This window comes from Streptomyces amritsarensis, assembly GCF_001953875.1.
GTDB lineage: Bacteria > Actinomycetota > Actinomycetes > Streptomycetales > Streptomycetaceae > Streptomyces > Streptomyces amritsarensis.
On record NZ_MQUR01000049.1, the window covers coordinates 1 to 54,835 of the forward strand.

At 71.9% G+C, this 54,835-nt stretch carries 57 protein-coding genes; 33 read left to right on the top strand and 24 right to left on the bottom strand.

What is annotated here, in order from left to right:
* The first annotated feature begins 6 nt into the window (after nt 1–6).
* The 3 genes from AVW11_RS20500 (at nt 7) to AVW11_RS20510 (ending at nt 3,456) form a co-directional block, all read left to right on the top strand.
* Nucleotides 7–171 (top strand): AI-2E family transporter, encoded by a 165-nt coding sequence (locus AVW11_RS20500; protein WP_276209100.1) that lies wholly within the window; start codon nt 7–9, stop codon nt 169–171.
* A gap of 31 nt (nt 172–202) precedes the next feature.
* Nucleotides 203–2,236 carry a prolyl oligopeptidase family serine peptidase gene (locus AVW11_RS20505; RefSeq protein WP_076045179.1) on the top strand — a complete coding sequence of 678 codons (2,034 nt, stop codon included), beginning with the start codon at nt 203–205 and terminating at the stop codon, nt 2,234–2,236.
* A gap of 440 nt (nt 2,237–2,676) precedes the next feature.
* The gene (locus AVW11_RS20510) at nt 2,677–3,456 is read left to right on the top strand and encodes a class I SAM-dependent methyltransferase (RefSeq protein WP_060179641.1); all 780 of its coding nucleotides are present in this window, start codon (nt 2,677–2,679) and stop codon (nt 3,454–3,456) included.
* Nucleotides 3,457–3,484: 28 nt separating this feature from the next.
* Here the strand turns inward: AVW11_RS20510 and AVW11_RS20515 are convergent, their stop codons facing one another.
* Nucleotides 3,485–4,474 (bottom strand): NAD-dependent epimerase/dehydratase family protein, encoded by a 990-nt coding sequence (locus tag AVW11_RS20515; RefSeq protein WP_060179640.1) that lies wholly within the window; start codon nt 4,472–4,474, stop codon nt 3,485–3,487.
* A 77-nt stretch (nt 4,475–4,551) separates the two neighbouring features.
* Nucleotides 4,552–5,058: a GNAT family N-acetyltransferase gene (locus tag AVW11_RS20520; RefSeq protein WP_060179639.1), complete on the bottom strand. Its 507-nt coding sequence runs from the start codon at nt 5,056–5,058 to the stop codon at nt 4,552–4,554.
* A 171-nt stretch (nt 5,059–5,229) separates the two neighbouring features.
* Between AVW11_RS20520 and AVW11_RS20525 the strand changes: the two genes are divergently transcribed.
* The 6 genes from AVW11_RS20525 (at nt 5,230) to AVW11_RS20555 (ending at nt 12,389) form a co-directional block, all read left to right on the top strand.
* Nucleotides 5,230–6,663, top strand: coding sequence for a L,D-transpeptidase (locus tag AVW11_RS20525; protein WP_240528220.1), 1,434 nt, complete (start codon nt 5,230–5,232; stop codon nt 6,661–6,663).
* A gap of 39 nt (nt 6,664–6,702) precedes the next feature.
* Nucleotides 6,703–7,395, top strand: a complete 693-nt coding sequence (locus AVW11_RS20530) for an HAD family hydrolase (RefSeq protein ID WP_076045183.1) — start codon at nt 6,703–6,705, stop codon at nt 7,393–7,395.
* Nucleotides 7,396–7,523: 128 nt separating this feature from the next.
* Nucleotides 7,524–8,228: a class I SAM-dependent methyltransferase gene (locus tag AVW11_RS20535; protein WP_338058876.1), complete on the top strand. Its 705-nt coding sequence runs from the start codon at nt 7,524–7,526 to the stop codon at nt 8,226–8,228.
* A 333-nt stretch (nt 8,229–8,561) separates the two neighbouring features.
* A complete protein-coding gene (locus AVW11_RS20540; protein WP_060179636.1) occupies nt 8,562–9,500 on the top strand; it encodes a class I SAM-dependent methyltransferase in 939 nt (312 codons plus the stop codon).
* A gap of 1,049 nt (nt 9,501–10,549) precedes the next feature.
* Complete coding sequence (locus AVW11_RS20550; protein WP_030848164.1) at nt 10,550–10,792, top strand: hypothetical protein; 243 nt, start codon at nt 10,550–10,552, stop codon at nt 10,790–10,792.
* An 85-nt stretch (nt 10,793–10,877) separates the two neighbouring features.
* Nucleotides 10,878–12,389, top strand: a complete 1,512-nt coding sequence (locus tag AVW11_RS20555; RefSeq protein WP_076045187.1) for a hypothetical protein — start codon at nt 10,878–10,880, stop codon at nt 12,387–12,389.
* A gap of 211 nt (nt 12,390–12,600) precedes the next feature.
* On the opposite strand, the gene AVW11_RS20560 is transcribed toward AVW11_RS20555, so the two are convergent.
* Nucleotides 12,601–13,179: a TetR/AcrR family transcriptional regulator gene (locus tag AVW11_RS20560; protein WP_076045189.1), complete on the bottom strand. Its 579-nt coding sequence runs from the start codon at nt 13,177–13,179 to the stop codon at nt 12,601–12,603.
* Nucleotides 13,180–13,270: 91 nt separating this feature from the next.
* Here AVW11_RS20560 and AVW11_RS20565 point away from each other — a divergent pair, with 91 nt between their 5' ends.
* From AVW11_RS20565 to AVW11_RS20580, 4 genes are all read left to right on the top strand, one after another.
* Nucleotides 13,271–13,717 carry an anthrone oxygenase family protein gene (locus AVW11_RS20565; RefSeq protein WP_076045191.1) on the top strand — a complete coding sequence of 149 codons (447 nt, stop codon included), beginning with the start codon at nt 13,271–13,273 and terminating at the stop codon, nt 13,715–13,717.
* 1,311 nt (nt 13,718–15,028) lie between these two features.
* Nucleotides 15,029–15,871: a class I SAM-dependent methyltransferase gene (locus tag AVW11_RS20570; RefSeq protein ID WP_076045193.1), complete on the top strand. Its 843-nt coding sequence runs from the start codon at nt 15,029–15,031 to the stop codon at nt 15,869–15,871.
* A gap of 87 nt (nt 15,872–15,958) precedes the next feature.
* The gene (locus AVW11_RS20575; protein WP_076045195.1) at nt 15,959–16,753 is read left to right on the top strand and encodes a 3-hydroxybutyrate dehydrogenase; all 795 of its coding nucleotides are present in this window, start codon (nt 15,959–15,961) and stop codon (nt 16,751–16,753) included.
* A 77-nt stretch (nt 16,754–16,830) separates the two neighbouring features.
* A complete protein-coding gene (locus AVW11_RS20580) occupies nt 16,831–17,223 on the top strand; it encodes a hypothetical protein (protein ID WP_143568871.1) in 393 nt (130 codons plus the stop codon).
* 205 nt (nt 17,224–17,428) lie between these two features.
* Here AVW11_RS20580 and AVW11_RS20585 read toward each other — a convergent pair whose 3' ends face one another.
* Entirely contained in the window at nt 17,429–17,737 is a 309-nt protein-coding gene (locus AVW11_RS20585; protein ID WP_076045199.1) for a hypothetical protein, read from the bottom strand.
* 402 nt (nt 17,738–18,139) lie between these two features.
* Between AVW11_RS20585 and AVW11_RS20590 the strand changes: the two genes are divergently transcribed.
* From AVW11_RS20590 to AVW11_RS37755, 4 genes are all read left to right on the top strand, one after another.
* The gene (locus tag AVW11_RS20590) at nt 18,140–18,424 is read left to right on the top strand and encodes a hypothetical protein (RefSeq protein ID WP_076045201.1); all 285 of its coding nucleotides are present in this window, start codon (nt 18,140–18,142) and stop codon (nt 18,422–18,424) included.
* Nucleotides 18,425–18,742: 318 nt separating this feature from the next.
* On the top strand, nt 18,743–18,919 hold the full coding sequence (locus AVW11_RS37750) for a hypothetical protein (RefSeq protein WP_167389235.1): 177 nt from the start codon (nt 18,743–18,745) through the stop codon (nt 18,917–18,919).
* Nucleotides 18,920–18,956: 37 nt separating this feature from the next.
* Nucleotides 18,957–19,403: an ATP-binding protein gene (locus AVW11_RS20600; protein ID WP_078093482.1), complete on the top strand. Its 447-nt coding sequence runs from the start codon at nt 18,957–18,959 to the stop codon at nt 19,401–19,403.
* Nucleotides 19,404–19,590: 187 nt separating this feature from the next.
* Nucleotides 19,591–19,749, top strand: a complete 159-nt coding sequence (locus AVW11_RS37755; protein ID WP_167389236.1) for a DUF6126 family protein — start codon at nt 19,591–19,593, stop codon at nt 19,747–19,749.
* Between the two features lie 185 nt (nt 19,750–19,934).
* Here AVW11_RS37755 and AVW11_RS20610 read toward each other — a convergent pair whose 3' ends face one another.
* The 8 genes from AVW11_RS20610 to AVW11_RS20645 form a co-directional block, all read right to left on the bottom strand.
* Nucleotides 19,935–20,342 carry a hypothetical protein gene (locus AVW11_RS20610; protein ID WP_413081783.1) on the bottom strand — a complete coding sequence of 136 codons (408 nt, stop codon included), beginning with the start codon at nt 20,340–20,342 and terminating at the stop codon, nt 19,935–19,937.
* Between the two features lie 326 nt (nt 20,343–20,668).
* Nucleotides 20,669–21,037 (bottom strand): ArsR/SmtB family transcription factor, encoded by a 369-nt coding sequence (locus AVW11_RS20615; protein WP_030848123.1) that lies wholly within the window; start codon nt 21,035–21,037, stop codon nt 20,669–20,671.
* Nucleotides 21,038–21,185: 148 nt separating this feature from the next.
* Nucleotides 21,186–21,407, bottom strand: a complete 222-nt coding sequence (locus tag AVW11_RS20620; protein WP_060179626.1) for an alkylphosphonate utilization protein — start codon at nt 21,405–21,407, stop codon at nt 21,186–21,188.
* A 48-nt stretch (nt 21,408–21,455) separates the two neighbouring features.
* Nucleotides 21,456–21,869 carry an STAS domain-containing protein gene (locus AVW11_RS20625; RefSeq protein ID WP_037833546.1) on the bottom strand — a complete coding sequence of 138 codons (414 nt, stop codon included), beginning with the start codon at nt 21,867–21,869 and terminating at the stop codon, nt 21,456–21,458.
* A gap of 151 nt (nt 21,870–22,020) precedes the next feature.
* Nucleotides 22,021–22,443: a pyridoxamine 5'-phosphate oxidase family protein gene (locus AVW11_RS20630; RefSeq protein ID WP_225884555.1), complete on the bottom strand. Its 423-nt coding sequence runs from the start codon at nt 22,441–22,443 to the stop codon at nt 22,021–22,023.
* Entirely contained in the window at nt 22,440–24,092 is a 1,653-nt protein-coding gene (locus AVW11_RS20635) for a SulP family inorganic anion transporter (protein WP_420856385.1), read from the bottom strand. The genes AVW11_RS20630 and AVW11_RS20635 overlap by 4 nt, the downstream gene beginning before the upstream one ends.
* A 74-nt stretch (nt 24,093–24,166) precedes the next feature.
* Nucleotides 24,167–24,508 (bottom strand): ArsR/SmtB family transcription factor, encoded by a 342-nt coding sequence (locus AVW11_RS20640; protein ID WP_060179625.1) that lies wholly within the window; start codon nt 24,506–24,508, stop codon nt 24,167–24,169.
* Nucleotides 24,509–24,761: 253 nt separating this feature from the next.
* The gene (locus tag AVW11_RS20645) at nt 24,762–25,988 is read right to left on the bottom strand and encodes a cytochrome P450 family protein (RefSeq protein ID WP_240528221.1); all 1,227 of its coding nucleotides are present in this window, start codon (nt 25,986–25,988) and stop codon (nt 24,762–24,764) included.
* A 244-nt stretch (nt 25,989–26,232) separates the two neighbouring features.
* Here AVW11_RS20645 and AVW11_RS20650 point away from each other — a divergent pair, with 244 nt between their 5' ends.
* The 7 genes from AVW11_RS20650 to AVW11_RS20680 are packed head-to-tail and all read left to right on the top strand — an operon-like array spanning nt 26,233 to nt 31,960.
* Nucleotides 26,233–27,225, top strand: coding sequence for a beta-ketoacyl-ACP synthase III (locus tag AVW11_RS20650; protein WP_240528222.1), 993 nt, complete (start codon nt 26,233–26,235; stop codon nt 27,223–27,225).
* 10 nt (nt 27,226–27,235) lie between these two features.
* A complete protein-coding gene (locus AVW11_RS20655) occupies nt 27,236–27,547 on the top strand; it encodes an acyl carrier protein (protein ID WP_076045207.1) in 312 nt (103 codons plus the stop codon).
* A gap of 34 nt (nt 27,548–27,581) precedes the next feature.
* The gene (locus AVW11_RS20660; RefSeq protein WP_076045209.1) at nt 27,582–28,463 is read left to right on the top strand and encodes an alpha/beta fold hydrolase; all 882 of its coding nucleotides are present in this window, start codon (nt 27,582–27,584) and stop codon (nt 28,461–28,463) included.
* Between the two features lie 59 nt (nt 28,464–28,522).
* Nucleotides 28,523–29,539 (top strand): ketoacyl-ACP synthase III, encoded by a 1,017-nt coding sequence (locus tag AVW11_RS20665; RefSeq protein ID WP_076045211.1) that lies wholly within the window; start codon nt 28,523–28,525, stop codon nt 29,537–29,539.
* The gene (locus AVW11_RS20670; RefSeq protein WP_060179622.1) at nt 29,536–29,781 is read left to right on the top strand and encodes an acyl carrier protein; all 246 of its coding nucleotides are present in this window, start codon (nt 29,536–29,538) and stop codon (nt 29,779–29,781) included. Before AVW11_RS20665 ends, AVW11_RS20670 begins: the two co-directional genes overlap by 4 nt.
* Entirely contained in the window at nt 29,778–30,692 is a 915-nt protein-coding gene (locus tag AVW11_RS20675) for an alpha/beta fold hydrolase (protein ID WP_076045213.1), read from the top strand. Before AVW11_RS20670 ends, AVW11_RS20675 begins: the two co-directional genes overlap by 4 nt.
* A 20-nt stretch (nt 30,693–30,712) precedes the next feature.
* Nucleotides 30,713–31,960, top strand: coding sequence for a glycosyltransferase (locus AVW11_RS20680; RefSeq protein WP_076045215.1), 1,248 nt, complete (start codon nt 30,713–30,715; stop codon nt 31,958–31,960).
* Nucleotides 31,961–32,146: 186 nt separating this feature from the next.
* Here the strand turns inward: AVW11_RS20680 and chrA are convergent, their stop codons facing one another.
* Nucleotides 32,147–33,556 carry a chromate efflux transporter gene (gene chrA, locus AVW11_RS20685; protein WP_076045217.1) on the bottom strand — a complete coding sequence of 470 codons (1,410 nt, stop codon included), beginning with the start codon at nt 33,554–33,556 and terminating at the stop codon, nt 32,147–32,149.
* A gap of 203 nt (nt 33,557–33,759) precedes the next feature.
* Here chrA and AVW11_RS20690 point away from each other — a divergent pair, with 203 nt between their 5' ends.
* The 3 genes from AVW11_RS20690 to cpt all read left to right on the top strand — a co-directional run bounded on the left by AVW11_RS20690 (nt 33,760) and on the right by cpt (nt 35,502).
* Nucleotides 33,760–34,251, top strand: coding sequence for a Chromate resistance protein ChrB (locus tag AVW11_RS20690; RefSeq protein ID WP_037833540.1), 492 nt, complete (start codon nt 33,760–33,762; stop codon nt 34,249–34,251).
* Nucleotides 34,248–34,682, top strand: a complete 435-nt coding sequence (locus AVW11_RS20695) for a chromate resistance protein ChrB domain-containing protein (protein WP_060179618.1) — start codon at nt 34,248–34,250, stop codon at nt 34,680–34,682. The genes AVW11_RS20690 and AVW11_RS20695 overlap by 4 nt, the downstream gene beginning before the upstream one ends.
* 289 nt (nt 34,683–34,971) lie before the next feature.
* Nucleotides 34,972–35,502, top strand: a complete 531-nt coding sequence (cpt, locus tag AVW11_RS20700) for a chloramphenicol phosphotransferase CPT (protein ID WP_030848097.1) — start codon at nt 34,972–34,974, stop codon at nt 35,500–35,502.
* On the opposite strand, the gene AVW11_RS20705 is transcribed toward cpt, so the two are convergent.
* A complete protein-coding gene (locus AVW11_RS20705) occupies nt 35,495–35,797 on the bottom strand; it encodes a lipocalin-like domain-containing protein (protein WP_143568873.1) in 303 nt (100 codons plus the stop codon). The genes cpt and AVW11_RS20705 overlap by 8 nt on opposite strands.
* A gap of 31 nt (nt 35,798–35,828) precedes the next feature.
* On the bottom strand, nt 35,829–38,639 hold the full coding sequence (locus tag AVW11_RS20710; protein ID WP_076045221.1) for a helix-turn-helix transcriptional regulator: 2,811 nt from the start codon (nt 38,637–38,639) through the stop codon (nt 35,829–35,831).
* A 106-nt stretch (nt 38,640–38,745) separates the two neighbouring features.
* Here AVW11_RS20710 and AVW11_RS37165 point away from each other — a divergent pair, with 106 nt between their 5' ends.
* Nucleotides 38,746–39,927, top strand: coding sequence for a helix-turn-helix domain-containing protein (locus tag AVW11_RS37165; RefSeq protein ID WP_276209099.1), 1,182 nt, complete (start codon nt 38,746–38,748; stop codon nt 39,925–39,927).
* A gap of 151 nt (nt 39,928–40,078) precedes the next feature.
* On the opposite strand, the gene AVW11_RS20720 is transcribed toward AVW11_RS37165, so the two are convergent.
* From AVW11_RS20720 to AVW11_RS20750, 7 genes are all read right to left on the bottom strand, one after another.
* Nucleotides 40,079–40,957, bottom strand: a complete 879-nt coding sequence (locus AVW11_RS20720) for an alpha/beta hydrolase (protein WP_076045225.1) — start codon at nt 40,955–40,957, stop codon at nt 40,079–40,081.
* Nucleotides 40,958–40,969: 12 nt separating this feature from the next.
* On the bottom strand, nt 40,970–41,377 hold the full coding sequence (locus AVW11_RS20725) for an alpha/beta fold hydrolase (protein WP_076045227.1): 408 nt from the start codon (nt 41,375–41,377) through the stop codon (nt 40,970–40,972).
* Nucleotides 41,374–41,892: a DoxX family protein gene (locus AVW11_RS20730; RefSeq protein WP_060179612.1), complete on the bottom strand. Its 519-nt coding sequence runs from the start codon at nt 41,890–41,892 to the stop codon at nt 41,374–41,376. The genes AVW11_RS20725 and AVW11_RS20730 overlap by 4 nt, the downstream gene beginning before the upstream one ends.
* Nucleotides 41,893–41,909: 17 nt before the next feature.
* Nucleotides 41,910–42,584 (bottom strand): hydrolase, encoded by a 675-nt coding sequence (locus AVW11_RS20735; protein WP_060179611.1) that lies wholly within the window; start codon nt 42,582–42,584, stop codon nt 41,910–41,912.
* Between the two features lie 95 nt (nt 42,585–42,679).
* A complete protein-coding gene (locus AVW11_RS20740) occupies nt 42,680–44,578 on the bottom strand; it encodes an amidohydrolase (RefSeq protein ID WP_076045229.1) in 1,899 nt (632 codons plus the stop codon).
* A gap of 93 nt (nt 44,579–44,671) precedes the next feature.
* Nucleotides 44,672–45,394: a GPR1/FUN34/YaaH family transporter gene (locus tag AVW11_RS20745; protein ID WP_060179609.1), complete on the bottom strand. Its 723-nt coding sequence runs from the start codon at nt 45,392–45,394 to the stop codon at nt 44,672–44,674.
* A complete protein-coding gene (locus AVW11_RS20750) occupies nt 45,387–46,367 on the bottom strand; it encodes an alpha/beta hydrolase (protein WP_381783581.1) in 981 nt (326 codons plus the stop codon). Before AVW11_RS20750 ends, AVW11_RS20745 begins: the two co-directional genes overlap by 8 nt.
* A gap of 239 nt (nt 46,368–46,606) precedes the next feature.
* Between AVW11_RS20750 and AVW11_RS20755 the strand changes: the two genes are divergently transcribed.
* Nucleotides 46,607–47,614 (top strand): helix-turn-helix domain-containing protein, encoded by a 1,008-nt coding sequence (locus AVW11_RS20755; protein ID WP_234362308.1) that lies wholly within the window; start codon nt 46,607–46,609, stop codon nt 47,612–47,614.
* 88 nt (nt 47,615–47,702) lie between these two features.
* Here AVW11_RS20755 and AVW11_RS20760 read toward each other — a convergent pair whose 3' ends face one another.
* Both AVW11_RS20760 and AVW11_RS20765 read right to left on the bottom strand, forming a co-directional pair.
* Nucleotides 47,703–48,338 carry a TetR/AcrR family transcriptional regulator gene (locus AVW11_RS20760; RefSeq protein WP_060179607.1) on the bottom strand — a complete coding sequence of 212 codons (636 nt, stop codon included), beginning with the start codon at nt 48,336–48,338 and terminating at the stop codon, nt 47,703–47,705.
* 148 nt (nt 48,339–48,486) lie between these two features.
* The gene (locus tag AVW11_RS20765; protein WP_076045231.1) at nt 48,487–50,085 is read right to left on the bottom strand and encodes a right-handed parallel beta-helix repeat-containing protein; all 1,599 of its coding nucleotides are present in this window, start codon (nt 50,083–50,085) and stop codon (nt 48,487–48,489) included.
* A 723-nt stretch (nt 50,086–50,808) separates the two neighbouring features.
* Here AVW11_RS20765 and AVW11_RS20770 point away from each other — a divergent pair.
* The 4 genes from AVW11_RS20770 to AVW11_RS20785 are packed head-to-tail and all read left to right on the top strand — an operon-like array spanning nt 50,809 to nt 54,699.
* Nucleotides 50,809–51,762 (top strand): ABC transporter substrate-binding protein, encoded by a 954-nt coding sequence (locus AVW11_RS20770; protein WP_076045233.1) that lies wholly within the window; start codon nt 50,809–50,811, stop codon nt 51,760–51,762.
* Nucleotides 51,763–51,764: 2 nt separating this feature from the next.
* Nucleotides 51,765–52,727 (top strand): amino acid ABC transporter permease, encoded by a 963-nt coding sequence (locus tag AVW11_RS20775; RefSeq protein ID WP_076045236.1) that lies wholly within the window; start codon nt 51,765–51,767, stop codon nt 52,725–52,727.
* A gap of 8 nt (nt 52,728–52,735) precedes the next feature.
* Entirely contained in the window at nt 52,736–53,488 is a 753-nt protein-coding gene (locus tag AVW11_RS20780) for an amino acid ABC transporter ATP-binding protein (protein WP_030848085.1), read from the top strand.
* Entirely contained in the window at nt 53,485–54,699 is a 1,215-nt protein-coding gene (locus tag AVW11_RS20785) for a M20 family metallopeptidase (RefSeq protein ID WP_060179603.1), read from the top strand. The genes AVW11_RS20780 and AVW11_RS20785 overlap by 4 nt, the downstream gene beginning before the upstream one ends.
* Nucleotides 54,700–54,835 lie beyond the last annotated feature (136 nt).

Genomic DNA, 54,835 nt, shown 5'->3' on the forward strand with positions numbered 1-54,835 from the left:
CTCGTCATGAGCCGGGCGGTCCGCCTCCATCCGCTGGTCGTGGCGATCTCGGTGGTCGCCGGTGCGATCGCCGCCGGCGTGGTCGGCGCCGTGGTAGCGGTCCCGCTGGTCTCCGTCGTCTGGTCGGTGCACTCGGCCCTGCGCGAGGCCCGGCGTACGGCGGGCGGGTGACCCCGCCGGTCGCTTCCTGCACAATCGCCTGATGAGCGATGAAGACCCCTACCTGTGGCTGGAAGACGTATCCGGCGAGGACGCCCTCGCCTGGGTCCGGGAGCGCAACGCCGAGACCGTGGACGCGCTGACCGGCGAGCCCGGCTTCAAGGTGCTCGAGCAGGAGATGCGCGAGGTGCTGGACGACGACGGCCGGATCCCCCACGTCGTCCGGCGCGGCCGCCACCTCTACAACTTCTGGCAGGACGCCGACCACGTACGCGGCCTGTGGCGGCGCACCACGCTCGAGGAGTACCGCACGGACCGCCCGGCCTGGGAGGTGCTCCTGGACCTGGACGCCCTGGCCGAGGCCGAAGAGGAGAAGTGGGCCTGGGCCGGCAGCAGGGTCCTGGCCCCCGAGCACCGGCATGCGCTGGTCCTGCTCTCCCGGGACGGCGCCGACGCCTGCGTCGTGCGCGAGTTCGACCTGGAGACCCTGGAGTTCGTCGCGGACGGGTTCACCGTCGCCGAGGCGAAGACCCGGATCGGATGGATCGACCACGACCGCGTCTGGATCGGCACCGACTTCGGTGCCGGCTCGATGTCCACGTCCGGCTACCCGCTCCAGGTCCGCCGCTGGCGCCGCGGCACACCCCTCGAAGACGCCGAGCTCGTCTACGAGGGCCGGCCCGGCGACCTGTCCGCGTCCGGCTGGCACGACGACACCCCCGGCTTCGAGCGGGACTTCGTCCACCGGCAGATCGACTTCTGGAACCAGGAGCTGTTCCTCCTGCCCGAGGACGCCTCCGGCGCCCCCGTGAAGATCGACGTGCCGGACGACGCGAGCGCCTCCGTCCACCGCGAGTGGCTGACCGTCACCACGAAGACGCCATGGCTCGGCCACCCCGCGGGCAGCCTGCTCGCCTTCGACTTCACCGCGTTCCTGGCGGGAGCGCGGCAGGCCGAGGTGCTGTTCACCCCGGACGAGCGCACCGCGCTCGCGGGATACAGCTGGACCCGCAACCATCTGATTCTCGGCACCCGGGTCGACGTCTCCTCCAGCCTGGAACTGCTCACCCCCGGCGCCGGAGCCGACGGCTGGCAGCGGGCACCGCTGCCGGGCGTACCGCAGCTGTCCACGGCCTCGGTGACCTGCACCGACCCGGACGTGAGCGACGAGTACTTCCACCTCGTCACCGGCTTCCTCCAGCCCTCCACCCTCTACCGCGGCACGGCGGGCGGCGAGGACGACAGCGAGCCCGTCAAGCAGAGCCCGGCGCTGTTCGACGCCGCCGGGCTCACCGTGAGCCAGTTCTTCGCGACATCCGCCGACGGCACCCGCATCCCCTACTTCGTCGTCGGACCCGAGGAGCGGTCCGGCCCCGGCCCGACCCTGCTCTACGGGTACGGCGGCTTCGAGATCTCCATGGTCCCCTCCTACAGCGCGGTCACCGGACGCGCCTGGCTCGCCCGCGGCGGCACCTACGTCGTCGCCGGCATCCGGGGCGGGCACGAGTACGGGCCCGCCTGGCACCGGGCCGCGCTCGGCGCGAACCGGATCCGGGCGTACGAGGACTTCGCCGCCGTCGCCAGGGACCTCGTCTCCCGGGACATCACCACCCCGGCACAACTCGGCATCGAGGGCGGCAGCAACGGCGGACTCCTCATGGGCGCGATGCTCACCCGCGAGCCGGAGCTGTTCGGCGCGGTCGTCGCGCACGTGCCGCTGCTGGACATGCTCCGCTTCCACAAGCTGCTCGCCGGGGCCAGCTGGATCGCCGAGTACGGCGACCCCGACGACCCTGCGGACCGGCCCCACCTGGAGGACATCTCCCCCTACCACCGGATCCGGACGGACGGGCCCGCCTACCCGCCGCTGCTCCTGCTGACCTCGACCCGCGACGACCGCGTCCACCCGGGGCACGCCCGCAAGATGGCCGCCCGGCTGCGGGAGGCGGGCCATCCCGTGTTCTTCCACGAGCACATCGGCGGCGGGCACGCGGGCGCCACCGACCACCGGCAGACGGCCTTCAACGAGGCTCTCGTGCACACCTTCCTGTGGGAGCGCCTCACCCCGTCGAACTGAGCGGGGGGCCGGGTACGCCCGCACGCGTGCCCGGCCCGTCGTCACCATCGTGGCGCGTGAGCGCCGCCCGCCGAGGCCCGGCCCCGGGGGAGGAGGGCCGCGCTGCCACGGAAGGCCCCGGTGGCCAGGCGCTGGGTCTGCCGCTGCCCGCCGGGCCTGCGGCGACGGTGATGAGGGAGCCGCGCGAGAACCCCTCCTCGGCGACGGCGGTGGCGCTCACCTGGAGCTGCTGGTCCGGCCGCTTCTTGCCTCGAACCGGAGCGCCGTCCGGCGCAGGCAGGCGAACACCGGGCGAACGCCGCCGGAACGCCGGATGACGCGAGAGCGGCCTCCCGGGGCTCCGCGCAGACATCCGTTCGGGGGATTCGGGACGCCTGACGGGCGCGGAAGGCGGCCGCGTGCTCCACGATCGGCGGGTGCAACCCCGGAGGGAGGACCCCATGAGCACCCCGTTCGCGTCCGCCGCCCCCTACTACGCCCGCTACCGGCCCCCGTACCCGCGGGAGTTCCACACCCTGCTCGCGGACCGCTTCGCGCTCGACGGCTCCCAGACCGTACTGGACCTCGGCGCCGGCCCCGGCACGCTCGCCCTGCCCCTGGCCTCCCTCGCCGACCACGTGTACGCCGTCGACCCGGAGCCGGCGATGCTCGCCGAGGGCATCCGGCTCGCCGAGGAACGCGGCATCACGAACATCTCGTGGCTGCGCGGCGACGACGCGTGCGTCACCCGGCTGTGCCTGCCCCGGATCGACCTGTGTGTCATCGGCGGCGCCTTCCGCCGCATGGACCGCGGCCGGGTCCTCGCCGACCTGGACGAGGTGCTCGCGCCCCGGGGCGGAGTCGCCGTCGTCGAGTCGTCCCTGCACCGGGCCGGCGGCCCGCCGCCGGGCTGGCTGACCGTGGTCGAGGAGGTACGCGCACGCTTCCTCGCACCCGGCCGACCCGACGGCGTCGACCCGGACGACCTGGGCGACCTCCTCGCGAAGTCGCCGCTCTCCCGCGTCGAGACACACCGGTGGGACCAGCCCGTCCGGCACACCGTGGACGAGGTGATCGGCCTCCAGCTGTCCTTCTCCTCGTCCAGCCCCGCCGTACTGGGCGACCGCACGGCCGCCTTCGAGACGGAGCTGCGCCGGGCCCTGCTGGACCACGACCCCCGCGGCACGTACGCCCGGACCCTGCGCATCGCGGCCGCAGTCGCCACCCGGCCGCGGCGCTGAGCCGGCGTACGTCGCCGGGCGGCCGGAGTCAGCGGCCGAGCGCGGCGAGGAGTTCGCGTTCCCGGCCGGTGCTCAGGCCGGCCCGGCGGGAGCGGTCCAAGCCCTCGGCGCGCTCCCACTCCAGGAGGTCCGCGAGCATCTCCGCCCGCGGCCGGTGCCGCAGCCCGGCCGCCCGCGCCGCGGTTCCGCTGCGGGCGCCGAACCCCGCCCACTGCGGGTCCGGCATCCACATGGCCAGCGACTCCGGCCCCATGAACGGCACGACCTCCCGGTCCAGGAGCCACTGCGGGTCCGCCTTCGCGACGTGCCCGGTGTGGCCGCCGACGCGGCGCGACAGCTCGACCCACTCGTCGAACGGCACGACGGGCCCCACGGCGTCGAAGGTCCCGACCGTGCCCTCCTGCGCGAGGTCCAGCATCCAGCCCGCGAGGTCGCGTACGTCCACCACCTGCGTCGGCAGGCCCGGGGAGTGCGGCACGAGCATGGGCTGGTCCACCGTGCGGGCGGCGCGCGCCACCCAGTACCCCGAGCGCCCGGAGTGGTCTCCGGGGCCGCCGATCAGGCCGGCCCGGGCGACGACGAGACGGTCGCCGACCGCCGCGCGCACGGCCGCCTCGCAGGCGACCTTCGCCTCTCCGTACGCCTCGCGCCCCACGTACTGCTGCTCGGTGGGCGCCAGGAGCGCGGCCGACTCGTCGGCGCCGACCGTGCCGTGGTCGGCGTAGGCGCTGACGGACGAGACGTACGTCCAGTGCCGCGTCCGCTGCGCCAGCGCCACGAGCGCGTCGCGGACGAACGCCGGCTGCCAGGACACCTCCAGCACGGCGTCCCAGTCGCGGTCCAGGAGTCCGTCATAGGCCGACCGGTCCTTCCGGTCCGCCGTCACCAGCCGCGCACCGGGGGCGACTTCACCGCTCTCACCGCGCGCCAGGCACGTCACGCCGTGTCCGCGCCCCACCGCCTGCCGTGTGATCTCACGGCCCAGCCACGCCGTCCCGCCCAGCACCAGAAGATCCATCCGTCCACCCCAGCACACCGCCGGTGCGAGCGCGACCCCGGTTCGCGGTCGGCGAAGGACGGCGCAGGCAGGGCCCCTTACAGGTCGCGCCGCATGCACACCCGAGGCCACCGGTCCAGGCCGTGTGCCGCCTCCCGCGCGCGGATCTCCCGCAGGCCGGGGGTGAGCGCCTCCTCGCCGAGGGGCCGGAAACCGCAGCGGACGTAGTACGGGGCGTTCCACGGGACCTCGGTGAAGGTGGTGAGCGTCAGCGCGGGCACGCCCTCACCCACCGCGACCGCCGCCAGGTGCTCCAGCAGGGACCGGCCGATGCCCCGGCGGGCATGGTCGGGGTGCACGGACACCTGCTCGACGTGCAGGCCCCCGTCGACGCGCTCGGCGATCAGGTAGCCGACGGGGGCGTCGGCCGCGTCCACCGCCACCCAGGCGAGGCCCGCCAGCCGGTAGGGGGCGAGTTCGGCGAGCGACAGCGGTTCGTCGTCGGCGATCTCCGGCATGCCGATGTCGCGGAAACAGCGCCCGGCGGCCCTCTCGATGTCCTGGAGGGCGGTCAGTTCGTCCGGATGTACCACGCGTACGGGCATGGGGGCATTGTCCGCGCGGAGCCGGCCGGGGTCACGCGGGTTTCCCCGGCCCCGCCCGGCCGCGCAGGGGTGTGCTCCGTACGAGTTCACTTCCGGTGCCCGTTCGGCCCCAGGACCGAGCGCATGATCATCAGGTTGGCTCCCCATCGGTTTGATACGGCTATGCCACGAATGCGACAAACGCGACCGATCAAGGCGTGGGGCGCGGTGGCTGCGGTGACGGGGGCCATGCTGGTCGTCGCCGCAGCGCCCGGCAGGACCCCTGATGCGGACACCGCGGGCCCGGCCCCGGACGGCCGCCCGGGACAAGCGGCGGTCACCCTCCTGGTGGGGAGAGTGCTGGAAGGAGCCCGCGGGGCAGGTGAAGGGCAGTGCGCGGCCCGGCTGTTCCGGCGCGGGCTGTGCGACGGCTGGCAGGAGCAGCGGGTGCGGGCCACCGCGCGCGGAAGGGGATCCGTACTCGAGGAGCCCGCCGTCGCCGACGCCGCCTGGGCGGAGGTGCTGCCCACCGACGCCGGCGGGCCCCTGGAGATCACCCTCACCGAACCGGGCCGCATCACGGACGTGACCGTGCGCGACGGGCACGGCCGCCACCTGTCCGGTGAACTCGGCCCGCACGGCGACCGCTGGCTGAACACCGAGTCGCTGCGGGCAGGGCAGACGTACACCGTGCAGGTCGGCGCGCAGGACGCGGCCGGCAGCCCGGTCGGCGTGACCATGGCCTTCCGGACCGCGCCGCCCGCGGACGGGGGCCGGCTCACCGTCGAGTTCGGGCCGGGCCCGGGCACGTACGGAGCCGGGGAGATCGTGACGGCCGCCCTCAGCCGGCCCGTCCCCGCCGACGACCCCGTGGCGCGCGCCCGGCTGGAGCAGGCGCTGGAGGTGACCTCGGAGCCGCGCGTCGAGGGCGCCTGGCACTGGGTCGACGCATCGACCCTGCACTACCGGCCCCGCACCTACTGGCCCGCGCACACCGTGGTCCGCGTCCGCAGCGGACTGGACGGGGTCGAGGTCGGGGACAACGCCTACGGCGGCCCCTCCGAGGACCTGCAGTTCACCATCGGCGACCGGATCGAGGCCGTCACCGACTCCGCCACCCACCGGATGACCGTACGCCGCAACGGACGCGTCATCAGGACGATCCCGGTGACCACCGGCAAGGAGGGGTTCAGGACCCGCAGCGGCATCAAGGTCGTCCTGCGCAAGGAGTCCAAGGTGCGCATGCGCGGCGACACCGTCGGCATCAAGCGCGGCACCAAGGAGTTCTACGACCTGCCCGTCTCCTACGCGACCCGGGTGACCTGGAGCGGTGAGTACATCCACGCCGCGCCCTGGTCGGTCGAGGCGCAGGGCGAGGAGAACGTCAGCCACGGCTGTACGGGCATGAGCACCGAGAACGCCGCCTGGTTCTTCAAAACGGTCCGCGAGGGCGACATCGTGGAGGTGGTCAACAGCGGCGGGGAGAAGATGGCCCCCTTCGACAACGGCTTCGGCGACTGGAACGTCGACTGGCGCAGCTGGCTGGCCGGCAGCGCCCTGGCCAACGTGGACGCGGCCCCGCCCGCTTCCCCGCTCACCCCGTCCCGCCTGCACCCCACCACCTGACCGGGACGCCCGGAACCCGGCCTGGCTTACGATCCTCACATGATCAGAGGAGTGATGTTCGACTTCTCCGGCACGCTGCTGCGCATCGAGTCGACCGAGGAGTGGCTCGGCGCGGGCCTGGCGGCGGTCGGCATCCGGCTGTCCGACGAGGAGTTCCGCGAGACGGCGGGGCGTCTGACGCAGTACGGCGCCCTGCCGGGCGGCAGCGCACCCCGGCGGATGCCCACCCACCTCGAAGGCCTCTGGCGGGAACGGGACGTGAGCGCCCGTCAGCACCGGGCGGCCTACGGCGGCCTGGCGCTGGCGGCCGGCCTGCCGGCGCCGGAGCTGGCCGAGGCGCTCTACGACCGCCACATGAGCCCCGCCGCCTGGCGCCCCTACCCGGACACCGCACCGACGCTGCGCGAGCTGCGCGGACGGGGCGTCCCGGTGGCCGTCGTCAGCAACATCGGATGGGACCTGCGGCCGATCTTCCGCACGCACGGTCTGGACGAGCTGGTCGACGTGTACGTGCTCTCCTACGAGCTCGGCGTCCAGAAGCCCGACCCGCGGATCTTCCGGACCGCGTGCGACGCTCTCGGCCTGCCGCCCGCCGAGGTGCTGATGGTCGGCGACGACCGCACCGCGGACGGCGGCGCCGCGGCGCTCGGCTGCCCGGTGCACTTCGTCGACCACCTGCCGGCCGACCGGCGGCCGAACGGCCTCACACCCCTCCTGGACCTGCTGGGGTAGCCGCCGGGTCCGGCCCCGCAGCCGACCCACCACCGATGGGCCACCGCCTGGCCACCCACCGCCCGACGCGACGCGCGGCCCGGTGCGCGAGGGAACGGACCGCACCTCCTAGGCTGCCCCCGTACCCGGTGGGCGCAGAGAAGGGCCTCGGCATGTCGGAGGGCGGACGGGAGAGGCTGCCCGAGACGCAGCGCGAGCACTGGCAGCAGACGTACGGCGAGCATCCCCGGATGTACGGCGAGGAGCCGTCCGCGCCGGCCGTGCATGCCGCCGCGGTGTTCCGGGCCGCCGGTGCGCACGCGGTGCTCGAGCTGGGCGCCGGGCACGGCCGGGACGCCCTGTACTTCGCCCGCGAGGGCTTCTCCGTGCTGGCCACCGACTTCAGCCCGGTGGGACTGGAGCAGCTGCGCGCGGCCGGCGCCGCACAGCAGGTGGCAGAGCAGCTCACCACGGCCGTCCACGACGTGCGCGAGCCGCTTCCCCTCGCGGACGCTTCGGTGGACGCGGTGTTCGCACACATGCTGCTGTGCATGGCCCTCTCCACCCCGGAGATCCGCAGCCTGGTCGCGGAAGTCCGCCGTGTACTCCGGCCGGGCGGCGTCTTCGTCTACACCGTCCGCCACACCGCGGACGCGCACTACCGGGCCGGTACCGGGCACGGCGACGACATCTGGGAGCACGGCGGCTTCGCCGTCCACTTCTTCTCCCGCGACCTCGTCGATGCCCTCGCCGAGGGCTGGAACCTCGAGGAGGTCCACGCGTTCGAGGAGGGCGGCCTCCCGCGCAAACTGTGGCGCATCACCCAGACCGTGCCCGTGCCCGTGCCCGCGTGACCTCCCTGCGCCCGGCCACTGCGTGTCCGTGCCGCCCGTCCGGCGCAGAGCCGGGGGAGCCGGGGGAACTGGGGGAGCCGGGGAGACTCGGGCGGCCGGGGCCGTGGCCGCGGCACGACGGGATCCGACCAGGGGATACGAAGCGGCCCGATCCGGGGAGGTGAAGCGGCCGTGCCGCTGGACGGCGATCCGTGCACGCGGGAGGCGCCGGGCAGAAAACCCAGGCGGATTCCGCTCACATCTCGTCACACGTCCCCCCAGGGCTTAGGGTGCCGTTACCCGGCCGGGTATCAGCGTGAAAACCGATGCCACTTCGCTGGAGGATGACTCTCCGTGTCGCATGTTTCCCAGGCTTCCGTCGCCACCCCCGACGGTGAGCCGGCCCCGCTCGTCCCCACCACGTACGGCGAGGTCAAGGGCTGGTTCTCGGCGTACGACCAGGTGCTCTTCGACTGGTTCCTGACACGCCAGAACAACGGTGGGGGGCAGCCGGGCGACCTGCTGGAGCTCGGCGCCTTCATGGGGAAGAGCGCGATCTTCCTCGGCCGGTACCTCCGGCCCGGTGAGGAGTTCACCGTCTGCGACCTCTTCGACTCGCCCGCGACGGACGACTTCAACGTCGCGGAGAACCGCAGCTCCTACCCCACGCTCACACGGCGCGGCTTCGAGACGAACTACCTGGCCTTCCACGAGGCGCTGCCGACCCTGATCCAAGCCCCCACCTCGGTCGTCGCCGACATGGTCAAGCCGGCGAGCTGCCGATTCGTGCACGTCGACGCCTCGCACCTCTACGAGCACGTCGTCACGGACATCGCGTCCTCGCGCCTCGTCGCGACCCCGGACGCCGTGGTGGTCTTCGACGACTACCGCTCCGAGCACTGCCCCGGCGTCGCGGCCGCCGTCTGGACCGCCGTGGTCACGGGCGAACTGAACCCCCTCTGCGTGTCGGCCTCGAAGCTCTACGCGACCTGGGGCGACCCGGCACCCCACCAGGCGGCACTGCTCACGTGGCTGGAGGGGCGCACCGACCTCTGGCACGGTGTGGACGTGATCGACGGCCGCCCGCTGGTACGCATCGGCGACCACGGCGTGGCCGCCCCCGAGCCCCCGCAGCCGCTGCACCCCGCTCCGCCTACGGAACCGGCGCCGGCCCCCGCCCCCGCCCCGGCCGCGCGCAGGCCCGGTGCCCGCTGGCGCAAGCTGGCCAAGGACCTGCTCCCGCCCGTGGTCACCCGCGCGATCGTCGCCCGCAACCGCCGCCGCAGAGGCTGACACCGCACCCCCGGCCCGGATCCGGTCCGGGGGTGCGCGCAGCGCAGGGGCCGGGCGCGGCAGAGGCGGCGGCCGGTGCCGGCGGTCGGCTGCTGGCTGCGGACGAGAGCATCCTGCACGACTGGACGGACGCCTGGGCGGCCACGATCCTGAGCCACTGCCCGCCGGGTGCTGACGCCTGGTGGCGCGGTCCTGATCGTGGAGCCCGGAGGCCGTCCGTGGCCGACTGACCACGCACCGCGTACGTGCGAACGGTGCTCCGCCGCAGTCGTGTGACGGGCTGGTCGTGCCGTCGGAGGACGACGTGGTGCCGGAGGGCCGGGCAGCGACGGACCCTGCGGGCCGTGAACGTCCGGCTCTCGCGGCCGGCGCGAGCGCGTATCCCGCACGGTGCGGATCAACGTGCTCGATTTGGCAGGGCCACAGCACGGTGTCGGGGAAGGGATCCCGGGGGACGGTGGCCTGCGGGGGCCAGCGCGGTCAGCTGTCGGGCATCAGTCGCCCCCGCCGCCGCAGGAGGATCCGCCGCAGGACGCATCGTCCCCCCAGGAGAAGCTGACCCTGCCGCGGTTCCGAGATCGGGAAGGTTGCCTGCGCTGCGCCGGCCTGCCGCCGAATGCGCCGCCACGCCACAGCTGGAACAGCGCCCAGGCGAGGCCGACCCCCGCGACCACCACGTATTCCATGTCCATTGCCCCCGTTACCCGTTCACCGTCCCGGTTCCCTCCATTCTCGCCCGCGCGGTGCGGTGATCCGCGGCTTGGACGCCCGTCCCGCCCGGGGCCACGCCACGTCGGGCACCAGGGAGGCTGCCATCAGCGCCACGCGGGCCCGTGGGCGATCGGGGAGGAACGGCATGGCGGGACGTTCATCTCATCGCCGTAATAGGCCCTTCGGATGCGGCGGACCGTCAGGGACTGCCCCGTATCGGTCCATCCTCCTGCCCTCCCAGCGGGGCTCCTTGCCCGGGGGCTCCCGTGATCACACAGTGCGGTCCGGCAGCGAAACCGAAACCCGCAACCGCGCCGTTCTGCCGTGTCGATCAACAGGTGAGGAAATGCGAAGGCTCTACGCCCTTCTGCCGGCCGTGGCGGCGGTGGCGGCGGTGGCCGCCCGACCCGACGGTCGTTTCCGTCATCGAGGCCACGAACCCCAGCGGCGAAAGGATCGCCAACCTCCGCGAGGACGGCATCCGCTTCCAGGGCTTCACCGTCCAGACCAACCTGGGCTCCGCCCTCGGCGGCTACGGCATCAACACGGTCGTCGGCCACTCAGGGCGCAGACGGCGGTGACGCCGCGACGCACACGGGGCAGATCGCCCGCCCGCGCCCGGACGGCCGCCGCCGTACAGCCATCGCTCCTCCGGAGGTCCGGCCCATGCCCGCCCAACGCTCCGTCACGGCCCCCGGCCCACCGGACGACCGCACCGAGCCCTCGCCCCACAGGCCGCGCCGAAAGGACCTTGCCGCGCTCGGAACCGTCGCCGCCGCCTACGCGCTGGCCCAGACGGCGTTCATGGCAGCCGGCACCGGGCTCGGGTGGGACGAGACCGTCTACGTCAGCCAGGTCTCGCCGGACACCCCGGCCGCGTTCTTCAGCGCCCCGCGCGCCCGCGGAATCAGCTGGCTCGTGGCACCCCTCGTGACGCTCACCCCTTCCGTGCCCGCCCTGCGGATCTTCCTCGCCCTGTTCTCGGCAGCAGGGCTCCTGACGGCGCTGTGGACCTGGCGCAGGCTGCTGCCCCTGCGCGTCCTCACTCTGGCCGGCGCGCTCTTCGCCGGCCTGTGGGTCAGCCTGTTCTACGGCCCGCAGGCCATGCCCAACCTCTGGGTGGCGCTCGCGGCGCTGGCGGCCACCGGCTGTGTACTGAGAGCCGCACACGATCCCGCCGACCGCCGCCCGCTCGTCGGGATCGCCGCCGCAGTCGCCCTCGCCGCCCTCATGCGCCCCTCGGACGCCGTCTGGCTCGTCCTTCCCGCGGCGTGCGTGGCAGCCCTGCTGCCCGGCCCGCGCAAGGCCGCCCGCCTGGTGGCCCTCGCGGCAGGAGCCGTACTCGGTGCCGCCCCCTGGGTCGTGGAGGCCCGGCTGGACTACGGCGGCCTCCTGACCCGCCTCCACCGCGCCGGCGAGATCCAGGGCGGGCTCGGCTGGAATCCCTCGTTCGGCCATCACCTGCGCTCGCTCGGCGGCCGCACCCTGTGCCGCCCCTGCGACATCCCCTGGACCCAGCCGGTCACCTCCCTGTGGTGGCTGACCCTGCCCCTGTTCGCCACGGCAGGCGTGGCCCTGGCCTACCGGAGCGGGCGGACACCCGGCCGCGCGGCGGCCGCTGCCGCCGCGACGGGGCTGTCGATGGCGGCGCCCTACCTGCTGTTCGTGGGGTACGCCGCCCCCCGGTTCCTGCTTCCCGCGTACGCGCTGCTCTCGCTACCGGTGGCCGTGGCCCTCGCCCGGCTGTTCGGCGCCGCCCGCTCCCGGCCCGTCCTCCTCGGCGCCCTCTGTCTCGTGCTGGCCGCGCACCTCACGCTCCAGCTGATGGTCACCGCCCAGCTGGCCGCCCGCAGCCGTACGACCCACACGGCCTTCGGCGCCGTGGCGCAGGCACTGCGCGGCCAGGGCCTGCGCGCGCCGTGCGTGATCAGCGGCGAGGAGGCCGTCCGGGTCGCCTTCCGCACGGGGTGCGCCTCCCGCCAGCTCCTCGGCGGCCACGACGGCAGCATCAGCGCCGCCGCCCTGGCCGCCCTCGCCCGTACCCGGCCGACGGCCGTGCTGGTCGAGGGCGGCGCGCCGGCTCCCGCGTGGGCCCGCACCTGGCGCCCGTACGAGCTGCCGGCACTGCCGGGGATGAAGGGCTACCGCGCCTACCTCGGACCCGCAGCCATTCCCTGAGCCCCCGGAATCCGCCGGTTCCGGGGCTGACCCGTCCCGGGCGGCCGGATCCGCAGTCGGCGCTCGTCACGTGGAGTCGTTGAGCGTGCGGTGAACACATCGTGGGCGGCGGGAACCACATGCGGTGAACCAGGGGTGTTGGCCGGAGTGGCGGGCTGCCGTCGCCGAGCCCGTGCAACCAGCTCAGGCATGTTGCCGCCGGGGCGGTGGGTCAGACCACGGCGAGTCGGTCCACCAGCAGCTCCACCCTCCGCCCGGTCTCCTCCGGCGGCAGCCGTCCCGCCCGGGTCAGGGTGGCCAGCCCGTGCAGGGCCGCCCAGAACACCTCGGTGAACAGTCCCGGGTGGACGCCGTCCCCGGCGACTTCGCCGAGGCTTTCCAGCAGGGCGGCGAACGCGTCCTTGAGAGGTTCCGGGGTGTCCTCGTGCGCGAACGCCAGGCCGCCGTCGAGCTGGAACATGGCGTCGTAGACGGCCGGGTTGCGCTCGGCGAACTCGAGGTAGGTGCGGGCGAGCGCGGTGACCCGGGTGCGGGGGCCGTCCGCGGCGGACGCCGCGGCCCGCACTGCCGAGGCCATCTCGGCGGCGCCCTCGAGGGCGACGGCGCCGATGATCTCGCGCTTGCCGCGGAAATGGCTGTAGAGGACGGGCTGGCTGTATTGGATGCGCTCGGCGAGCCGGCGGGTGGTGACCGCGTCCCAGCCCTGCTGCTCGGCGAGTTCGCGGGCGGTCGCCACGATGAGGCGCTCGCGATCCGCCCGTTCGCGCTGCTTGCGTTCCTGTACCGACATGATTCGATCCTAGCAGCGCTAGACATTCGAGCGGCAGTAGGGCTAGCGTTGCTTCATCAGCTAGCAATGCTAGATACCTGGAGGGGTCGTCATGCTCAACGCGCTCGAGGTCGTGACCGTCGTGGTCGTCGGCGTGATGGTGGGGGTGGAGTTCTCCGTCGCCTTCGTCATCAACCGGATCCTCGACGCCCTCCCCGAGGACAGTGGCCAACTCGGCCGCTCCCACGGGGGCCGGATGCTCGGCGCCGTGATGCCGGTCTGGTACATCACCTCGCTCGTCCTCGTCGGGGTCTGGGTCGTCGCCGGATGGCACCGCCCCGGCGCCGGCCTCGTCGTCACCGCCGGCGTACTGCTGATCCTCAGCGTGGTCATGTCGCTCCTGCTGCTCGTCCCGATCAACAACCGGGGCAAGACCTGGACCCCCGAGAACCGGCCTGCCGACTGGAAGGAGCAGATGAACCGCTGGGAGCGCTACCACTACGTACGCGTCGCCGTCATCATCGCCGCCTTCGCCCTGCTGGCCGCCGCCCTCACCTGATATCGCGGCCGCGCGCGACGTGCCGGGGGCGCGTCCACGTGGCCGGGCGGGCCCCATGCGCCGCGGCGAGTTCTGCGAGACCCGCGAGTCGAGGCCTGGGCTGGATGCCCGCTGGTGAAGGCCCTCGCCGCCTACGGCGACACGGCCAACATCGCCAACGTGCCGGCCCGCCATGGCTCCGTGGCCACTGTGCTCGAATCTACGGCCTGACCGCGGCAGTGAGGGTGGCCAACGGCCCGCTGATCAGGCGCGAGAGCCGCAACGCCGCGGCCGCCCGCGCACCCCGCCCCGCGAGCCTCGCCCGCAACCCGCGCAGCGTGGCCCGGCTCATGGCCAACCGCGGGTTCCACCCCGTTCCGGGCCTGGCCCGTCGGCTGTCGTGCGTCACGCGCTTGCCGCGGGCTCACGGAGGCGGGGGGTCTCCAGCGGCTGTACCTGCGTGGGGTGACGGGCAGGCTCGTCGCGGATCGGAGGTCGGCGCCGCCACCTCACCGCCTGCCGAAGGTCTGGCGTCAGTCGTGCGCCGGGCCGTACCGCGTCGACAACCTCTCACCCGGACCACTCGGCCCTTCGCGGGCGGGCCGGCCCCCGGGTGGCGGGTACCTGCCTGCGGCGAGGGAAAGCAAATGGTTTACAGTTCAATCGTCAGTGTGTCCGTCCCTGCCGGCGGCGGTGGACCGTGACCCTGGCGACGGCCGTAGGATCCTCCCCCCGATTCCGCGGCCGTCCGGGGCCGGCGCCCCTTCCCCCGTGGCGCGCCGGCCCCGTAGTGCTCTGTGGAGCTCCCTTGGCCTCCTGGCCCGCTGCTGGGCCCGCTGTCGGGCGCGTCGCGCGGACCGCCTTCCTTCCCGTCGCCGAGGCGAGACCCCGCCCGCGCCGGTCCCGCCTCGGCTCACCGAGGCCGGGCGCCGCATCGCGCCGAAGACCGGCCCGGGCCGGCCGGGCTGCTGCTGGTATCGCCGCCGCCTGAGCGGCCGGACCTCGGCACCGGCTCCGCGCCGGAATCCGGAGCGGACGGCAGCGCCTGCACACCCCGCTCCGTACCGGCGAGCGGCGCTCCGGCCCGCCGTGCACCAGCCGTGCACCAGCTGCGCCTCAGCGGGGGCGGGTGACGGGCGGCCGACCCGCGGCCGCTGCCCGCGATCCGTCCGCGGCCGGGAGGCGGTCGTGTCCGCCCGGACGGGTTCTGCACCGGGGCCCGCAGGCCCCTCGTACCGGGAGGCCCCGTGGGTGGCTGCTCGTAGGCCCATGGGGGAGGGGACGCCGTAAATGGCGTGCCCCGCACCTGGGCGGTCTGCCATCCTCGGCCTCATGATCCACACCGAGGCGACCGCCGATGACGGAACCGCACTGAACCGTGCCCTGTGGGACACCCGCGCCCGCGTCCACGGCTCGACGGCCACCGACAGGTTCTACGACGTCGAGTCCTTCGTCGCGGGACGCGAGACGCTCCGGCCGCTCGAACGCGAGCTCGCAGGCGACGTCGCCGGCAAGGACCTGCTCCACCTCCAGTGCCACTTCGGCATGAACACCCTGAGCTGGGCCCGGCTGGGAGCCCGCGTCGTGGGCGTCGACTTCTCGCCGGTCGCCGTCGAACGGGCCCGCCTGCTCGCCGAGCGCACCGGCCTGCCCGCCACCTTCGTCGAAGCGGACACCCAGCGGCTGCCCGACAGCCTGGCCGGCCGCTTCGACATCGTCGTCGCCACATACGGCGTCCTGTGCTGGATCGGCGACCTCGACGCCTGGATGCGCGGCGCCGCCATGGCGCTCAGGCCGGGTGGAAGCCTGGTCCTGGTGGACCTGCACCCGGCCTTCCAGACGGTCGCCACGCTCGAACCCCTCGTCGTCGACTGGCCCTACGGCGGCGGCGAGCCCCAACGCGAAACCGTCACCGGGACCTACGCCGAACCGGGCCTCAGCCTGCCGGCGCAGGACGCGGTCGAATACCCGCACTCCATCGGGGAGATCGTCACCGCGGCCGCCACCGCCGGTCTGACCGTGCAGCACCTCGGCGAGCACGTCACCGCGGAGTTCGACCCGCGCGGCATCCTGCCTCAGGGCCAGGACGGCCTCTACCGGCTGCCGTTCGGGGACTCCCACCTCCCCGTCCTGTACTCGCTGCGTGCCCGGGCGCCCTATCCGCCCACCTCCTGAGGAGGCCCCGGCCGACACATCCGGCCGGCGGACTGTGGTGCCCGCGCACATGGGAACGGCCCCCGGGCCTCGCCGATGATTCCCGGTATGACGAGCCCCATCCCTCCCGTCCCCCACGGGACAACCGCCGCAGCAGGCATCGACCTGGCGGGCCGTACCGCCATGGTCACCGGGGCCGGAAGCGGGATCGGGCGGGCGTGCGCCACCGCGCTCGCCGCCGCCGGGGCCCATGTGCACGTGGTCGACGTCGACGCCGCGGCGGCCGGGGCCGTCGCCGAGTCGATCGGCGGCCGGGCCCACGTGGTCGACCTGGCGCAGGCCGCCCCCATCCGGGAACTCCCGGCCGAGGTCGACATTCTGGTCAACAACGCCGGCCTTCAGCACGTCGCGCCGCTGACCGAATTCCCGCCGGACCGGTTCGAACTCCTCCAGCGGGTGATGGTCCACGCCCCGTTCCTCCTGCTCCGCCGGATCCTGCCGCACATGTACGGCCGGGGCTGGGGCCGCGTCGTCAACATCTCCAGCGTGCACGGCCTGCGCGCCAGCGCGTACAAGGCCGGCTACGTGACCGCGAAGCACGCCCTCGAAGGCCTGAGCAAGGTCACGGCCGTCGAAGGAGCCCCGCACGGCGTCACCAGCAACTGCGTCAACCCCGGCTACGTCCGCACCCCGCTCGTGGAGCGGCAGATCGCGGCCCAGGCCGCCGCCCACGACATCGACGCCGACCGCGTCGTCACCGAGGTGATGCTCGGCCGCTCCGCCGTGAAACGGCTGATCGAACCGGAGGAGGTGGCCGCCGCCGTCCTGTGGCTCTGCGGCCCCCACACCGGCTACATCACCGGCGCCTCGATCCCCCTGGACGGCGGCTGGACCGCGGCATGAGCGGCGCGCGGCGCCCGCGCCGCCGTGCGTGCCGAGCCGTGACCTACGTGATGACGCCGTCGGGTGCATCGTGGACCGTGCCGTGCACCCGGTACGCGCTGCACTCGCCGACCACCGACCGGCCCGGCCCTCTCGCCGAGGCGGTCGAGGAACTGCGACGATCGGAGACGGACCGCAAGGCCTTCCCCACCTACCTCACCTGGCTCCTGCGAAGCCTCGGCGAGCCGGGTGACGGTGCGCTGCTGCGGTGGCTGGCCACGCCCGGACTCGCCGCCAACGACCACCAGGACCTCCTGAGGACCGCCGTGGCGCGCGGGCTGCGACTGCCCGCCGAGCTCCTGCGCACCTGCATACAGTGGGGGCAGTGCCGGCACCGGCGGCTCGCCCGCCCCCCCCCAGCCCGTCCTTCGCGCCGCTCCTCGGCGCCCGCGCGTGGACGGCGCCGATCGCCGGGCGGCTGTCCGAGGTGACCGGACCCGACCCGAACACACCGCGTTCACCATCGCCCTGGAGCTGAGATGGGCGTCCGATGGCTGGCCGAGATCTCGGCAGGCCACCCGAGCGGGAGCATCGACGAAGCCTCCGACTCTCACGCCGATGTCTATCCAGCTGGCCGCGGCTTCGGCGCGGGCTCGGGTGCTGGTGAGGCGGTAGACACTGCACGGCGCTATGCCGTCAAGCTCGCGGGACGAGCCCTCCGTTCACGGCGCGGAGGAAGAGGCGTTGGTGCCACTCGTTGGCGTCCGGTCCGGGGTCGGTGGCCAGGACAGGGTTGGGGCCGGTCTCGATGAGGTGCAGGAGCGTCCAGGCGACGCCATAGCAATCGTCCGGGCCGAAGCAGGAGACGAGCGCTCGGGCTTCCTCTCTCGTGACCGGCTTCGGAATCGCTTCGATCTGCTCGGCGCGCCTGCCAATCTCTTCTTCACTCGCGTCCCAGTCGGGAAGCGGGCCGTCGGCGACGAACACCTGCACTTCGGGTCTCATGGGCGAATGATCGGTTGCGTTTGCCACCGCGGGCAAGCCGTCTTGGCTGGTCAGGCTGCCCCGCTGCCGCGGCGAGTGAAGTGAAGGGGAAGCGGACCGCCGGCGCGGTGTCGGAGGGCACCTGCCAGCTACCATGCGATCGGATACATCAACAAGGGCGCCCTGAAAGCGAGATGGCCACAGACCCCATGAGTGCGACCCGATCCCCGCGTCGCGGGATGCGTCTGGGCCTGGCCGCCGCCCTCGGCCTCGCCTTGCCGGCAGGGTCGCTGTACGTGCTTTTCCACGGGTCGGAAGGCTCGTGCGAGGAGACGAGGGCGGCCGAGCGCATGGCCCAGGTCTCGGCCGCCGGCGCCCGCCGCCCCGGCCGGTGCCACGCCGGTGCGGACCAGTGTGGAGTGCATGGACGACAGCGGCGATCCCTGGGTCGCCGCGGACAGCGGCTACACCCACGACCTGGACGCCCGGTCGCTGGCCGCCCACTACTGGGACACCGCGGGCAGGGACGGATGGAAAGCGGTCGGCACCCGGGCCCAGGCCCCGGACCGGCTCCGGAGCGGCTTCGGCATGTGCTTCCAGAAGGAGGTGGCCGGTCGGCCGGCCCTGCTCCGGGTGGGGGCCGACGGGCCGAAGGAGTACGTGGTGACCGTGGAGTCCGCTCTGGACGGATCCACGATCGCCTGCTGAACCGCTGACAGCGCACCGAGGCCCTGTCCCGACTCCACCGCGATGCGACCTGCTGCCCGTCGACGGAAAGCAGCGGGCAGCCGAAGTGAGTGCGGGAATCTGTGGCGGGGCGCAGGCGGCCCAGCCTCGACCGGGGCCGCAGCGGCGCTGGGGGTGCCACGGGAGGCGGCGACCGAGGTCCCGCCAGGCGGCCGGGCGCCTCGTCCGACGGCGGCTTGCCCGCCGAGAAGGTGCTGTGCGCTGGGCGGCGCCACACCCGCTAGACTTGCAGAAGTCTGCAATTTGCAAAGTCTGGATCAGGTGGACGGAGGTTGCGGTGTGGCCGTGTTCGAGGAAGCGGTGCTGGAGCGGGTTCGCATGGCGCAGGCTCGCCTGCAGGCTGCGCAGGAAGCTGACGACGTCATCGAGGAAGCGCAGGCCGCCGAAGAGCTGGAGGACGCTCTGCGCGTGGCCCGCGAGCACGGCACGGCCGTCGGCAGCGAGGGCGGCCCATGAACTCGATCACACCACTGCCCGACCCTGGGCGGCTGCGATGAGCCGCCGCCCCAGCGGTCAGCCCACCCTGCCGCAAGCACGCCGGCACGCGTGGACGGTGCCGCTGGTGCCGGGCTCCGTGCGGGCCGCCCGCGAGCGTACCGAGCGGTCGCTGGTCCTGTTCGGCCTGCACAGCACCTCGGCGCTGTTCGGTGCGGCACTCCTGGTCGTCAGCGAGCTCGTAACCAACGCCGTCCGTCATGCCCAGCAGGCGCCGGACGCCGAGATCACCCTCCACATGACCGAGCACCTGCTCGTGGTCGCCGTCGCAGACCTGGACTCCCGCCCCATAGTGCTGGCCGACACCGGCCGGTCCGGACGGGGGCTGCGTACGGTGGCCGACATGGCACGCGCCTTCGGCGGTGACATCCGTATCGAGCCGGCTTCCACAGGGCGCGGCAAAAGCGTCGTCGTCCGCTTCGTCCTGCCGGAAGGCACGCCGTGACCGGCGGCAGGGAAGAACCCGCTGCGCAGCTCTACCAGATCACCTACAGGGGCCCCGACCCCCGGCCCGACACCCGCGTGGTGGAGGCGAGGGAAGTCCAAGCCGTCATCGCGCAGGCCAGTGCCCACGGGATGCAGGTCTTCGTGCGGCCCTACGCTCGCCCGCACCCACCGAAGGAAGCCGCGCCATGACGGACAACACCCCTGACGAGTACACCCCGGCGAACCACGAGAGGTGGAAGGAGAGGGGCGTAGCACTGCGCGCCTTCTTCTACATTTTCGGCACGCACGTCTTCGCCGGGTTCATCTGGCTGCTGTTCTACCTGGGTGAGCACGCCCAGAAGTGACACGGGCCGACGGCGCGAACGGAACGGGTGACAGCCTCCGCGCCTGGCCTCCTCACGGCACCTGCCCGCGGGCTGTTGAGTCACCGACAGCCGACAGCCCGCTTGTGGTCGCGCGGGCACAGTCAGGCGGTGCCGCCGGTCAGCGGCATCCGGTCATGAGGCGTGTCCTCCCCGTGAGTTGTGCGTCAGGAGAGGTCCGTGCGGCCCAGCCAGGAGGGCCGCAGCGGTACTCCGTCCTCGTCGCACCCCGAGTCGGCCGCCGCCGACGGCTCCTCCGGCACCGGTGCCGGAGAGGGCACAGTTCCCTGAGCCCGGGCCGGCTCGGCCGTGTCCTGCCGTGGCGGCTGCGGGCGGTCGGTGTCCTCCAGGAGTTCAGCGATGCTGAAGCGCGTGGCGTAGGACTGCCAGGCACCGTCGATCACCAGCAGGAACCCGTCGCCGCTCCGCAGGAGGCGACGACGCTTGGGGCTGCGTGGGTGCTCAGGGGCGTATGCGCGGGCCCGTCTTTCCAGTTCCGCCAGGGCCGCCTCCCGCGAGCCCTCCACGTGCGCCACGACGTAGGCTTCCGTGTGCTTGCGTTCGCCCAGGCCCACCGTGGCCTCGACGACCAGCCCCCACGTCGTCACGCCCGCCTCCTCGGCCCCCGCTGCTGCTTGCAGCCCCCGGGCATTCCCTGCTTCCGGCATTCCCTGCTTCTCCCCGTCCCGGCACATGGCCATCTGCCGTGCGACATGACGTACTCCGATGGGGCCGCGGAGGGAACCGTCACCCGGATCCCCGTCCCGCAGGCCGCTGATGATCTTGTCATACCTGCTGACACGTCTTCCGGTGTCGGAACCGCGTCGAACCCGCACCGACGGAGGACAGCCGCCGCATGGGGGATGCGGGCCCTCGCGGGGCCGGCACCGCGGAGCGCCGGCTACCGCTGGGTCGGGCGGCTGGCTCGAAGGTCGGCCAGGAGTTCGGCCTGGCCCTCCAGGACACCGGAGAGGATGCCGCGGGCTACCCTCAGCAGTTCGGCGATTTGCGAGTCGGTGAGCGAGTAATAGACGTTCGAGCCCTCCCGGCGGGTGACCACCAGGTTGGCCCTGCGCAGGACGGCCAACTGCTGGGAAAGGCTCGCGGCCTCCACCCCGACCTCCGGCAGCATCTCGGCGACCGCGTGCTCCCGTACGGACAGGAGTTCGAGGACGCGGATGCGGACCGGGTGCCCCAGCGTTTTGAAGAACTCCGACTTCAGCTGGTACAGCGGCGTGCTCGCCTGCGTAGCCCTGCCGTGACTGCCCATCTCATCCACCCGGAACCGCTCCTTCGCGGGGCATCCGCTCGCCCCTCTTCGAAACCTGTGACCTCCACAATTGCAGATCCCTGCAACTCGCGGGACCCGGCGTCCGGCCTCAGCGACGTTCAGCCCACCGGCAGGGGCCCGCCGCCGGTCAGGCCTTCTTGAGGAACTCGGTCCTCAGGACCAGGCCCTTGACCTTCTTCGTGTTGCACTCGACCTCGCCCGGGCGGGAGGTGAGGCGGATGTTCTTGACCAGGGTGCCGCGCTTGAGGGTCTCGGAGGTCCCCTTGACCTTCAGATCCTTGATCAGGGTGACCGAGTCGCCGTCCTCCAGCACGGTGCCGTGGGAGTCCTTGAAGATGATGCCGCTCATGGTTCGGGTGTCCTTGTCGTTCTCGTAGGGAGGGTGATGCTGGTCATCTCAGGCGAGGGCGGGTTCCCCGGGTTCCTGCGGGGCGGCAGGCCAGTCACCGGTCCTCCATTGCCTGACCGCGCCCTGCGCCCCGTGGGCGGCCAGTGCGGCGCCGAGGTCGCAGTGGACCGGGACGGGTGGGCAGGTGGCGTCCGGGACGAGGGAGCCGTCTGCGGGGATCGCCGCGAGCTCGAGGCGGCGCCCGCTCCCGGCCAGGCGGCGGGCGGCCTGGGCGACGGCGATCTGGCCGCCGGCGGACCAGCCGAGCAGCCCGGTCAGGTCGAGGATGACCGGGCCGGTGCCCCGGGCCAGTGCCCAGCCGATCGCGCCGGTGAACCGGTCGGTGGCGTCCGCGCCGAGATACCCGGCCAGGGACAGCACACCCAGGTCCTGGCAGGAGGTGTAGCGCCATTCAATCGTCATCGTTGCTTCCTCGGCTTCACAGGGGGAGGGGATCCAGATGGCCTTGCCGCGTCCGACAGCACCGTCCGCGTCCGCCGGCACGACGGCCCACGGCCGGCACATCCGGCACATGCCGGCACATGCCGGCAGGGCATCGTCTCGACCCGCACGCTCACCGGCCCGCCTCTGTCACGGTGCGGGCCAGGCGGAATCCGTACACCTGCTGCGGGTGCAGGCGCAGCAGGGTGTCGTGCGGGCCGTGGGCCCATCCGGGCAGGGTGCGCCGGTAATGGGCGGCCTCGTCCGGGTCCGAGATGACGTCCGCCGGGCCATGGGCACTGACCGTCCAGCCGGTACCGGCCGGGCTGCGGATCTCATCCACCTGGTAGGTCAGCAGCGCTCGGCCGGGGACAGCCGCGGCTTGCACGGGGGTGCGGACGATGAGGCGTCCGTACTCCATCACGTGTGCGGCGGGTCGGACGACGGCCAGGTCCCTTTGGACGTAGACGAGTCGGCCCTGGGCGGAGCCTTCGAGGAGCCACAGGGCCTCGGTGCCGGAGACCTCGATCATGCGGCGGTCGGCGGAAACGGTCATCGTGCGGCCTTCCGGAAACGGTGCGGTCGATGTTCGAGCGGAAGCAGGCCTGCCTGCTCCAGGTGCTTGCGGGCGCCGACGATCGCCTCCGGGGTGGTGGCGTACTCGCGGCCCTCCCTGCCCAGCAGCTCCAGAGCGCCGACGGCGTCGAGTGCTTGGCGCTGGCCGGGCCGGATACCGGAGGTGAGGACGGCGATGCCGCGCCGGTTCAGCTTCTCCACCGCGTCCTTGAGGACGAGTGCGCCGGTGGCGTCCAGGGTGGTCACCCTCGACATGCGCAGGATGACCACCCTGACGTCGCAGACCTCGGAGAGTTCGAGGAGGAAGCGGTGGGCGCCGACGAAGAAGAGGGGCCCGTCGATGCGGTACGCGACGATGTGCTCGGCCAGCAGGGCGTGTTCCTCGTCGCTGTGCTCGCCGGGCAGGTCGGGGCGGAAGTCGACCTGCTCCATCCGCGCCTGGCCCGCCACCGCCTTCAGGGCGAGGGCGCCCGCGACGACCAGACCGATGATCACCGCGTAGACCAGGTCGAGGGCCAGGGTGGCAGCGGCGGTGAGGACGAGTACGGCCGCGTCGGAACGGGTCGCCTTCGCCATCGCGCGCAGGGAGCCGACCTCCACCATGCGGACCGCGGTGGCCAGCAGTACGCCGGCCAGCGCGGCCAGGGGGATCTTCGAGACCAGGGGCGCCGCGGCGAACACGATGACCGCGAGCACGGCGGCATGGGTGAGCGCGGCGAGACGGGAGGAGGCGCCGGTGCGGACATTGACGGCCGTACGCGCGATGGCGGCGGTGGCGGGAACACCGCCGAACAGCGGGGCGGCCAGGTTGGCGACGCCCTGCCCGAACAGCTCCTTGTCCGGGTCGTGCTGCTGCCCCACCGTCATCCCGTCCGCGACCGTCGCCGACAGCAGGGACTCCAGCGCGGCAAGTGCCGCGACCGCGACCGCCGGGGCGAGCAGTGAGCCGACGGCGGAGACGTCGAGGAAGGCCAGGGAGGGGGCGGGGAGCCCGGAGGGCAGGTCACCGATGGGGGCCGCCCCGTCGAGGTGGAAGACCTGCGTGATCACCGTGGCTGCGATCACCGCGACGATCGAGAACGGGATCGTCGGCTTCCACCGGGCGCCCGCCAGCATCACTGCCGTGACCCCTGCCGAGAGGCCGATCGCGGTCCAGTTCGGGAACGCCACGCTGTCCACGAGCGCCCGCCACGCCACCAGTACGACCTTCTCGCCCTCGGGCGCGTCCACCCCGAGCGCATGGGGTATCTGCTGGAGGCCGATCACGCAGGCGATGCCCAGGGTGAACCCCTCCACCACCGGCGCCGGCACGTACCGCATGTACTGGCCGGCCCGCAGCAGGGCGAGAGCGATGAGGATCACGCCGGCCATCAGGCCCACGGTCAGCACGCCGCCGGGCCCGTACCGGGCGACGATCGGCACCAGGACCACGGTCATGGCACCCGTCGGGCCGGAAACCTGGAGGTTCGAGCCGCCCAGCAGTGCGGCGAGCGCTCCGGCGACCACGGCGGTGGCGAGTCCCGCCTCGGCGCCGAGCCCGGAGGAGACACCGAAGCCGAGCGCGAGGGGGAGGGCGACGATCGCCACGGTCACCCCGGCCAGCAGGTCCTGGCGGGGGTGACGGCCCATCGCCTTGAAGTCGGCCCTGGCCGGCAGCACCGAGCGGACCCGCCCGAGCGCGGAAGCCAGGAAGGCGCTCACGGTCACGGCGCCGTGACCTCGGACTCGCGCAGTTCTTCCAGCAGCTCGCTCTGGCCGGTCAGGACCTCGGTCAGGATCCGGCGGGCCGCCAGCATCAACTGTGCGACGTCCCCGCCCGCCAGCCCGTACACGACCGTCGCGCCGTTCCGGGTCGAGGTGACGATCCCCGACCGGCGCAGGACCGCGAGCTGCTGCGACAGGGCGGACGGCTCGACCTCGATCGCGGCCAGCAGGTCCCGTACCGGCATCGGACCGTCCTGCAGCAGCTCCAGAACCCTTATCCGCACCGGGTGCCCGAGCATCCGGAAGAACTCGCTCTTGGCCTGATACAGCGGAACCGGCACGGTCTCGCACCCTTCTCACCACCCCGACCGGGGCCTTACGCCTGGTGCTGTGTCCGCGGCTACCTACGAACCAGCCATCACAGCATCTATGAAATTGCATAATTCTGCAATTCGCAGATGTCGCCACTGCTGGAGCCGGTTGCGGACCCGGTCCGCGGGCACCGAGAGGGGGCCTTGCTGCCGCGTCTGTGCAGGCAGGAGCGGTCAGGAGGGGTTGCTGCGGGAGTCGCTGATCACGGTCGACGGGCGGAGCCTAGTGGCCGGGCGGGCGCAGGCGGATCGGGAGAGAGGCCAGGCCGCGGAACATGCCGGGCTGCCAGACCAGGTCGCCGGGGGCGCACAGCAGCTGCATATCGGGGTAGCGGTCGAGAAGGCCGGTGAAGGCGACGTGTGCTTCGAGGCGGGCCAACGGTGCGCCGACGCAGTAGTGGATTCCGTGACCGAAGGCGAGGTGCCCGGCCGTGGGCCGGGTGATGTCCAGGGTGTCGGCCGCGTCGAACTGCTTGTCGTCCCGATTGGCGGAGGTCAGCGCGATGGCCACGGGTGAGTTCGGGGGGATGCGGGTGCCGGCGAGTTCGACGGGTTCGGTGGTGAAACGCAGGGTTGCCGTTTTGACGGGGCCCTCGTAGCGCAGGAGTTCTTCGACGGCTCCCGGCAGGAGGCCTCGGTCACGTTGCAGGCGGGCGAGTTGTTCGGGGTGGAGGAGGAGGGTGGCCATACCGGCGGCGATGAGGTGGACGGTGGTCTCGTGGCCGGCGACCAGGAGGAGGAAGGTGGTCGCCACCAGTTCCTCCGGGCTGAGCCTGCCGTCGGCGCTCTGAGCCTGGACCAGGCGGCTGAGGAGGTCGTCCGCAGGAGCGCGGCGTTTGTGGTCGACCAGTTCGCGCAGGTAGCCCAGGAGAGCCGGAGCCGCAGCGGCGATGCGCTGAGGGTCGTTGGACATGCGGGCGCCGAGCCAGTGGTCGAACCGTTCGCGGTCGGGCAGGGGGACGCCGAGGAGTTCGCAGAGCACGGCCATCGGCAAGGGGTGCGCAAAGGCGTGCAGGAGGTCCGTTTCGGTGTGGGCCGCCATGTCGTCGAGCAGTTTGCGGGTGATGCTTTCGACGGCGGGCCGCAGTTTCTCCGACGCGCGGACTGTGAATGCTTTGTTGACGAGGCTGCGTAGGCGGGTGTGGTCCGGGGGGTCGGAGTTGAGCATGTGCGACACCAGGTCCACCGCGAATGCCATCACATCGGCCTTGCGGTTGATGTTGGCCAGGATGGAACGTCGGGCCACGTCGACGTTCTTCGACAGGCGCGGGTCGGCCAAAGCCAGGCGGGCCTCGTCGTAGCCGGAGACGACCCAGAGTTTCAGTCCGCCGGGCCCCACGGCCTGGGCGACCGGGCTGTGGAACCTCAAACGTGTGAAGAACGCGTGCGGGTCCCGGACGTATTCGGGGCTGTCCATCGACGGGAGTTCGGTTTCCAGCTGGGCGTTCACCGCGTGACCCCTTATGTCTCGTTCTTTTATCGTCCAGGATCGTAGGGCATTCCCGGCGGGCCGATACATCGCATCATCCGAGAATGGGTGATGGGTAAATCCGCTTCCCGGCTCTTCCTATTTATCGCTTGCGTGCGCGCTTTGACAGGGCTTTCGCCCCGGCCTATTGTCGCGGGCGTCGATCGAATGATTCGGCCTGATTTCCCTTGGCTCTGGAGGTTTGGTGTCGCATCGTCCGGTGTCCGTGATCTCGGGTGTCGGGTCGTGTCTTCCGGGGCGCGTCATCGGCAATCGGGACGAGCCGTTGGCGTCGTTGGACACCACCGACGAGTGGATCCGCTCCAGGACGGGCATCGAAAGCCGGCGGTGGGTGGAGCCGGGGACCAGCACCGGTGATCTTGCGGTGGATGCCGCGCGGTCCGCGCTTCGGCGGGCGGGCCGGCCGGTGGTCGACCTGGTGGTGCTGGCGACGACCACCCCTGATCACCACTCGCCCGCCACGGCCCCCGCGGTCGCGGCCCGTCTCGGCCTGGGAACGGTGCCGGCGTTCGACGTGTCGGCTGCCTGCTCGGGCTTCACCTACGCCCTGGCCGCGGGTGACGCGTGGGTCAGGGCGGGTACGGCCCAGTGCGTGCTGGTGGTGGCGGCGGAGACGCTCTCGACGATCACCGATCCCTCGGACCGCGGCACCGCGGTGGTGTTCGCCGACGGTGCCGGCGCGGTGGTGCTGAGAGCCGGCTCCTCGCACGAGCCGGGAGCCATTGTCGCCACCTCCCTGGGCAGTGACGGAACACAGGACGATCTCGCCGTGGTGCGGGCCGGCGGCTCCCGTTGGCCCGACCACGCGGGGGAGTCCTCCTTGGCGGACCGCTGCCTGCGCATGCGCGGTCCGCAGATGTTCTCCCACGCCGTGCGCCGCATGACGGCTTCTTCGCGCGCGCTCCTCGAAGAGGTGGGCTGGCCGGTGGACTCGGTGGGCGCGTTCATCGGACACCAGGCCAACCAGCGCATCCTGGACAAGGTCGCGGATCTCGTCGGTGTCAGGGCCGAGGCCCGATTCGGCAACATCCGCGAAGTGGGAAACACCTCCTCCGCGTCGATTCCGCTCGTCATGGACGACCTGGTCGCCCGGCAGGCCGTCACGCCGGGAACGCGCACCCTTTTCACAGCATTCGGCGGCGGCGCGACCTGGGGCTCGGTAGCACTTTCCTGGCCCTTGATCAAAGAGCACGAGTGAGGCAGACCCCATGACCGATTCCTTCACCACCCCGCTCAGCTACATCCAGAACTACCTGGCGGCTGCGCACGACCTTCCCCTCGCCGACCTGAGCGGAACGCGGACGTTCGAAAGCCTCGATCTTGACTCCATCGCCCAGGTGGAAATGTTCGTCACGATCTCGGACCACTACCGCATTCACCTCGACGACTCCCTCGCCTCCGCGGACATGACGTTGTCCCAGACCGCGGAGATGGTCGAACAGGCCCTCCGCGAGAGGCCGGCCACATCCCACCGGGACAGTGCCGCCGAAACCCACGCCCCCGCCGCCGTTCGCCCCTGATACCCGCACCTTCCCCGACGGACATCGGAGAGCCATGCCCGAGCCGCTCACCCGCACCCTGCCGCTGGACGGGCTGACCTTCTCGTATCAGGCGCAGTGGACCGACCGGCCCACCATCGAACCGGTATTCGTGATCGGAGGCGTCCTGCAAGGCATGCACGGCTGGTCCATCATGGAACGCCACGTCCTTCCCCACGCCGCCCTGATCTCCGTCGACCTGCCCGGGGCCGGGGAATCGACGCCTCTGCGGCCGGAGCAGGACATGGAGACGATGTGCCGAGCCGTCGAGTTGATCATCGACGACCTCGGGCTGGACCGTGTCAACTTCCTGGGGTACTCCTTCGGCTCGGCCGTCGCCTTCCGCTGTGCCCAGCGACGCCCGGAACGCATCGCACGCCTGGCGCTCGGTGGTGTGCCGGTCCGTATCAGCGAGAAGCTGATCGACCTGTGGATGCGGGGCGCACAACGCATGCTCGAGGGAGATCCCAACGGATTCGTCGAGGTGCTGACGGAGATGTTCCTGTGCTGCGACACCGGCGCCGTCATCCGCAACCGTGACGTCGTACGACAGTTGGTCAAACGCATGACGCTGCGCGCCGTCACGGCCAGCGCCCACGGCTTCCGCACCATGGAACGCTCGGTCCTGGAGAACCTCGACCCGGTCGGCGGACTCGCGGGAGTACCGACGCTGGTGTTCTGCGGGGAGCACGACACCATCAGTTCCGCCCGCGAGCAGTACGAGTTCTCCCAGACCATCGAGGACTGCGCGTTCGCGGCCATCGGCGAAGCCGACCACTGGGTGTTCATGCAGCGGCGTGAGGAAGCCAGCGACCTGGTGATGCGCTTCTTCACGGGCCGCCCCGTGGCGGGCATGGACTACCTCACTCCGCTCGCCGGCGCCTCCCTCCGGGCCTGACCCCGCAGAGCCGGGGCCGGCGCCGTTCGCATGCACGAGACCAGGGAGAGGACGGGGCGATGACAGGCATGGTCCTGGCCGGTCTGGGGTGCTGGCTGCCCCCGACCGTGGTGGCCAACACAGACCTGATGAACACCGAGATGGACAGCTTCGTCCGCCGGCGCATCGGCGTCGTCAGCCGACACCGCATCAGTCAGGGCGCCGCCACCGTCCACCTCGCCGCCGAGGCGGCCAGGCTGGCGATGCACGCCGCGGCCGTGAACGCGGTCGATACGCTCATTCTCGCCACCACCACCCCCGACCGGCTCTGCCCCGCGGGCGCACCCGAGGTGGCCAGCCGCCTGGGACTGACCGGCATCCCCGCCTTCGACATCAACGCCGGGTGCTCGGGATTCCTCTATGCCCTGCAACTGGCCCGCGGGCTGCTCGCCACATCAGCCGGCACCGTTCTCGTCGTCGGCGCGGAGAGCGCCTCGACCATGGTCAACCCGGCCGACCCCAGCACCGCCCCGATCTTCGGAGACGGTGCCGGAGCAGCCGTCGTGCGTCGGGCGGAGCAGGGTGAGGACAGCACGTTCGGGCCCACGGCATGGGGGAGCGACGGCACCCTCGCCGACGCCATCGCCATTCCCGCCGGCGGATCACGCCAGCGGGTTCCGGCTCCTGGACGCGGAGACGCGGACCTGTTCCTGCACCTGCGCGGCCCGGAGGTTCTGCGCAACGCCGTACGCCGCATGAAATCGGCCGCCACCGAGGCAGCCGAGGCGGCCGGCTGGACACTGGACGACGTCGACCTCCTGATCACCCACCAGGCGAACGCCACCATCAGCACCGCCCTGGCGGCAGCCCTCCCCTTCCCCCGGGAACGCATGCCGTCCAACATCCACCGGGTCGGCAACACCGCAGCGGCTTCCGTACCCATCCTGCTGGCCGAGGCCGCCGCGCAAGGCCTCCTCGCGCAGGGAAACCGGCTGCTGCTCACGGCATTCGGCAGCGGCCTGTCCTGGGCCGCCACAACCGCCCTGTGGCCCTGCGTTGCCTCCCTCACCGCATACCAGAAGGAGACCACACCGTGAACGACGACGTCCTGGCCACCGTCATCGACATCCTCACCACGAAGGCGGGCCTGCCGCCCGGCCCGGTCACCCCCACCGCCACGCTCCAGGAAGCGGGCGTCGACTCCATGGCCGCCGCCGTCCTCGCCATGATCCTCGAGGACGATCACCACCTCGTCATCACCGAAACCGCCCTGACGGCCCAGTCCACCGTCGCAGACCTGGCCGCCTTCATCGAAACACAGCTGGCCACCCGGGCGTGAACGCAAGCCCGGTCCACACCAGCGCCGCCCCGTTCCAGGCCCGCGACGAACAGATCCTCTGGCGCACCACGGCGTTCTCCTGCCGAACCCTCACGCCCTGCGCAGTCCCCACCGGCCCAGCGCTGCTCGTCCTGGGCGGGGGCCTGCAAACCCGCCACTCCTGGGCCCGCCTCGAGCAGCGCCTGGCGCCCCACCACCCCGTCCTCATCCCCGAACTGCCGCCCGCCCGCCCACGCGGCGCCCCCCACCTCGACTGGAACGACCTCACCGACGCCGCCGTCCGCACCCTTGACCAGCTCGGGGTGGCGCAGACAGCCGTCCTCGGGGTGTCCTCCGGCTACCCGGTGGCCTACCGCCTCGCCCAACGGCATCCCGGGCGGACCTCGCACCTGATGCTCTTCGGAGCATCACCGAAGCCCGGACCCCGCCTCACAGCCCTCATCCAGGAGGGGCTCCACCACCTCCACCGGACCGACCCCGCCGCGCAGGCACGCACCCACCAGGCCGAACGGCTTGTCGCCCTGCTGACCAATCCAGCGGCCGCCGCCCACGACCTGCTCATGCGGGCCGCAGCCAAAGTCCTGCTGCAGCACCTCCTGGCCGCACCCCACGACCCCCTCAAGGCCTACATCCGCGACCGGGGAGCCCTCCTGCTGCAACAACCCCTTCCATACGGCGGCATCAGCGGAGTCCCCGCCCTCGTCGGCGTCGGCGCCTACGACACCACCACCACGGTCGCCGACAACCGGGCCGTCGCCGCCACCATCCGCGGCGCCACATTCGCCGTCTTCGACAACTGCGACCACCTCCTCCACATGGAACGCGACGCCGATTTCGCCACCCTCATCACCCGCTTCCTCCGTTCGGACCCCACCGCCCTCCGCGGCTGCACCACCGAAGTCCTGCCCTGACGACCCTGCGCAATGGACCAATGGACCCCACGCCGCCCGCCATGAACCCCTCCCCCCACCCCCGGCGCATCCTGCTGGCCACCTGGGGCAGCACCGGCGACATCGCTCCCTACACGGGAATCGCCACCGCCCTCCGGAGCGCAGGCCACCACCTCACCGTCCTCACGTCCAGCCGCTACGCCCCCCTCTTCCGTGCGCACCACCTGGACGTGCACGCCCTCCCGCTGGACGACCACGAAGACGCCATCGGCCGTTCCCCGTCCCGCCGCGCCCGCATCGGCAACGCCCAGGACATGGCCGTGATCGCCGCTCAGGGAATGCTCGCCGAAGCGGAGAAGCCCCTGGACCTCGTCCTCGCCCACCCGCTGCTCCACCCCCAGGCGGCCGTTCTCGCCCGCGGGCTGCGCGTACCGTGCGTGGGCCTCTACACCGTCACCCACGCCATGATGCTGCCCCGGCTCCTCGGCCCGGCCTCCGCCTGCCGATACACGCTCGCCGACGTGGCTGCCCGGCTCGCCCTCAGCCCCCTGTATCAGCCGGCCGTCGCTCTTCTCCACCGCGAACTCGGCCTCGCCACCCGCCTCACAACCCGTCTGGCCGCCTTCCACGGCACGGAGCCCATCCGCTACGGCATCAACCCGGGCCTGACCCCGCTCCCCGCACTGCGCCACCCCCGTCACCGAGCCGTCGGCCACTGGCGGCCCGCGACAGAACCCGGCTGGACCCCCGACCCACTTCTCGAGGACTTCCTGGCCGCGGGCCCCCCGCCGGTGTACTTCGGCTTCGGAAGCATGAGCGACTTCGACGCCGACCGCCTGCTGCTGGCCATCACCCGCACCGTGAGACGGCTGCGCATCCGTGCCGTCGTCCAAAGCGGCTGGGCACAACTGAACAGTCGGCAAGAGGACCTGATCACCGTGGGTGCCTGCCCGCACACCTGGCTCTTCCCCCGCATGCGGGCCGCCGTCCACCACGCGGGCCCCGGCACCCTCCACGCCTGCCTCGAAGCCGGCACGCCCGCCGTGCCCGTCCCCGTGACATACGACCAGCCCTTTTGGGCAACCCGTCTGAAAACGCTCGGACTCACGCCCACCGCCCTCCCCGTCCGGCAACTCGACGAACACCGCCTCACCACCGCACTGGAAGAGCTGCTGGCCAACCCCCGCTACCGGCAACGCACACAGCACTGGGCCCGCAAACTCCAGGACCACGACGGCACCACCGCCCTCCTCGACGACATCGCCCGACTCTCGCGCGCCCACCCCTGAACCGGGGCCGATCGGTGACCGGCACCTCGGCCGACGATCACGGCTCCCGCTCCGCCCACCCGAACCGGCCGGCCGCCGCCGTACGAGGATGTGCGGCACGGAGGGTCACGCCGCGCATGCTGCTCGCTCGTTGAGCCCCTCCCGGCCCCGCGGAGGGGATGGCAGCATTCCGCCCCGGCCGGAGGGTCAGATGCCGGGCAGCCCCACCAGGGCAGCGCCCAGGCCGAGGGCCGCGCAGACACCGAGCGTGCGCAGCACACTCCACCGGAACGTGAAGACCAGCAGCGCGGCGATCACCGTGATCGCGAGGGCCGTGGGGCGCAGCGTGGCGAGGTCGGGCAGGGCGAGGGTGACGGGACCGAGGGCCTTCTCGTCCACGTCTGTGAAGAGGGCGTGTTCGGCGAAGTAGAGGGCGAGGTTGGCGATGACGCCGACGACCGCGGCGGTGATGCCGGTCAGGGCGGCGGAGACGCGGCGGTTGCCGCGCAGACGCTCGATGTAGGGGGCGCCGAGGAAGATGAACAGGAAGCAGGGCACGAACGTCACCCAGGTGGTGAGCAGCGCGCCGAGGAGAGCCGCAGCCCACGGGTCGAGGGCCCCGGGGTCGCGGTAGGCGCCGAGGAAGGCGACGAACTGGACCACCATGATCAGCGGACCGGGGGTGGTCTCGGCCAGGGCCAGGCCGCTGACCATCTCCTTGGGGCTGAGCCAGCCGTAGGTCTGCACGGCCTGCTGGGCGACGTAGGCCAGCACCGCGTAGGCGCCGCCGAACGTCACCAGGGCCGTACCGGAGAAGAACACGCCCTGCGTGGTGAACACGCTGCCCGCGCCGGTCAGTGCGGCGACGGCGACCACGGGTACCGCCCACAGGAGCAGGCCCAGGGCGAGGATGCGCCAGGTGCGGCGGCGGCTGGGCTGCTCGTGGTGGAGAGCGTCGTCGGGAATCAGCGGCGCGGGCCCGTCACCGGCGCCGTGCCCGCCCGAAGGCTTCAGCGTCTCGGGCTTGAACCGGCCGATGAGCCAGCCGGCGAGGGCGGCTGCGGCGATGACCGCGGGGAAGGGTACGGAGAACAGGGCCAGGGCGGCGAACGATGCCGCGGCCAGGGCGATCAGCAGAGGGTGGGTCAACGAGCGCCGGGCGACCCGGGAGACGGCCTGGACGACGATCGCCACGACCGCGGGGGCCAGCCCCGCGAAGACGCCGGTGACGGCGGCTGTCGAGCCGAAGGCGACGTACAGGGCGGACAGGGCCAGCAGGGCGAGCACACCGGGCAGGACGAACAGGCCGCCGGCGATCAGACCGCCGCGGGTGCCGTTGAGGAGCCAACCGGTGTAGATCGCCAACTGCTGGGCCTCCGGGCCGGGTAGGAGCATGCAGTAGCTCAGCGCGTGGTTGAACCGCTGCTGGCCGATCCACCGCTTGTCCTCCACCAACGCCCGCTGCATCACCGCAATCTGCCCGGCCGGACCGCCGAACGTCTGCCACGAGATCGCAAACCATGTCCGGGTCGCCTGCCGCAGCGGGATCACCTCCCCGCCGCGGGCGGCGCGGTCGGCCCGTGCCCGAAGGCCGGACGGCTGGTCGGTGGCGGTCATGGCACTCCTCCTCGTCCTGGTCAGGCCCCGTCGGGGACGGGCGGCCGGGAGGAGAAAGGCCGTCGCCACCACCCCACGGACTGCTGTGCAACCATGGTTACATCACATGCTGGGGCGCCGGTAGAGAGGTCTTGGGGGATGGACGTGAACATCGTGTTGCAGCCTTGGGCCACAGCAGGAACAGGCCGGTGGGGAACCCGCACATGAGTGGCCCGGGCGCCGAGAGGCAGTGGGTGCTGCTCTCCTACCGCCTGCCCCGGGAGCCCTCCACCCCGCGCATCACCGTGTGGCGCAAACTCAAGCGGATGGGCGTCGCACAGATCAGCGACGGCCTCGTCGCCCTGCCCGCCGACGCCCGTACCCGCGAGCAACTGGACTGGATCGCCGAGGAAGTCACCGACTTCGGCGGCACCGCCACGGTGTGGATCGCCCACCCGGCCGCAGCCGGAGACGAACAGCAGCTCATCGACGCCCTCACACAGGCCCGCGCCGCCGAATACCAGCAGGTGCGCTCCGAGGCCGAAGCCGCCGGCGAGACGGACGACCTCGGAAGGCGGCGCGCGCTGACCAGGCTGCGCGCCGAACTGCGACGCATCCAGCGCCGCGACTACTTCCCCCCACCCGACCGGCACGCAGCAGAGCAAGCCGTCAACGCCCTGCACCCCGCCAACACCAGGAAAGAGAGCACCCCATGAAGTGGGCCACCCGCGCCGGCATCCACATCGACCGAGCCGCCTGCGCGTGGCTGATCGGCCGCTTCATCGACTCCGACGCCGAGTTCGTCTACGTCACCGACCCCGCCCACGTCCCCGCCGACGCCACCCCCTTCGACATGCGCGGCGCCGAACTCGGCCACCACCACGGCGACTGCAGCTTCGAGACCATCCTGCGCGTCCACCACCTCACCGAGGACCCCGCTCTGCGGCGCATCGCGCAGATCGTTCACGAGGCCGACATCGAGGACGAACGCTTCGACGCCCCCGAAGCCCCCGGCCTCGACGTCGTCCTGCGAGGCCTGTCCATGACCGGCGACGACACCCGCACCATGGCCGTCGCAGGCCCCGTCTTCGACGGGCTCTACGCGTACTACCGGCACGCCGCCACCCTGGGCCGCGACCCCGCCTGACCCAGCGGCACTGCCGACACCCGGGACACCGTCGTGGGCCACGGCGTCGCGGACGAGGTGCGCCGGTCGCTGGTCACTCGACGCACGAACCGACCCCGGCACCACCACGACCACCCCTTCCGGGGCCGGTACACCGGGCCCGGACTGTCAGATGAAGCTCTCCGTGCAGCCGACCGACGACGCCGAAGCCCCGGAACACCAGGCCGCACCCGACTCGGGCGGCCGCTGGGGCAGCGGGCGCGGAAATCCGTTTCGGGCGTTGCGGCGGTGCCTCTACTGTGGCGCGGTGATGACTGAGGTGATCGTTCTCAATGGCGGTTCCAGCTCGGGGAAGTCCGGGATCGTTCGGTGTCTGCAGGCAGTCCTGCCGGATCCGTGGCTGGCCCTGGGGACGGACACGCTGGTCGAGGCGATGCCCGCGTCCATGCAGGCATCGGATGCCGGGATCGAGTTCGCGCCGGATGGACAGGTGATCGTCGGGCCGGAGTTCCGGACGCTGGAAGCGGCATGGATCGAGGGGGTCGCCGCGATGGCCCGTGCGGGTGCCCGAGTCATCGTGGATGAGGTCTTCCTCGGCGGAGCGGACTCGCAGAAGCGATGGCTGAAGGCTTTGGGAGAACTGCGGGTGCTGTGGGTCGGTGTCCGGTGCGACAGCGCCGTTGCCGCAGGCCGTGAGGTCGCACGAGGCGATCGGGTCATCGGCATGGCGGCGTCCCAGGCGGACGTGGTCCACCGGGGCATGGTCTATGACCTGGAGGTGGACACCACGCATGCCGAGTCGATGGAGTGCGCACGGACCATCGCCGCGCATGTCAGCTGATCGCGGCGGCGAGGGATACCTGAGCGGTCCAGGACCAGGGCTCCCGAGGGGGATCCCAGCTCACCTCGACGTCGGTGTCGTGGAAGTCTCGCGCGAGTTCCGTCACCATCCGGGCCGCCGCGGCCCGCGCGTCTTGTGGGTCGGTGTCGATCGGCACGTCCAGACGCCCGCAGAGCATGCCGCCTTCCGCGGTGAGGACGCTGTGGCGCCAGCCCTCTGGCGTCGCCAACAGCACGATCCCCTTCGGGATGCCCCAATGGGGCCGATACTTCTTCTCCTTCTTGCGTCTCGCCATGCGGCCATCCAACATCACAGGACCAGGTGCCTCACGGCTCCTGGCGGGGCCGGATACCGGTGCTGCGGGGTCGGAGCGGAGGCTGCTGGAGCGCTGCGGGAAGCTGGCGGCGGGACGTGACGCCGAGCTTCCGGAAGGCTTTGGCGAGGTGGTATTCGACGGTGCTGGCGCTGATGAACACGTTGGTGGCGATCTCCTGGTTGGTGGCGCCGTGAGCGGCCATCCGTGCGATCCGGGACTCCTGTGGCGTGAGCTGGTGATCCGTGCCGGCTCCCCTGGCGCGGGCGTGCGCGCCGGTGGCGAGGAGTTCGAGCCGGGCGCGCTCGGCGAAGGCGCTCGCACCCATGGAGGTGAACTGTTCGTGGGCGAGCCGCAGCCGTGTCCGGGCGTCGCGTTTGCGGCGCTGTCGGCGCAACCATTCCCCGTACAGGAGATCCGCGTGCGCTCTTTCGGTGCGCAGCGGGGTCGGTGCGAGCAGAGCGATCGCCTCCTGGAAGTGGTCCTCTGCCTGGGAGTCGTGGGCGAGGAGGGCGCGGCTGCGGGCCAGCAGACCGAGGGCCCAGGGGGTGCCGCTGGCGGTGGCCCGCTCGGCGAGCGTGCGCAGGGCCCGCCGGGCGACCGCGGGATCGTCGTTGCGGACGGCGGCCTCGACCAGGCCGGGAAGGCTCAGTCCGCCGCAGTGCGGCGGCGGATCGTCGAGGACTTCCTGGGCGGCGGCCTGGGCCTGCGGATACCTGCGGTGGCCCAGCTCCAGAACGACCGACGCCGCGCGGGACAGTTGCACCTGTATCCCGCCCGGCAGTTCGGGGTACAGCTCCCGCTGTGCCTGCACGGCCGACAGGGTTGCGGCCTCGTCACCGCGCCAGGCGTGCAGCATGGCGTCGGTGGGGTGGGAGTGGCGGGGGTCGGCACCGGTCGCGTCGGCGATGTCCTTGAATTCCGCGAAGTGCGACGCGGCAGTGGCCAGGTTGCCGCGGAAGACCTCCGAGGTCGCGTTGGCGTGGGCGCTGATCTGGAGCATGCGCAGGGCTCCGTGGCGGCGTGCGGCGTCCGCGTAGCGCCTGCCGCACTCCCCGAGGGTGTCGATGTCCCACATCTCGACCGCGGCGATCATCCCGAGCAGGGTCCAGCGGGCCGCTCCGCTTTCCTCCGCTCCGGGCCGTCTCATCGCCGCCAGTGCGGCTCGGAGGGACGGCGCGGCCTGCGGGTGGCTTGCCGCGACCAGGCGGGCGTGACCGGTCAGGAGCAGGTCCGGCACCGTGGCGTCCACGTCCGTCGCTTCCGCGTGACGGGCGCGGGTCGCCAGTGCGGCGGTGGCGACCTCAAGGGCTGTCGCGTCGGCGGTCCGTGGGACGACCATCGCGGCATCCACGGCTTCCAGGAATACGTCGCGTCCCGCCTCCGGTTCGTGCCGCGCCAGGGTGAGGGCGGCGTCGAGAAGGAGGCGTACGGCTCCGTCCCGCCCCAGCATCAGGCGGGCCAGCCCGCGCAGTCGGTCTGCGTGGGCGCCGAGGAGGGGAGCCCCAGGGTCCGAGGCGGGCAGGAGCCGTAGCAGTTCTTCGGTTCGGTGCGGAGCCCCGGCGGTGAGCGCGGCCGCGCATGCCTCCAGCAGCCGGGCAGCGCGCCGGGCGGGGTCCTCGGTGAGTTCTGCCGCGCGGTGGAGGAAGGAGGCCTGGGCCAGGTATCCGCCGGTGTTCCTGGCCCGTTCGGCGCCGTGGTGGAGGGCGGTGGCCACGGCTTCGTCGGGGCCGTCGGTGGCGGCGGCCGTATGCCAGGCGTGCCGGTCGGGGTCGGTGCGTGCATCGGTCACGGCGGCGAGGGCGGCGTGCACCGCACGGCGGTCGGCCCGCGATGCGCCGCCGTAGACAGCCGAACGGATCAGCGGGTGGCGGAACGGGGAGGTACCCGGTACCGGCGGGCGGGTCAGGAGCTCTTCTCGTTCGAGCTGCTCGAAGGCTTCGGTCGTGGCCTCGCCGTCGGATCCCAGCAGGTGGCGGACGGCTCTCCGGACCAGGTGCCGATCACCCGTGGCGTCGGCGGCCAGTGCCAGCAGCGCCGTGCGGGACGAGGCGGGCAGGTCACGCACCCGCAGGAGGAACCGGGCCTCCAGCCGGGGTCCGATGGCCGGCGGCTCACCGAAGTCCGGTCCGACCGGAGCGGGTCCCCGGGAAAGCTCACGCAGGGCCAAGGGATTTCCTGCGGCCGCGGCCATGATCCGGTCGATCACCACCTGGTCGACGGGAGTCCCGCCGATGTGGTCCATGAGCAGGGCCAGGGCGTCGGTCTGCGGCAGCCGGCCGAGCCGGAGGCCCGGCAGTCCCGCCAGGGCCGGCAGGGTGCCTGCCTCGTCGCGTACGGCGAAGAGGGCGACGATGCCGTCGGCGTGGAGGCGGCGGGCCACGAAGGCGAGGACATCGAGCGACTCGCGGTCCACCCACTGGGCGTCGTCGCAGACCAGCAGCAGCGGCTGCTCACGTGCGGACTGTGCCAGCAGTGTGAGCACGGCGAGCCCCACCAGGAACCGGTCGGGGGGCGGGCCGCCGACCATGCCGAGAGCGGTTTCGAGCGCGGCGCGCTGGGGTTCGGGCAGGTCCGCCCGGCGGCCGAGGAGAGGCCGCAGTACGCGGTGCACGGCTGCGAAGCCGAGTTCCTGCTCGGCCTCGATGCCTGCCACCTGGGAAACGCGCATGCCTGTGGCGGACGCCACCGCGTGGTCCAGCAGGGCGGTCTTGCCCAGGCCCGCGTCACCCCGAAGCACCAGCGCCCCGCTCATTCCTGCGCGGGCGCCGTCCAACAGCTCCTGCAGCAGAGCCTGTTCCGACCGCCGGCCTTTCAAGATCATGGAAGTGACGATAGCGACCTTGCATCGGGGTGCGGGTCGCCAGGCCCGCGCACGACTGGGGGGTTTCCAGGATTCGATGCGGCCGCCTCCCCGGCAGGCTCCCGGCATGCACGTGAACGCAGCCGCAGTCGTCACACCCCCTGTCGCGCGCCCCCGGGAGGCACTGGACCCGAAGCACCTGCCGCAGGGGCGGCGTGCTTTCCCGTCGAGGGCACCCTCCCCGGGCTTCCGATCCGCGTCCGGGGCGGAGGCAGACCGCACGGCGCTGTGGGCCGAGGCGGTGGGAGGCCTCCTCGGGCCGGTGGAGGTCCATCTCGAAGACCAGGAGCAGTTCACCGGCGAGATCTCCTTCGGCGACTGCGGGTACGTACGGACCTGCACGCTCGACGCCGCACCGCACCGGATCCGGGTCGCCGGCAGGACGGCGGCCCGTGGCGACGGCAGGTACGTCTTCGCACTCGTCCAGGCATCGGGCACCGGGCTGCTGTCGCAGAACGGAAGCCGGATGCGCCTGACACCGGGCGACATCGCCCTCTTCGCCCCCTACGGCGGGCTCACGCTCACGTTCCCGGAGCCGTCACGGGTGCACCTGCTCAGGCTCCCGCAGCTCGTGCTCCGCGTGCCGCAGGCCGACCTGTCGGCCCTGTTCGCGGCCCCGCTGCGCCCCTCGGCAGGTCTGCGAGCCGTGGTGTCCCCGTTCCTTGCCGCTGTCGCCCGAGCCTCGCCGCAGTCGTGCGCCGGCATCGGGGACCGCCTGGCCGGGCATGTCACCGACATGCTGGCCACGCTCATCACCGAACCCCCGGCCGGTCGCCGTCCCGCGCAAGGGCCCCGGGCGTCAGCCGGCCCCGGCACCCTGGCACGGGCGGACTCCGGGAGCCCGGAACCCGGGAGCCCCAAGCACGGGGGAGCCCACAGCGCAACGGCGGCCGTCGGGGATCTGGCGGCACGGATCCGTACCCACATCGCCCTGCACCTGGCGGACCCGCACCTCTCACCCGGTTCGATCGCCGCCGCACACCACATCTCGGTCCGCCACGTGCACTGGCTGTTCTCGCAAGGAGGCACGACGGTCGGCGGCTGGATCAGGGAGCGCCGGCTGGAGGAGGCCGCCAGGGAACTCGCCCTGCCCGGCCGGCGGGACACGGTCGCCCTCGTGGCCCGGCGCTGGGGATTCGTCAGCGCGAGCCACTTCAGCCGGGTGTTCCGCGAGCGGTACGGGATGCCGCCGCGGGCCTGGCGTGACTCCTGCGCAGCGGCCCGGGATCCCCTGCCGACCGCCTCCTGACAGCACCACCCCCCCGGGCCCGGGGCCGGGCCCCGGGGGTGGTGCCCGCCCGCCGGATGCGCTTGGCCCAGTAGTAGAGCGAGACCAACTCCGTGTGTCGCAGCGGGGGCGGGCACCACCTGTGCCCGCCCCGGCTCGAGCCGGGTACGGCTCAGGCAGTGGGGTCGGCGAACCGCCGGACGAAGGCGAGGGCGGTTTCGGCCACCTCGCGCCAGCCGTGGTCGATGGTGAGGGAGTGGCCGCGGCCGGGGATCTCGGTGATCTCGGTGACCGCGTGCGTGTTGTGGACCTGCTTCTTGTAGGAAGCGTTGGCGATGGCCCAGGGAACGGTGTGGTCCTTCTCCCCGGAGATGATCAGGAGCGGGCCGCGGCCGGCTGCGGTGGTGTCCACCGCCGCCTCGGTCCACGGGTTGAGGTTGGCGGCGGCGGCCTGGAACAGGGGCTCGCCCGGGGCGGGGACGGCGTAGGTGTCGTACAGCTCGCGGGCCTCCTCCTCGCTCACGGCGTTGGCGAAGGAGTAGCGGAACTGCTCGTAGGTCAGCGGTACGGCCCGGTGGTAGTTGGCCGGGTTGCCGAGGACAGCGCTCGCGGCGCGCAGGGCGGACAGCGGCAGGGGCAGAACGCCCCGGAAAGGGGCCGGGTCGATGGCGACGGATGCCCGGGACAGGCCGCGTCCGGCGGTGATCTGGGTGATGAGGCCGCCGAAGGAGTGGCCGATCACGACCGGTGTCCGGTCCAGTCTGCCGATCAGGTCGCAGAAGTGGTCGGCGACCTGTCCGACGCTCTTGCCGGCGAAGACCTCCGGGTGGGCGTGGGCCTCTGCGACGCTCTCGGGATCGTCGGGCCAGCCGGGCAGGACGGGGGCGAAGCCGGCCTCCTCGAAGACAGCGGCCCATCGCTCCCAGCTGGTGGGCAGAAGCCACAGGCCGTGGATGAAGACGACGGGGATCCGGCCGGTGGCGTTCGCGGCATCGATCTGCGCCAGGTCTCGCGCGTACGAGGCGTCGGGCGAAGGGGTGCTGCTGCTCATGGGGCGCTCCTCTCAGGGGGCTACGGGGGGTTTCAGGGCGGTGCGGGCAGCGGCCCGGACCAGCGGGGCGACGGCATGGGGCCGGCTGTGCACCGGCAGGTGGGAGGCGGACGCCTCGGTCGTATGCGAACCCGCCCGGCGGGCCCGGAGGCGCGGGCGTTCCGGCACGATTCCCCGGTCCTGGCCGGTGACCACGACCCAGGAGGGAAGGGTGCGCCAGGCGGCGGCGGTGCAACGGCGGCTGAAGGCGGATGCGTCGAGCGGGCGCTGTCCCGCGGCGAGGACGCGGGTGACGGAGCGCGGTGCGTCCTGGGCGCAGGCCTCGTGGAAGCGGTCGGGCCGGACGACGGTCGGTGCGGCGGCGCCCGCGACCGCTGCGGGCAGGGTTGTGCGTCTTGAGGGGGCGGGGCGAGTGGTCATCGGGGACGGATTCCTCCGGTGGGGGATTCGGCGGCGGGCCGGTGCAGCAGGGCCCGGGTGGCCAGTGCGGCGGCCGAGCCGGCGGCGACGGCGGCCACCGCGGACCACGCGGGCCAGGGCAGCAGGCCCAGGGCCCGGTCGGCGGAGAAACGCCCGGGCCCGGTGAGGGCGAGGGCCGCGGCGAGGGTGATCAGGACGAGCGGGTACTCGTAGCCGTCCTTCTGCACCCACAGGCCGTTGGGCCACTTCACGGTGAGGGCGACGGTCATCACGCCGATCGCCCCGGCGGCGGCGAGCGGGGTCAGGGCTCCGGCGGCGAGCAGGAGGCCGGAGCCGATCTGGCCGGCTCCCGCGGCGAGGGCGGTGAGTGCCCCGCCGCGGAAGCCGTCGTGCCGGAACTCCTCGATACCGCCCGCCAGCCCGCTGCCGCCCAGTCGGAAGCTGACCTTCTGCACGCCGTGTCCGGCGATCAGCAGGCCCGCCAGCAGGCGCAGGATCAGCAGACCGGTGTCCATGGTGTCGGTCCCGTCGCTCAGCCGGCCGCGTGCGGGTCGACCATGGTGTGGGCGTAGACGACGCCCAGCCCGTAGGCGCCGCCGTGCTCCTTGACGACGTCGGTGGTCGCGGCATAGGTCTCCGTGCGGGCCCAGTCGCGCTGGAGCTCCAGCAGGACCTGGAGCCAGGTGACGGGCACGGCGCCTGCGGCCGTCATCCGCTGCATGGCGTGCTCGTGGGCGGCGGGGGTCACGCCGGCGGAGGCGTCGGCGACGACGTAGACCTCGTAGCCCTGGTTGAGGGCGGAAAGGGCGGGCAGGACCAGGCAGACCTCGGTCCACAGCCCGGACAGGATGATCTTGCTGCGGCCGGTGGCCTTCACGGCCTCGACCAGCGCGGTGTCCTCCCAGGCGTTCATGGAGGTGCGGTCGACTATCTCGTGCTGGGGGAAGACCTCGCGCAGCTGCGGCAGGATCGGCCCGGAGAACGACTCGGCCGCGACCGTGGACAGCACGACGGGGACGTCGAAGACCCTGGCGGCCTTGGCCAGGCCGACGGTGGCGTTGACGACCGCGACCCGGTCGCTGCTGGCGGCGCCGAAGAACATCTGCGGCTGGTGGTCGACGAAGAGCATCATCGCGTTGTCGGGGGTCAGCAGGTCCGGGCTGGGCGCGGCGTGGACGGTGTTGAGGTCGAGTACGAAGTCGGTCATCAGGTTTTTCCTTCCGATGGTGATCGGCACGCGGGGTGCCGGGGGAGGGCAGCGCGGGGTGCCGGGAGGGCAGGCAGAAAGAGGATGGCGTCGGGTCAGAGCCCGAAGCAGGGGTCGAAGGCCGGCGACGGCTCCTGTGGAGCGGCACCGCGGGCGACGCGCCACTGGCGGTGCCGTTCGGATTCGGCGGCGGCCTCCGCCAGCACGTCGGCCTGGCAGGCACCGGCCGTCGAGGGCGCAGGCGTGGCCTGGTAGCCGCCGTAGTGGCCGACCGGGCTCCAGGCCGGGCCGATGGGAGGCAGTGCCTCGTCCAGACCCTCGTAGGTGTCCGCGGCGTACACGATCCGCCCGCCGGCCACCGTCAGGACGGACTCGATGTGCGGGATGTCGGCAGCGGAGACGGTCAGATAGTCGTGCGAGAGGACCGCGAAATCCGCGAAGCGTCCCTCTGCGAGGACTCCCTTGTCCGCCTCCTCCCCGGTGAGCCGCGCCCCGCCGACCGTGTACAGCTCCAGGGCCCGTTCGCGGGACAGCAGCTGCTCGGCGGGGCGCAGGGCCAGGTTGCCCACGGTGCGGCCGGTGACCAGCCAGTGCAGTGCCACCCACGGGTTGTAGGAGGAGACGCGGGTGGCGTCGGTGCCCGCTGCGAGGGGGATTCCGGCGCGCAGCATGTCCGCGATCGGCGGGGCCGTGCCGGCGGCCTGAGCGCCGTACCGTTCGGCGAAGGCACGGCCCTGGAAGGACATCCGGTTCTGGACCGAGATGCCTCCGCCGAGGGCGGCGATCCGCTCCAGGCTGTCCGGGGAGACCGTCTCGGCATGGTCGAACAGCCAGCGGCCACCCGCCGGAAACAGCCCTTCGGCGGCGAGTTTCTCGAAGACGGCCAGGTCCCGGCGGATGGTCTCGTCGTAGGTGGCGTGCAGTCGGAAGCCCCAGCCGTGCTCGGACAACAACCGGACCGCCTGCTCGAACTCGCCCTCGTAGCCGTCGGCGAGCTCCGGCCGCGGCTCCGAGAAGTTCTCGAAGTCGGCGGCCGCCCAGATCAGGTTCTCGCCTGCGCCGTTGAGCCGCAGCCAGGAGTCCCCGTCGCCGGGGCGGACGGTCTCGGTCCAGCGGCGCAAATCGGCCAGCTCCTGACCCGCTGTCTGCGGGAAGAGGTGATAGCCGATCCGGACGCTGAGCTCGCCGGCCCGGGCCAGTTCGGTCACGGTGGCGTAGTTCTCGGGGAAGTTCTGGAACCCGCCCGCGGCGTCCACGGCGGAGGTCAGGCCGAACCGGTTCAGCTCGCGCAGGAAGTGCCGGGTGGAGACCTTCTTGCCGGCATCGTCGAGGGCGGGTGCTTCGGCCAGCGTGGAGTACAGGACGAGAGCGCTGGGCGCCGCGAGCAGCAGCCCGTTGGGGTGGCCTTCGCGATCCCGGACGATCTGCCCGCCCTTCGGGTCCGGGGTGTCCCGGGTGAAACCGGCGGCCCGTACGGCGGCGCGGTTGAGGATCGCGGACTGGTAGAGGTGCAGGACGAAAACGGGGGTGTCCGGTGCGGCGGCGTTCAGCTCGGCCGGCGTCGGCATCCGGCGTTCGGCGAACTGCTCCGCGGTCCAGCCGCCCACCACCCGGATCCACTGGCCCCGCGGGGTCCGTCCGGCCTGCTCACGGAGCATGGCCAGCGCCTGGTGCAGCGACGGCACGCCGTCCCAGCGCAGCTCCAGTACGTAGTTCAGACCGCCGCGGATGACATGGAGGTGGGAGTCGTTGAGCCCGGGAACCACCCTGCGGCCCAGCGCGTCGACGACCCGGGTGCCGGGTCCGACGGATCCGGCGATGTCATGGTCGTCGCCCAGGACGGTGATGCGGCTGTCGCGCACGGCGAACGCAGTCGCGGACGGCCGGGCCGGGTCCTGGGTGTGTATCTTGCCGTTGCGCAGGACGAGGTCGGCGTAACCCCCGTCCGGTGAACCGTGGGCGGGTGTGATCCCGCCGACGGGCATGCTGGTCATGGTGCTCTCTTTCCACGCGTCACGCCGCCGGAGGTCGGAAGCTGCGGCGTGCAAGGGCCTGGTGCGAAGACCGGACAGGTGGCGGACGCCGAGTCAGAGGGTGCGCCGTACGCCGGCCTGGCGTTCGAGGTTGCGGAGCTGGACGGCCAGGTCGCCCTCGACGGCGTGGTGAGCGGGGCCACTGCGCCCGATGGGCAGGACCTCCTCGCCCCGCATGTCCTCCAGCATCAGCGCGAACGCCGTGTACAGGGCGACGGCGGCGAGCAGCAGCCCCAGCACCCCGGAGACGGCGGCGACCCAGGGCACACCGGTGAGACCGGCGAGCGCCGCCACGGCGAACCGGGGCACGGCCGTGCACAGCACGAGCCACAGGGCCCGCTTGCGGCCGGCCACCGAAGCCATCAGGACGGCGAACACGGCGAACACGGCGTTGAGGACACCCAGTACGCGCATGCTGCCCGGCGCCTCCAGCACCAAGGTCAGCGCGGTGGCCAGCCACAGGCCCGAGAAGCAGGCCATCAGCGTGGCCGCCACCACGTCGCGGGCGCCGAACGCGAACCAGCTCACCAGGAGCTGCAGGACGAACGCGGGCAGGACAGCCAGGCCCACCGCCCGTCGGGCACCCTCCTCGAAGAGGCCCAGCTGGAAGCACCCGACGATCACCGAGGCGATGGCCACGGTGTAGAAGCCGAGCGGCATGGGGGAGGCGATCGGCCGCAGGTTGATCCGGGTCATCCTGCGCAGATCGGGCTCGAAGCGTCGGCCGACGCCGTACGGATCGTCTCCGGCGGCCTGCTCGGCTATCGCCTCAGGCATCGGCCAGTACGCGCCGCAGCGTGCCGACGGCGAGCTCGATCGCCGCCTCGGCGGCGTGGGTGCCGCGCAAGGCGTTGAGCATCACGAAGTCGTGGATGATGCCCTGGAAGCGGACGGCCGTGACGGGCACTCCGGCGGCGCGCAGCTTGTTGGCGTAGGCCTCGCCCTCGTCGCGAAGGACATCGGCCTCGGCGGTGATGACCAGGGCCGGGGGCAGCCCGGCCAACTGCTCGATGCCGGCTCGCAGGGGGGAGGCGGTGACCTGGGCCCGCTCGGTCTCGTCGGTCGTGTACTGGTCCCAGAACCACTGCATGCCGTCGCGGCGCAGGAAGTAGCCCTCCGCGAACTGGTGGTAGGAGCCGGTGTCGAAAGAGGCGTCGGTGACCGGGTAGAAGAGGACCTGCTGGAGCAGCGGCAGGCCACCGCGCTCCTTGGCCATCAGGGTCAGTGCGGCACTCATGTTCCCGCCGACCGAGTCGCCAGCCACCGCGATCCGGGAGGCGTCCAGACCGTGGGCGGCGCCGTCGGTGACGATCCAGCGGCCCACGGTCCAGTTCTGCTCGATCGCCACCGGGTAGCGGTGCTCGGGCGCCAGGTCGTACTCGGGGAACACCACGGCCGCCCCGGCCCCGACCGCGAGTTCCCGCACCAAGCGGTCGTGGGTGTGGGCGTTGCCGAACACCCAGCCCGCGCCGTGGATGTAGACGATGACCGGGAGCGTGCCCGCGGCCCCGGCAGGGCGCACGATGCGGGCCCGCACCTCACCGGTGGGGCCGCCGGGCACGGTGACCCACTCCTCGTCCACGGCGGGCAGGTCGGCCGGGCCGGACTGCACCTCGTCGACGGCCTTGCGGCCCTCGCCCGGGGGGATCTGGAAGAGGAACGGCGGATTGGCCGTGGCCCGGGCGAACTCGGCCGCGGCCGGTTCCAGGACCGGGGTGACGGGGGTGAAGGGGTTCTGGTCGGTCATCATCCGGCCTCTCACTCGAAACGGGCGCGCCTCGGCAGCGAGGGCGCCGCCGGACACGGCTCCCGCACTGCCAACTGCGGGAGCCATCCCGAAAACTAGACGCGATCGAGCGCGACAGGTCGCCTCTGGGTGCACGGATCTGGCCCCTGCGTGCAGAACCCGCGCACGCCGGTCCCCACCTGCCCGAGTATGACGCCACCACCATTCAACGGACCTGACGGAGGCGGGACTTCGTGCTGCTGATGGATCTGGACACCTTGCCGCCCGAGGACCGGGTGGACGCGTTCCACCACGCGATGAACGACGCATCGGTACCGAACGACATCGTTCATGAATCACCCGAATCGGGTATCCGTGCCCGGTTCGAGACCTGGCGGGTCGGCGGGCTGGACCTCTTCGACGTCCGCAGCACGGGGTTCGAGGTCCGACGGACGGCGAAGCACGTGCGATGGCATCGTGACCGCCCCGTGGTCTCGGTTTCGCTCCAGACCTCGGGCACCCACCGGGCCGAGAACGCGGGCGAGCGGTACGTCCTGGGCCCGGACGACATCGGCGTGTTCCACGAGCTCACCCCCCGCCGATACGGCTGGGCCGGTGACGGGGCCTCGTGGGCGGTCACCATCGACATGGAGCACCTCGGCGTGCCGGTGGACACCGTCGTGCAGGCCTCCGTACGACTGCGCGCGAGCCCCCTGCACGACCTGGTCCTGGCACACCTGCGCTCCCTCCGCCGGGACCCGGGGCTCCTGGAGGCGGACCCCGGCGCCGCGGCTCTCGGCAACGCCACGACCGACCTGGTCCGGGCCCTGCTGACATCGGCCGCACACCCCGCCGACGACCGCCGGGTCCGCGCCGCCATGGACGACTCCCTGGCGCACCGGATCCTCGCCTACACCCGCCGCCATCTGACCGAACCCGACCTCACACCGGACCGCATCGCACGCGCACACTGCATCTCGAAACGACAGCTGTACACGACACTCGGACAAGCCGGCATACGACTCGAACAGTGGGTCATATCCGAGCGCCTTGAGGCGGCCTGCCGCCTGCTGGCCTCCCCGCAGAACGCCGGCCTGCCCGTTTCCGCCGTGGCGGCACGCTCCGGATTCACCAGTCCCAGCCACTTCACCCGCCGTTTCCGGGACGCCTACGGCACCACACCGCGCGAATGGAGGCGCCACCGGAACCAGGGCACGCCACGTCCCGGGCCGGCCGCGCCCCCGCACCCGATCCCGATCCCGATCCCGTAGAGGGGGTCCGTGCCCGCGACGTCCTCGTCGCGGACATCGGGACCCGTGCGTCCGGGGTGACACCGGGTCCGTCCCGTTACAGGGTGACCTACTGCAACAGCCTCAGGGCGGCAGTCGCCACCCTTCGGGCGGTGAGGTGCGGTTCGTCGGACGGCAGGATGAGATGGCTGATGGTCATGCGGACGATGACGTCCGCGGCCAGCTCCACCGACTCGGTCTGCTGTTGCGGATACCGCGCGGCCAGCCAGCCCTGGACGAGGGCTCGACCGGCATCGAAGACCGGGTCTGCTCGGGCGGTGAGATAGGGCAGGAGGCTGTCGGAGCCCTTTCGGGCGGCTTCGATGACGGCCCTGATGAGGGGCTGGCCGTCGGCCTCTTCGAGCACGTGGAGGATGGCGGCCCGCAGGCAGTCATGGGGATCGGGCACGCCGGGATAGAAGGCATCGGTCACACCCGCCAGAAACTGCTGGGTTTCGACCACCACCAGCGCACGGCCCAACCCGGCGCGGTTCCCGAACTCCTTGTACACCGAAGGACGTGACACCTCGGCGCGGGCGGCGACGGCCGAGAGGCTGACCTGGTCCCAGCCGGCTTCGCACGTGAGGTCGCGAGCGGCGTCCAACACGCGCTGCCTCATCTGTTTGCGCCACGCAACGCGCGGGGAGTCGGCCACCGGCTCACCTGCGAGTGCCGCCGCTTCGATCCGGTGCAATGCCACAGCCATGGGGCCCAGTCTGTCGGGGGCCCGAGCCCGTTCGGCGGTCCGGGCCCCGGAGTGCGGGGCTTGCGGTCGGCGAGCGGGCGGTGGTGCCGACCCATGGTGAGGGGACCGGGCCGGCACCACAGCTGAGGCCCTGAGCGATGCGAAGGGATCAGGAGCGCTTGCGGCGCGCTGCGAAGAGAAGACCGCCGCCGAGGGCGAGAACCCCGGCTGCGATGCCGAGCGGGAGCACCGGGTCGGAGCCGCCCGTCTCTGCGAGCGGACCGCTTCCGCTGTGAGGCTTCGGTCCGGAGCCGCCTTCGGTGGCGTCGGTCGCTTGCGTGCCGGATGGGCTCACGGGGGGACTCCCGGCGGTGGCGTCGCTCTGCCGGCCGGGGGAAGCGGTCGTGGAGGCATCTGCTTGGACGCCGTTGCTCTTGGCGCCGAAGCCGTACGCTCCCCGGTCGGGAGCGCCGGCGGCTCGGGAGGCTCCGGTGAAGTCCGTGGTGACGGCGGCGAACGGTGTGCCCGAGCCGGCGGCAGGGGATCCCGTACTCAGCCGGAAGTCCGCGTCCGCCCCGGTGCCCGCCTTGGTGAGCTTCGGATCGGCGATGACATCGTTCGGGCCCTGGACCTCGGGGGCCTTGCCACCGAAGTAGACGTTGTAGTCGTAGGTGACGTCCACATTGCGGGACTTGCTGTTCGTGGCTTGCCCTGGCCGACCGTACGCGATGTTGTTGAGCAGCCGCACGTCGGTACTGTCATGCGCGAAGATGTTGGCGTAGCTGTCCATGCGGGTGCTGCGCCCGTTCGCATAGGCCGTGTTGTGGACGATGTCGACGTGCTGGCTCTTGTAGGAGTGGATGCCGGAGCCGCCGTTGTCGTACGAGAGGTTGTTGGCGACCAGAACGCGCCCGCTGTAGGCAGGGTGTTCGGCGTCGCCCTTGAGGGTGTCGATGATGATGCCGTTGCCGTCGGAGTAGCAGCCGCACTTCTCCCACTTGATCTTGCTCTCGTTGTCATGGACGCGGTTTCCGGTGATGCGGATCTTGTACGTCCCGGGGTCGCCGCCCCCCACGTCACGCGGGGTGAGGACGGAGATGCCGCTTGTCGCGTACACCGCGTACCAGGACGTCCCATGCACGTGGTTGCCGGAGATGGTCACGTGGTCGGAGTCGATGGCCGAGATGCCGGCTCCGGCGCAGCCGTGCACCTCGTTGCCGGTCACCTCGATGTGGTGCGACAGCGATCCCGTGGACCGGTTTCTCTCCAGGGAGATGCAGTTCGTGTTGTAGGTGGGATCGCCCTTCTTCGATTCGCGTTCTGCTCCGGCCAGGGTGAGGGCTGCGTTGTTGCCCTTGACCTCCAGATTCTTGATGGAGATGTAGGAGGCGCCGTGGATGCTGATGCCGTTCCACGCCTTCACCGGGTGGACCACCGGACGGTGGCCGGGATGGGCGGTGAAGGTTATGGGGGCTCCGGGGAGCCCGGAGCGCTTGATGGTCACCACGTTCGACCCGGCGGAACTCTCGGAGTACGTTCCGTTCATGATCGAGACGGTGTCGCCCGGCTGGACGCTGTCCGCGGCCTTCTGGAGGGTCCGGAAGGGAGCTCCGGTGGACGTCCCCGAGTTGCCGTCGTTGCCGCCGGGGCTGACGAAGTAGGTGCGGGCTGCGGCGTGTGCCGTACCGGCTCCCATGGTGGCGAGGCCGAGCGGGGCGGATGAAGCGAGCAGTGCTGCGGTCAGGGCGAGGGTGCGCGTGCGTTTCACTGTTGCCTGGTCTCCCAGTTTGTCCTGGCGGAGCGATGGGTGCCCTCCGTCGGCCGCAGTCGGCACGAGGGGCGCGCGCAAAGGATGCGTGTGGTCCGCATCGCCGCGCCGGGTCAGGGCGCCGGGTGGTGAAGCCCGCGATGTTCCGCACCCAAGTCCGCTGTGAGGGGGGTGAGTTGCATGGGTGACGGTTCCAGACTCAAAAAATGAAAACAACCCCGGACTGGGTGTAAACGTTCTGGCGGTGCGTCATATGGCCGGGGTCTCCGTCCGGGGCCGCGGAGGACGCAGGGAAGCCGGCGCCGAGGGCCCCCGCCTGCACCGGACCCGTGCCGGGCCCCCTCCCAGCCGTCCTGGAGAGCCTGCGGATGGCGATGTTGGGCGGTGGGGGAGCGGACTCATGGGTTCTCCGTGGGACGAGGGGGCCGGATACCGCAGTCGGAGCGGCGAAGCAGACGCTGCGGCGTGCAGCAACGAAAAGTACAGGCCGGTCGTCAGCTTCGATAGATGTAACGAGCTGGTCGCTCGGGTGGGTGGCTGTTGCGTTGATATGGGCAGGTAGAGGCTTTGGTGTGGTCGCCCGTGAGGGGTGGCGGCTCCCGCGGCCGCAATGAAACGTGAGTTACATCTAGCCAATGTAGGTCGGCACATGTAATTTCCTCGGTTGTCAGACGGTGACGCACGCAGTCGTCGCCGCCCGGTCTTCCGAGAGGGCTACCTGTGATGCCAACCCCGTCCCCCCGTCGCACGGCGACGGCCACCGCCCTGTCCGCGGCCATCCTCATGACACTCGCGGCCTGCGGGGACGATGGTTCCGACGGTGCCGGTGCGCAGCCCCCCGCCGCCACGATCGCCGGGGTCACCATCGCCAAGGACACCGCGCTCCACGACGCCCTGCCCGAGGAGATCAGGAAGTCGGGTGTGGTGCGCGTGGCCACCGACGTGCCGTACGCGCCCTTCGAGATGTTCGTGGCCGAAGGCAAGCCCGAACTGACCGGCCTCGACTACGACCTGGGCCAGGCGCTGGGCGCCAAGCTGGGTGTGAAGTTCGCCTTCACACCGCAGAAGTTCGACGGCATCGTGCCGGCCATCCAGGCCGGAAAGTTCGACGCGGCGATGTCGGCGATGACCGACAACAAGGAGCGGCAGGCGGTCGTCGACTTCGTCGACTACTCCGTCTCCGGCTCCGCCATCATGGTCGTCAAGGGCAACCCGGAGAAGATCACGACCCTGGACGACCTGTGCGGCAGGAAAACGGCGGTACAGGCGGCGACCAACCAGCTGGACCTGCTCCAGAAGCACCAGGCCGCGTGCAGGGCAGCGGGCAGAGCCGAGATCGACATCCAGACCTTCCCCAAGGATTCCGACGCCCAGCTCGCCCTGCGCTCCGACAAGGTCGTCGCCCAGGTGCAGACGAAGCCCGCCGCCGGTTGGACGGCCAAGACCGCCGACGACGGAAAGGCCTTCGAAGTCGTCGACGACCCGGCCGCCCCGGGCGGCTACGGCGCCTCGCCCAACGGGATCGCGGTGTCCAAGAAGCTGCCGCAGCTCAGTGACGCGATCCAAAAGGCGCTGCAGGCCCTGATCGACGACGGAACCGTCACCAAGATCTTCGACAAGTACGGTGTCGCGTCCATCGCCGTCAAGGAGGCCACCAAGAACGCGGCGGTGGACTAGAGATGACCACCACCACGGCTCCCGCCGACATCGACCGCCCGGCGCCCGAGCAGCTCACCATCGTTCCACTGCGCCACTACGGCCGCTGGATCGCGGCCCTCGCGGCGATCGCCGCCCTCATGGGCGTGGCCGGCTCGCTGGCGAAGAACGACAATCTCCACTGGGAGATCATCGGCCACTTCCTCTTCGCCGACCTGATCTTCTCCGGACTGGTCACCACCCTGTGGCTCACCGCGGCGTCGATGGCCCTCGGGCTCGCCCTCGGCACGCTGATCGCGGTGATGCGGCTGTCGTCCAATCCCGTGCTGTACGGGATGTCCTCCCTCTTCGTCTGGTTCTTCCGCGGCACCCCTCTGCTGGTGCAGATCATCTTCTGGGGGTACGCCGCAGCCCTCTACAAGTACGTGATGATCGGTATCCCCTTCACCGACATCACCTTCTTCCAGATCGAAACGAACTCCCTGCTCACCCCTGCCGTCGCCGCGCTGCTGGCCCTCGGCCTCAACGAGGCCGCCTACGCCTCCGAGATCGTCCGTGCCGGCATCCAGTCGGTGGACACCGGCCAGACCGAGGCAGCCCATTCCCTCGGAATGCAACCGGCCCTGACGATGCGACGGATCGTCCTCCCCCAGGCGATGCGAGTGATCATCCCGCCGATGGGCAACGAGACGATCAACATGCTCAAGATGACCGCCCTGGTGTCGATCATCTCGGCACACGACCTGATGTCCAACATCCAGGCCGTGTACGCCCAGAACTACCAGGTCATCCCCATGCTCGTCGTCGCCAGCCTCTGGTACCTCGCACTGGTGACCCTGCTCAGCGTTCCGCAGGCGTGGCTCGAGCGCCGCTACGGCCGCGGCACAGGCCGCAGCGGCCACGTCTCCCCCCTGCGCCGGATGTTCGCCGGAGCGCTCAGCCGACCCGCCCGTGCGAAGAAGGACACCAAGGAGGCCGTCCGGTGAACGTCCCCATGGTCCACGCCGAAGGCGTACGCAAGCACTTCGGGAAGCTCGAAGTCCTCAAGGGAATCGACCTGACCGTCGAACGGGGCCAAGTCTGCTGTCTGCTGGGGCCCTCCGGCTCGGGCAAATCCACCTTCCTGCGCTGCATCAACCACCTCGACCGGGTCGACGGCGGGAAACTCGCGGTCGACGGCGACCTGGTCGGCTACCGCCAGAGCGGCCCCAGGCTGCACGAACTGCGGGAAAGGGAAGTCGCCGCAAGGCGCCGCGACATCGGCATGGTCTTCCAGCGGTTCAACCTCTTCCCCCACATGACCGCCCTCGAAAACGTCATGGAAGCCCCGGTCAACGTCCTCGGACTCCCCAGGACGCAGGCCAAGGACGACGCCCACGAACTCCTGGCACGGGTGGGCCTGGGCGACCGGGCCGGCCACTACCCGGCGCAGCTCTCCGGCGGACAGCAGCAACGCGTCGCCATCGCCCGCGCCCTGGCGATGAAGCCCAAGCTCATGCTCTTCGACGAACCCACCTCCGCGCTCGACCCCGAGCTCGTCGGGGACGTGCTGGACGTGATGCGCCGGCTCGCAGCCGACGGCATGACGATGGTCGTGGTGACGCACGAGATCGGCTTCGCCCGCGAGGTGGCGGACACCGCCGTCTTCATGGACGACGGCGTCGTCGTCGAAGCCGGCGATCCCCGCCACGTCCTCGTCGACCCCGGGCACGAGCGCACCCGCGCGTTCCTCTCCAAGGTCCTGTGAGCGCCCCCTCGCCGGAGCAGCTGCGCACCACCGGACTGCTCCCGTACGCAGAGGCGCGCCTGGAAGGCTACCTCGCCGATCTGGCCCACCTGGTCGCCATCGATTCCGGCTCGTACAGCCCGGAAGGCGTCAACCGGATGGCCGACTGGACCCAAGAGCGGCTGCTGAGGCTCGGATTCGACGTCGATCGCATCGCTCCGGCGCCCACCCACGGCCATCCGGTCGGCGACGTGCTCGTCGCCCGCAGACGAGGAGACCTGCCCGTCTCCGAGGGCGGCCGGCGCGTCCTGCTCGTCGCCCACCTGGACACCGTGTTCGAGGACGGCACCGCCGCCGAACGGCCCTTCACGCTCCACGGCCGCACGGCGCGAGGGCCGGGCGTCAGCGACGACAAGGGCGGCCTGCTCGCGGGACTCACCGCCCTGGACATCCTGCACGAGACCGGATCGCGGCAGTACGCCGAACTCGTCCTCCTCGCCACCCCGGACGAGGAGATCGGCTCACCCGCCAGCCGCCCCGCGACGGAGGCGGCGGCATGCGGAGCCCACTTCGCCCTCGCCCTGGAGTGCGCGCGCGAGAACGGCGACGTGGTCATCGCCCGCAAGGGCGTCGCGGACTTCCGAGTGACGGTCACCGGCCGGGCCGCCCATGCCGGCATCGAGCCGGAGCGCGGGGCGAACGCCGCCCTGGCCGCCGCCCACCTGGTCGTCGCCCTCCAGGCGCTCAACGGCCACTGGGACGACGTCACCGTCAACGTCGGCGTCGTCCGCGCCGGCACCCGCGCGAACATCGTCTGCCCGGAGGCCGAGCTGCGGGTCGAGGTGCGCTCGGCCACCGCCGCCGGCATCTCAGCCGCCAGATCCGCGATCGAAGCCGCCGCCGCACGGCCCGCCGTACCCGGCACCACCGCCACGGTCGAGCAGCTGGACCTGTGCCCGCCCATGGAGGACACCCCCGCCTCACGCCGCATGTTCGACCGGGCCAGAAAGATCGCCGCGGACCTCGGTCTTCCGCTCGGTGGTGCCGCGACCGGCGGCGTCGGGGACGCCAACTTCATCGCGGGCATCGGCGTGCCCACCCTGGACGGCCTCGGCCCGGTCGGCGGAGCCGACCACACCCCCGAGGAATGGCTGGACACCTCCACCGTCCCCGTCCGCGTCGCGCTGCTCGCGTCCCTCGTCGCCGACCTCGGCGACAGCCGCACCGGATGACACCCCGAGAACGTCCCGTACCGGTTCGATCGCACCCTTGCCCGGTACGGGGCCCCAGCCCCGGCAGCCCGGTCCACCACCACGCAGCGGGCTGCCGGCCCGCGCCGGGACCGCGGCAGGCCCCCGGCCCCGCGGT

What these genes read in the sequence shown, in the direction of transcription:
- AVW11_RS20720 (WP_076045225.1), bottom strand. Translation starts at nt 40,957, where the DNA reads ATGAGCAGCAGCACCCCTTCGCCCGACGCCTCGTACGCGCGAGACCTG.
- AVW11_RS20690 (WP_037833540.1), top strand. Translation starts at nt 33,760, where the DNA reads ATGAGTGGCCCGGGCGCCGAGAGGCAGTGGGTGCTGCTCTCCTACCGC.
- AVW11_RS20565 (WP_076045191.1), top strand. Translation starts at nt 13,271, where the DNA reads ATGCTCAACGCGCTCGAGGTCGTGACCGTCGTGGTCGTCGGCGTGATG.
- AVW11_RS20755 (WP_234362308.1), top strand. Translation starts at nt 46,607, where the DNA reads ATGGATCTGGACACCTTGCCGCCCGAGGACCGGGTGGACGCGTTCCAC.
- AVW11_RS20775 (WP_076045236.1), top strand. Translation starts at nt 51,765, where the DNA reads ATGACCACCACCACGGCTCCCGCCGACATCGACCGCCCGGCGCCCGAG.
- AVW11_RS20515 (WP_060179640.1), bottom strand. Translation starts at nt 4,474, where the DNA reads ATGGATCTTCTGGTGCTGGGCGGGACGGCGTGGCTGGGCCGTGAGATC.
- AVW11_RS20745 (WP_060179609.1), bottom strand. Translation starts at nt 45,394, where the DNA reads ATGCCTGAGGCGATAGCCGAGCAGGCCGCCGGAGACGATCCGTACGGC.
- AVW11_RS20560 (WP_076045189.1), bottom strand. Translation starts at nt 13,179, where the DNA reads ATGTCGGTACAGGAACGCAAGCAGCGCGAACGGGCGGATCGCGAGCGC.
- AVW11_RS37165 (WP_276209099.1), top strand. Translation starts at nt 38,746, where the DNA reads ATGCACGTGAACGCAGCCGCAGTCGTCACACCCCCTGTCGCGCGCCCC.
- AVW11_RS20695 (WP_060179618.1), top strand. Translation starts at nt 34,248, where the DNA reads ATGAAGTGGGCCACCCGCGCCGGCATCCACATCGACCGAGCCGCCTGC.
- AVW11_RS20780 (WP_030848085.1), top strand. Translation starts at nt 52,736, where the DNA reads ATGGTCCACGCCGAAGGCGTACGCAAGCACTTCGGGAAGCTCGAAGTC.
- AVW11_RS20600 (WP_078093482.1), top strand. Translation starts at nt 18,957, where the DNA reads ATGAGCCGCCGCCCCAGCGGTCAGCCCACCCTGCCGCAAGCACGCCGG.
- AVW11_RS20725 (WP_076045227.1), bottom strand. Translation starts at nt 41,377, where the DNA reads ATGACCACTCGCCCCGCCCCCTCAAGACGCACAACCCTGCCCGCAGCG.
- AVW11_RS20665 (WP_076045211.1), top strand. Translation starts at nt 28,523, where the DNA reads ATGACAGGCATGGTCCTGGCCGGTCTGGGGTGCTGGCTGCCCCCGACC.
- AVW11_RS20680 (WP_076045215.1), top strand. Translation starts at nt 30,713, where the DNA reads ATGGACCCCACGCCGCCCGCCATGAACCCCTCCCCCCACCCCCGGCGC.
- AVW11_RS20520 (WP_060179639.1), bottom strand. Translation starts at nt 5,058, where the DNA reads ATGCCCGTACGCGTGGTACATCCGGACGAACTGACCGCCCTCCAGGAC.
- AVW11_RS20510 (WP_060179641.1), top strand. Translation starts at nt 2,677, where the DNA reads ATGAGCACCCCGTTCGCGTCCGCCGCCCCCTACTACGCCCGCTACCGG.
- AVW11_RS20705 (WP_143568873.1), bottom strand. Translation starts at nt 35,797, where the DNA reads ATGGCGAGACGCAAGAAGGAGAAGAAGTATCGGCCCCATTGGGGCATC.
- AVW11_RS20770 (WP_076045233.1), top strand. Translation starts at nt 50,809, where the DNA reads ATGCCAACCCCGTCCCCCCGTCGCACGGCGACGGCCACCGCCCTGTCC.
- AVW11_RS20555 (WP_076045187.1), top strand. Translation starts at nt 10,878, where the DNA reads ATGCCCGCCCAACGCTCCGTCACGGCCCCCGGCCCACCGGACGACCGC.
- AVW11_RS20525 (WP_240528220.1), top strand. Translation starts at nt 5,230, where the DNA reads ATGCGACAAACGCGACCGATCAAGGCGTGGGGCGCGGTGGCTGCGGTG.
- AVW11_RS20735 (WP_060179611.1), bottom strand. Translation starts at nt 42,584, where the DNA reads ATGACCGACTTCGTACTCGACCTCAACACCGTCCACGCCGCGCCCAGC.
- AVW11_RS20630 (WP_225884555.1), bottom strand. Translation starts at nt 22,443, where the DNA reads ATGACCGTTTCCGCCGACCGCCGCATGATCGAGGTCTCCGGCACCGAG.
- cpt (WP_030848097.1), top strand. Translation starts at nt 34,972, where the DNA reads ATGACTGAGGTGATCGTTCTCAATGGCGGTTCCAGCTCGGGGAAGTCC.
- AVW11_RS20585 (WP_076045199.1), bottom strand. Translation starts at nt 17,737, where the DNA reads ATGAGACCCGAAGTGCAGGTGTTCGTCGCCGACGGCCCGCTTCCCGAC.
- AVW11_RS20710 (WP_076045221.1), bottom strand. Translation starts at nt 38,639, where the DNA reads ATGATCTTGAAAGGCCGGCGGTCGGAACAGGCTCTGCTGCAGGAGCTG.
- AVW11_RS20760 (WP_060179607.1), bottom strand. Translation starts at nt 48,338, where the DNA reads ATGGCTGTGGCATTGCACCGGATCGAAGCGGCGGCACTCGCAGGTGAG.
- AVW11_RS20570 (WP_076045193.1), top strand. Translation starts at nt 15,029, where the DNA reads ATGATCCACACCGAGGCGACCGCCGATGACGGAACCGCACTGAACCGT.
- AVW11_RS20625 (WP_037833546.1), bottom strand. Translation starts at nt 21,869, where the DNA reads ATGACGATTGAATGGCGCTACACCTCCTGCCAGGACCTGGGTGTGCTG.
- AVW11_RS20655 (WP_076045207.1), top strand. Translation starts at nt 27,236, where the DNA reads ATGACCGATTCCTTCACCACCCCGCTCAGCTACATCCAGAACTACCTG.
- AVW11_RS37755 (WP_167389236.1), top strand. Translation starts at nt 19,591, where the DNA reads ATGACGGACAACACCCCTGACGAGTACACCCCGGCGAACCACGAGAGG.
- AVW11_RS20740 (WP_076045229.1), bottom strand. Translation starts at nt 44,578, where the DNA reads ATGACCAGCATGCCCGTCGGCGGGATCACACCCGCCCACGGTTCACCG.
- AVW11_RS20660 (WP_076045209.1), top strand. Translation starts at nt 27,582, where the DNA reads ATGCCCGAGCCGCTCACCCGCACCCTGCCGCTGGACGGGCTGACCTTC.
- chrA (WP_076045217.1), bottom strand. Translation starts at nt 33,556, where the DNA reads ATGACCGCCACCGACCAGCCGTCCGGCCTTCGGGCACGGGCCGACCGC.
- AVW11_RS20590 (WP_076045201.1), top strand. Translation starts at nt 18,140, where the DNA reads ATGGACGACAGCGGCGATCCCTGGGTCGCCGCGGACAGCGGCTACACC.
- AVW11_RS20615 (WP_030848123.1), bottom strand. Translation starts at nt 21,037, where the DNA reads ATGGGCAGTCACGGCAGGGCTACGCAGGCGAGCACGCCGCTGTACCAG.
- AVW11_RS20620 (WP_060179626.1), bottom strand. Translation starts at nt 21,407, where the DNA reads ATGAGCGGCATCATCTTCAAGGACTCCCACGGCACCGTGCTGGAGGAC.
- AVW11_RS20730 (WP_060179612.1), bottom strand. Translation starts at nt 41,892, where the DNA reads ATGGACACCGGTCTGCTGATCCTGCGCCTGCTGGCGGGCCTGCTGATC.
- AVW11_RS20750 (WP_381783581.1), bottom strand. Translation starts at nt 46,367, where the DNA reads ATGATGACCGACCAGAACCCCTTCACCCCCGTCACCCCGGTCCTGGAA.
- AVW11_RS20575 (WP_076045195.1), top strand. Translation starts at nt 15,959, where the DNA reads ATGACGAGCCCCATCCCTCCCGTCCCCCACGGGACAACCGCCGCAGCA.
- AVW11_RS20635 (WP_420856385.1), bottom strand. Translation starts at nt 24,092, where the DNA reads ATGGGCCGTCACCCCCGCCAGGACCTGCTGGCCGGGGTGACCGTGGCG.
- AVW11_RS20505 (WP_076045179.1), top strand. Translation starts at nt 203, where the DNA reads ATGAGCGATGAAGACCCCTACCTGTGGCTGGAAGACGTATCCGGCGAG.
- AVW11_RS20530 (WP_076045183.1), top strand. Translation starts at nt 6,703, where the DNA reads ATGATCAGAGGAGTGATGTTCGACTTCTCCGGCACGCTGCTGCGCATC.
- AVW11_RS20500 (WP_276209100.1), top strand. Translation starts at nt 7, where the DNA reads ATGAGCCGGGCGGTCCGCCTCCATCCGCTGGTCGTGGCGATCTCGGTG.